A 57,671-nucleotide genomic window follows, 5' to 3' on the forward strand; every position below is an offset into this window, starting at 1 on the left:
GGTGAACCTGCGCATCAGCCAGATCAATGGCTGCGCCTTTTGTATCGACATGCACTGGGCCGACTTGATCAGGCAAGGTGCAGACCCAAGGCACATTAATGCGCTTTCGGGATGGCGCGAAGCCACCCGCTTCTTTAGCGAGCCCGAACGCGCCGCGCTTAACTGGGCAGAAGCCGTCAACGCGCTGCCCCAACGCAGCCCCAGCGACGAAGACTTTGAACTGGCTCGGCAGCATTTCAGTGATGAAGCCATCGTCGAGCTGACCTTTGTCGTTGGAACGATTCGCGCCTGGAACATGCTCAACGCCAGCTTTCATACACAGGTGCCTGAAACACCGTATGTGGAGGGTTGAACTGCGCTTGTCCCCATACAAGCGCAACCGTAAATCCTCAACCCCAGACGAATTACCGATTACGACGGGCCCGCTCCTGCACCACATTGCTCTCCAGCATGGCAGCGGCCCGGCTTGTAATTCTATCGAGCATGCTACTTAGCGCCACCATCTCTGCCTGGCTAAGATCCTGAAAAATCTCTGCATTCAAGGACACGATGATGGGCATCATTTCTCCGTAGCGCTGCCGGCCCAACTCGGTGACAGAAATATGAACCACGCGCGTATCCAGCGTGTCTCGAGTCCGCTTCAACAAGCCTTTTTCACACAAAGAACTGACAGCTCGCGAACAGCGAGCCCCATCCAGCGCAACCGCCTGCGCCAGTGCAGACCCTGTCAGGGCCGGATGCATACAGGCGATAGCCAAGATACGCCACTCACGACGGGTGATATTGAATCGCCCCTCGCACAAGCGAATGAAAATCGGGTTGCCAGCCGACCAGGCCCGATACAGCTGGAACATCATCATGGCCGGAAGTGTAGGACCACCGTCTGCGGTGCTTGCCAAGGCAGAAGAAGACTTGGGGGGGCTGACCATAGAAGACCTTTAGCCTTAAAGATACTTGATTAGAACAACTATCAGCCCCCTTGGTAAGCTGCGGTAAAAACTGATGGAAATCAAAAAAAAGGAGACAAATCATGGCCCTGAACCGCCTTCGCGCCACAGTAACAAGCTGTCTGCTGTCAGGACTGCTGTTCACTGGTTTATCCCACGCAGCAAGCCCCGTTGAAACCCTGACTGTCGTTGTGCCCTATGCGCCCGGAGGCGCGTCTGACCGGGCCGCACGCATTGTGTCGGACGGTCTGCACAAGAAACTGGGTATTCCCATTGTGGTCGAGAACAAAACCGGCGCCGGGGGGCGGATTGCCGCCCAGTATGTCAAAAGTACGGCGGCAGACAAAAATGTGCTGATCCTGGCCAACCCCGCCGTCATGGTCGTCGCCCCCCTGGTTTTCAATGACATCCCCTACAAACCCGACACCGACTTTCAGGCCGTTTCCATGGTGACTGAATACGGTTTTGGGGTAGCGGTGTCGGCAGACAGCGACATTCAAACCATGGACCAACTGATTGCCTGGGCTAAAGAGCATCCCGGTGCCTTCAATATTGGCGTCCCGGCCACCGGCAGCCTGCCGCACTTTTTCGGCCTGATGCTATCCCAGCAAATTGGCTCCAAAGGCGAGATCATCGGCTATCGCGGTTCGGCCCCAGTCATTACAGACTTGATCGGCGGCGTACTGCCCTTGGCTATCGATACGCTGGATGTACTGACGTCTCAGCACCAGGGCAAGCGCATCCGCATTCTGGCCACCTCGGGCAGCGAACGAGAGACCACCCTGCCAGATGTACCTACCTTGAAACAGTCCGGTGTGGACCTGGAAGCCTCAGGCTGGAACGCCTTCTTTGCCCCGGCCTCCATGCCAGCCGATAAAGTCGCCTTCCTGGGCACGGCCATTAAAGAAGTCACCAGCGACCCGGCCCTGCAAGAAACACTGCTGAAAAATGAATTGATTCCCGTATCTGCCGATGCAGAAGAAACCCGCATCCGCATTGAACAATTCCGCCAGCAATGGGCTCCGGTTATTCAGGCTTCCGGCTTCAAAGTAACGCCATAAACCAGCAACACAGACAACATGACACAACGCAAGAACGTCCTGTTCATCATGGCCGATCAGCTGCGGGCTGATCACCTGGCCTGCTACGGCCACCCTCATATTCGTACCCCCCATCTGGATGCTTTGGCCGCCAAGGGGGTGCGCTTTGATCGCGCTTTCGTCAATTCCGGCGTCTGCGGCCCGTCCCGCATGAGCTACTACACAGGCCGCTACCCATCGACGCACGGAGCCACCTGGAATCGCGTGCCCTTGTCGGTAGGCGAAGTCACCATGGGCGAGTATTTGCGCGCCGGTGGACACAAACTGGTGCTGGCGGGCAAAACCCACATCATGGTCGACCACAAAGGGCTGGAACGACTGGCACTGGATGGTGGCAGCGAACTGGCCCGCCTGCTTAAAACAGGGGGGTTTGAAGAGATAGACCGTTACGACGGCCACCACGAACCGGGAGAAGAAAGCGGCTACCCGGCTTACCTGCGACGTCATGGTTATGAATCCGACGACCCATGGACAGACTTCGTCATCTCTGCGCACGGGCCCGATGGGCAGCCAGTCAGTGGCTGGCACATGCGCAATGCTTGCTACCCGTCCCTGGTAGAGGAAAAGCACTCGGAAACGGCCTATATGACGGACCAGGCCCTGTCCTTCATGGAGCGCATGGGGGATGAACCTTGGGTGATGCACCTGAGCTACGTCAAACCACACTGGCCCTATATCGCTCCTGCGCCCTACCACGATATGTACAGCGCCGAGCAATGCCTGCCCGTAGTGCGCAATGAGGCCGAATTAAGCAATGCGCATCCGGTCGTAGAGGCCTACCGCCAGCAAGAGGAATGCGTCAGTTTCGCCAGCGAAACCTGCATCAACACGGTCAGACCCGCCTACCAGGGCCTTATTACCCAGTTGGACGACCACCTGGGCCGCTTGTTCGACTTCATGTCCCGCAATGGCCTGATGGACAACACCCTGATCATCTTCACGGCCGACCATGGGGATTTCCTGGGCGATCATTGGCTGGGCGAGAAAGAGCTGTTCTATGACACCGTACAGCGTGTACCTTTCATCGTCTACGACCCGTCACCGGAGGCGAATGCTACGCGGGGAACAGTCGATAACAGAATGGTCGAAGCCGTGGATGTGCTACCCACCATGCTCTCGTGGCTGGACCTGCCGCTGGCTTCCCACCGCCTTGAGGGACGAGACTTGCTGCCCCTGCTACATGGCACCCAGCCCCCTTGGCGCGACTACGTGTTTTCCGAACTGGATTACAGCTATCGCCTGGCGCGCGTGATACGCGATAAATCACCATCCAATGCCAGAGCCTGGTCCCTGCGCAGTGACCGCTGGCGCTATGTGTATTGGCTGGACGAGCCTGAGCAGCTCTATGACCTGCATGCCGATCCTGAGCAGTTCAACGACCTGGGCCAATCTCCAGACCACGAAGACGTACGGGCTGAATGTCGGGAGCGCTTGCTGCAGTGGTTCACAAGCCTGAAACGCCGAACGACCGTGACGGACGAAGAAGTAGAGCGCGGTACCAATGCGTATAAAAAAGCAGGGGTATTTTTCGGGCAGTGGTAAGCCCAGGAGCAGAAGGGGCAAGCGTGTAGCATCAAGCGCTTGCCCCCCTTCTAGTCCGGGTTTTTCGGACCGCGGCGCTTGGGCAAGATGGCGGGCGTATCGTCATGTGGCTTGAACAAATACGGACTCTTATCGGGCTCCGGATTCGGAGAACCATCAAACTGCGTGGCTTTATGGTCTACCGGCCGCCTTCGCTCCTTGTCTTTGCCGCGTTCATTTACTTCCTTCAGGTCTTCCTGCACCCGCCCGGCAATATCCACTTGGGATTCACTGCTGGGCTCCGGTGCTTTAGCTGGATTCGGACGTTCGGTGCTGTCTTTGCGTGTGGGACTCATGCTGACTCTCCAAAGATCAGGTTTTACAGACAGGCTCCAGCAAACAGCGTGCCTGGCGGCCTTGGTGCTCGCCTCCAAGCTACTAGCCTGTCGGGCGAGGCCATGAACAGGCTGGGACTAAGGCTTGGCCTGACTGTGACCTTCATTGGCACGAGCCAGAAAGATCCGTATCAACTCCGGTGAGTGCTCTTCCAGCCAACGAGCCATCGCACGCTCTTGCTCCAGGATTTGATGGCACACCATCGCCGTCTCCGTATCGCCCACAAAATCAGCGGCCTCCTTGAGCTGGCTGTAAGCCGCAATTTCCAGGTTTTCGAAGGCAAAGCTGAACATCGTGCCTTTCACCACCTCATCAGAGGCAAAGATCCCGGAAAAGCCCTGAAACGTTGCCATAACTTTCCCGCCCAGGTCTTTGAGCAAGGACGTATCCCCACCGCGCCGCTCTATACATTCACGCACCAGCCCCTGCTGTGTCTGAGTTTCCTTGATATGTTGCTGAATACGCTGATGCAACTCCGGGTAGTTCTCCACCCGCGAGAGCATGCTGTTGAGCATCGTCTCAGCCTGTTCTTCCATTGCATGCGCGTCTCGAAGCCAGTCCATCAAGTGTTTGTCCGCGCGTGATTTATTGGTATCCATGACATTCTCCTGTCGGTTTGCCTTGCCGCAACTGCGACAAGCAACTGATACCCAGCATATGGCGTTCCCAAGGTGCCAGCGCCCCGCGCACACCTTGAAAAACACCAAACAGCTACCTGCTTCCTCTTGAATCAGCTCCCACACATTCCGGACCGAAAAAATGAAGCCAGGCAATCACGCACGGCAAGAAAAATACTTAAATAATCGACATTAAAAAGGCGCCCAGCCCCGCCAAAAGCACAACCAACGCCGGTGGTACACGCCCCACCGTCAACAAGCCAAACAAGAGCAAGGCCAAGCCAAAATCCGCCTTGTCATGAATGGCACTGGTCCATACCGGGTCATACAGCGCGGCCACCAGGATACCGACCACCCCTGCATTAATCCCTGCCATCGCCGTGCGCACGCCAGCCCGATGTCGCAGCCCTTCCCAGAAAGGCAAGACGCCAATCAGAATCAAGAACGCTGGGATAAAAATAAGCGCCAGCAGAGCCAAGCCGCCCAGCCATCCCTGCAAAGGCCATTGAGCAATCGCCCCAATATAAGCGGCGAAGGTAAACAGTGGCCCCGGTACAGCTTGCGCCGCCCCGTAACCCACCATCAAATCCGCATTGCTGACCATGCCAGTCGGCACGACCGAGGCCTGCAAGAGCGGCAACACAACATGCCCCCCACCAAAGACCAGTGCCCCGGATCGGTACACCCCCTCCAGTAACTGAACAATCGATGAGCCTGTTGCCGCAGCCCACACAGGCAAAGCAAGCAAGAGCCCGACAAAAGCCACTAGGGCAGCCATCCCTACCCTGCGAGACACCGGATACGAATGAGCCTGAGCCACTCCTGCTTGAGCAAAGTCCAATTTCCACCATGCGATCAAACCTGTCACCGCAATGGCCAGAACCTGCCCAAAGGCCGAGGGCAAGGCCAGACTTAACAAAGCAGCCACCATCGCCAATGCAGCACGAGATCGATCAGGACATAGAGACCGGGCCATCCCCAACACCGCCTGGGCCACAATTGCTACCGCCACAATCTTGAGCCCATGTACCCACGCAGACTCTGCAATCCCCTGCTGTCCCGCCAATCCCATGGCAAACAAAATCAATGCAATGGCCGATGGCAAGGTAAAACCCGTCCAGGCTGCCAGCAAACCCATCCACCCAGCACGCCCCAGCCCCAGCGCCATCCCGACCTGGCTGCTGGCCGGGCCCGGCAAGAACTGACACAGGGCAAGCAGATCGGAGTAGCTGCGATCATCCAGCCAGCGACGGCGCTCTACGAACTCGGTACGGAAATAACCCAGGTGCGCGATCGGGCCGCCAAACGAAGTCAGCCCGAGTTTCAGGAAGGCCCAGAAGACCTCCAGCGGGCTGCCTGGCCTATCCGACGCCTGCCTCTGCACTTCTGCCGGTACTGATGTGGGTGTCTGTGTCTGCACAGGTTCGTTCGAATTATTCATTGCTGCCTGTTCCCCCCCTTGATCAACATCCGGCACACGTCATCTGCACCACCTGTTTTTACTGCTGATTAGTTTTCTGCTTACCGCCGATAGACAAGCTACAGACACCTTAGCCTGGCAACATATGAATACTGTGATGTAGAACGTCAGAACCGTCCTCATCACGCGCTATTTCGACCCACCCAGCCCTGCCTCCCAGCACTCGCTCAGATAGCTTACAAACGTGGAAATCCGCGCCGATAAAGCCGTATTGCGGTAGTACACCGCATTGATAGGCTGACACATCTCCAGCGTGCGTTTCGGGAACAACTGCACCAAACGTCCTGCCTCGCGATCCCGGTGCGTCATGAAGTCCGACAACGACACAATCCCCACGCCATCCAGCGCCAATTGCCGCAAGGTTTCCCCACTGGAAGCGGCAATACTTGGCTTGATATGCACCGGCATCCCGTCCTGCGCAGGCAAGGGCCATTCATTCAGGGATAGCGGCTGGGTAAAGCCCAGCAAAACATGATTATCCAGGTCGGCCACGTCACGCGGATGACCGTGCTTTTCCAGATAAGCAGGTGAAGCCATCACGCGTAGACGCGTGTTGCCAATAGGTCGCGCATGCAAGGTAGAGTCCTTGAGTCGACCAATCCGAATAGCCACATCCGTGCGATGCTCCAGCAGATCAATCCATCCTTCATTACTGGTCAGCTCCAGGCTGACCTGCGGATAACGCTCCTTATAGCCGGGCACAATCGGCACCACGCAATGCAGAATAAAAGGCGAGGCCGCATCCACCCGCAAGCGCCCTACTGGCTGCTGCCGGCGTATGGCCAGATCCTCCTCCGCCTCCTCCACATGGGCCACAATGGATCGGGCTCGCTCCAGAAAAACCGCCCCTTCCTCCGTCAGTTCCAAGCGCCGTGTGGTACGCCGTAGCAAGGTGGTGTTGAGCTTCTCCTCCAGCCTGTTCAATGTGCGGCTGACCGCCGACACCGTCAGCCCCAGATGCTCGGCCGCCCGCGAGATGGCACCGGCATCCACCACGGCTATAAATGCCTGCATTTCATCCAGAGTTGTTTTCATTGTTGACTTTAAATCAAATGTATTTCGACCAATATGGACTTTTTAGACTAAATCATCAAGAACACAATGGCATCTTCTGCAATGCTCCACGCAAGGATGCCATCATGCCTATAGCTCTACTGGCGCTGACCATCAGTGCCTTTGCCATCGGAACGACAGAGTTCGTGATCGTTGGCCTTCTCCCTACCATCGCGGCGGACCTGGCCGTGAGCCTGCCCTCCGCCGGGCTGCTGGTCAGCTTGTACGCCCTGGGCGTTGCCGTAGGTGCCCCCGTCCTGACCGCCCTGACCGGCAAGGTCCCCCGCAAAGCCTTGATGCTGGGCTTGATGGCCCTGTTCACCATCGGCAACCTGGTGGCCTGGCAAGCACCAGGTTATGAATCCCTGATCGTGGCCCGTATTCTGACCGGCCTGGCTCATGGCGTGTTCTTTTCCATTGGCTCCACCATTGCGGCCAGCCTGGTCCCCAAAGAAAAAGCCGCCAGCGCCATTGCCATCATGTTCACCGGCCTGACCGTTGCCCTGGTGACGGGCGTACCGCTGGGCACCTTTATCGGCCAGCAGTTCGGCTGGCGCACCACCTTCCTGGCTGTCTCAGCCCTGGGTGTGATCGCCTTCCTGGGTAGCCTGCTCTTTGTGCCCAAGAACGTAGTACACAGCAAACCGGCCACACTGCGTCAACAAATCCGCGTCTTCGCCCAACCGCGACTGTTGCTGGTGTACGCAATGACAGCGGTGGGCTACGGCGGCTCTTTCATTGCCTTCACCTTTCTGGCGCCCATGCTGGAACAGATTACGGGCTTTTCCATTCACGCCGTGGGCGGCGTCATGCTGGCTTACGGGGTGTCGGTTGCCATCGGTAATCTGTGGGGTGGCAAGCTGGCCGATCAACGCGGCCCCATCCCCGCCCTGAAACTGATTTTCCTGCTGCTGGCCATCGTCCTGCTGGCCCTGACCTTTACCGCCGGCAACCCTTGGTTGATGCTGGCAACCGTACTGGCCTGGGGTGGTGTGGCATTTGGCAACGTCCCCGGCCTGCAGATCTATGTTGTTAACCAGGCCCAACGCTTTGTCCCTGAAGCAGTCGATGTGGCCTCCGGCCTGAACATCGCCGCCTTCAATATCGGAATTGCAATTGGAGCCTGGGGTGGTGGCCTGATCGTCGCCAACATCGGCCTGATTCATACCGCCTGGATCGGTGCCATCGTCGTCCTGCTGGCCCTGGGCCTGACCGTCTGGGCCGGCAAACTGGATCAGCGAGATCAAGAAGATCAACTGGACGTAAAGGCAAGACCCCTGGCGGTTTGCTAAGCATCAAGCCCCAACAACGCAACAACCCAGCAATACTGCTGCACCAAAGCAACGAGAACGCTCCCGCAATCAGCACTGGAAGCGTTCCGCCATACGCATCAACGGGCTGCTCTTGCTACCCGTACAAATTTACTCAAATGGAGTTACCACTATGTCTATCCCACAAATCGGCGTCGGCACCTTCCGCCTGAAAGAACAAGCGGCCATTGATTCAGTACGCACCGCCCTGGACGTTGGCTACCGCGCCGTCGATACCGCCCAGATCTACGAGAACGAAGCTGAAGTTGGCCAAGCCATTGCCGAATCCGGAGTGCCTCGGGACCAACTGTTCATCACCACCAAGATCTGGATCGACGAGCTGTCTGCCGACAAACTGATCCCTAGCCTGAAAGCTAGCCTGGAGAAACTGCGCACCGACCACGTAGACCTGACCTTGATCCACTGGCCGTCGCCACAAGGCGCTGTGCCTTTAAAAGAGTCGCTCCAAACCTTGCTGCAAGCACGCGAACAAGGCCTGACCCGCCAGATTGGCGTGTCCAACTTCACCATCGCTCTGCTGGACGAAGCCATCAACGCCATTGGCGCAGAAAACATCGCCACCAACCAGGTAGAAATCAGCCCCTACCTGCAAAACGCCAAGCTGGCTGCCTTTGCACGGGAGAAAGGCGTGCACCTGACGTCCTACATGACCTTGGCTTACGGCAAGGCGGTGCAGGATACGGTGTTGCAGGAGATCGCAGCTAAACATGGAGCGACTGCGGCCCAAGTGGCACTGGCCTGGGCGATGCATCAAGGGTTTTCGGTGATTCCTTCGTCGACCAAACGGGCGAATCTGGAAAGCAACCTGAAGGCTGGCGAGCTGAAGCTGGATGCGGAGGATTTACAGAGGATTGCGGAGCTGGATCGCGGGGAGCGTTTGGTTGATCCGGAGGGTTTGGCGCCGGTTTGGGATTGAGGCCAAGGATTCAATAAGCCTAAAAGCAGACGACACGTCTACGGGCATGTCGTCTGCTTGCCTTCTACTACAGTGAACCGTTTAGAAGCGTGTGCGTATACCCACACCAAACGTATCGCCACGCGACAAACCAGTCAGTTTGTCGCTGTAATACGCGGCATAAACATCCGTGCGCTTGGAAAGGTCATAGTCGTAACCCAAGGCCCAGCTGTTGCGCTTGACGTCACTCGCTCCGCTGCTACGAGTATGACCATACGAAGCCAGCACCTTGCCGCCGCCCATGGGGACAGATACACCAAACTGCCCGCCCTTCATCGTGATGTCGCCACTAGTGATGGTGTTCTTCACGTACTGAAACTGAGCAAAAACCTTGACAAAATCAAAGTCATAAGCCATGCCTAGCTGGCTTGCTCGCTGATGACGAAAGCCCACAATAATTTTTTCCAGATCATCGGCCTGATTGTCGAACTTGATCTGCTGATAGGCTAATGTCGCCGAGAAAGCACCATTGAAATACAGCGCATTGCCACCCCATTTATTGGAGCCAGACTTGTTAGGCTCGTTACTGAACCCGTAAATCAAGTTTGCCGTCAGGCCATTGAAGTCTGGCGTGGTGTATTTGACCGCATTGCTCCAGCCCGAATCGCCCAGCACACCTTGGCCCTCCATCCCCAGATAAGTGTGAAACACCGACGGGGAGAAAGTGTAGGAATCGCCAAACGGGTTAAACAAGATAGTGGAGACGAAATAAGGCGTAGTCAGCCGCCCCAGCGTCAAGGTACCTGCATCATCACTTTGCAAACCCACATAGGCACTACGCGAAAACATGGGATCGCCATTGAACCGCCCCGCCTGACCTGTCTCTGGCCGGAAGAACCCTTCCATGGCAAACACGGCGCGAACACCGTTGGACAACTCCTCCTGGCCTTTCAAGCCCCAGTAAGAGGTTGTCATCCCTCCCCCGCCTACCGTCCCTTCCCGCTTGTTGCCTCCTACAGGCTTATGTATGCCTGCCCAGGCATCAACCAGACCGTACAGCTGTACATTGGTTTGCGCGTGGGCAGTTGACCCTATTCCCAGCAAAGCGGCCAGCAGCCCGCCTGCCAGTATCGGCATCTTTAGAACCATTGTGTCTCCGTTATCGTTTTCAGTATTGTGGTGATCCCCCTTCCCTTTTTCTAAGGGGGAGCCCTGACTGGGTGTCATCCACTTCGGCAGAACAAACAGGCAAAGCGAACAACCCCAGTTTTTCTAGGGGCTTTTAATTTTTACTGTCACTTACAAGTGGTTTAGGAAGATGCGGGTGATAACGGTTATTCAAGCTTGTGCGCTCGTTGTCCTTGGGGACGGCTTGGGTTTTTCTTCTGTGGCGTCGTTCGTGTGCTTAGGCAAGCGGCAGTTCTTAAGTGAAGGCTTGCAGAGAGAGCGAAGACCACTGAATAAGCACAGTCGTAGAGTCGGCAAATGCGATTAAAACTAATTCGCTACTGTGGCTAAGCTTGAATAGAGTTTTTGTAGGGATTCCCAGATACGGGATTGGCATTACAGAATCCTCTAGGCGATTGAGCTGGCAGAAGACTATTGATAGTGCCGGGGCCGGACTCGAAAGCTCATATAAATATTTGATTTATATGAAATTTTTTTAATTAAATTAAATTGTACCAACAAATATACCAACAAATGCGATTGTTCTACTGTAATAGACCGTTCTCGTGAGCGCTTTGAATCAGAAGCTCAATTACCTCGGTTTTGGTTTTTCGCTCCCTTCTGGCTAATTCCTCTAACTGTGAACGAGCAATATCGGATAGGGAGAGATTAGTTTGCACCTTGCCTCGACGGTTTGCTTTCGTTTGCTGGGCCTTAAACCTTTTCTTAATTTGTTCAAGGTGATGAAGCTTCTCTTCTTGGCTGAAATTCGTGCTGTCAAGGAACTCCAGAATGTCCTGAAAGCCTGAGAACTCGGTAGCGTACATTGCCACGAATTGATGTTGTTTTTGATACCACTGCCAAGCGAGCTGACTTTTTTGTTTTTCTTTGCCAGCGCTGGCATACCAAGAGAGTTTCCTGTCCTGAAGTTGCTGCTGGACCCAAGCTCCCTTTAGTTGATCCACAGCGCTTAGCTTGCTTGACTTCTCTATATTCCAATTGTCGAACAATGCGATAAGACGTTCCTTTGGTGTCAAACTCGCTGGATCTACCAGTATTCCATTGAATCTGCGTTGGACTTCTCGTAGCAACCAAGCTGGCTGACGTCCATTTTTTTCGACCCAGCTAAACGCTTGCTCCGGGAGGAGCAGGTAACTCTTCTGGATATTGATTTCGGCGGTCAGATTAAAGTTAGTGATGTAATTAGCCATTCCTTCGCGTAAACCAGGTAAATCAAAATTGAAGATTGCTCCTCGCGATTGGAGGTTGAAAAATAGCCAGATGATCTCACGACGCTCCAGCCGCCAGTGTGGAAATAGTTCCTGTAATCTGTCTTCATGGATAAGTGACATGCCTAACGTTTCTTCTTGTTTGATAGAAATTAGCTATTTATGAGGATGGGGAACTAGTTTCATACTACCCGTGAACTGTGACTTAACTGCATCGGCGCTACATTGGAACTATATTGGCACTAGGTGGCAATTTCCCTATGTGTTCCCTATAAAGGGTATAGAGGTCTGATGGAATCAGCAACAGCGTAATCTGTAATGTATGTGCGCACAAGGCTAGTCTAGGGCTACGTCATTCGGTCATCTCTTCTCTGGCATGAGGTGGGAGACTTTTACAGTGCTGCTTCATCATGCTTCGGTTGGTTTCATCAAAGGGTCATATTTGATGTGGGGTGGGTTGAATACGCAGCATGGTTGTTAAAAGGAAAGTAGGGGATTCACCGCCGGGTAACGTCAGAGCAATATTTGCCGTTTAAGGGGCCTGTTCGTAAGCCATGCGGCTGCCATGCAATGGAAGTTTTACGCCTCTTTCCCGTGGCGTATTGTTGGTTTAGTAATAGAGAAGTAGCTGTTGCTGATGTGATCAGGAAACCCCAAACGCCTAATTGCTATGGATGGTGCTTCAGATAAAAAAATATAGAGCACCCATTACCTATGACATAAACATCATAGGTAATGAACATGGAATTAAGCCGTTATAACCCTGAGTATCAAACCATCAACTTCAATACGATCCTTAAAGCCTTAGAGACCCATCCGAGACTTATGGTCGTTCGATGTGATTTGCGATTTCCGTCAGTAGTCCAAACCTTGGCTGAGACTGACTCGCGTGTAATTACCCGGTTCTTCGCGTCACTAAAAGCCAAGATTGATGCTGATCTAAAGCGAAAAGAGAAGGCTTGGCGCAGGAGGCTGTCCTGTGTATTGAATTATGTTTGGGTACGCGAGTATGGTGACGTGAATGGGAAAAAACATTATCACGTACTGCTTTTTGTCAGTAAAGACATATATCACTCGTTGGGTGATTATTTGGTGACTACCGGTAATCTGTCCGCCATGATCAGCCAGGCTTGGTGTAGTGCGACACACTTAAACCATTCAGATTTTTTCTCATTGGTCCATTTCGGTCCAAACTTTTATCTTGACAGAAACAGCGCAGCTATCAACCTCCAGATTCAAGATGTGGTTGCTTGCGCAAACTATCTGGCAAAGAACGTGACTAAGCGTTATGGGGATGGTGAGCGATCGATAGGCAGTAGTTTGTAATTTTTTATCAAGTTGGTTCATGTTGTGGAAGAGGTGCCGGTTGACCTTGATCGACATCGACTTCTGCCTTTCAACAAGACAGGAGAGCAACATGACCACAACCCTCGCCGCCAGCGTCCGCTCTAACGTTCCAAATGCCGTACCTTTTACCCTGATCGAAGATCAGTTCGTCGATATGACCTTCATGACTCAATACACCGGCTTGACCGACAAGTGGTTTTACAAGCTGATTCAGGAAGGAAAGTTCCCCCGGCCCGTGAAGTTTGGGCGTAGCTCCCGATGGCTGAAGAGTGAGTTGGAAGCCTGGATACACGAACGTATCCAGGAGTCTAGAGCAGTATGATCCAGACAACTTCTCCGAGGCATCTGCTGAATTCCCACTCAGCTTCAATTTGGTTTCGTATCTGCGCACTCCTTCCAACGCTGACGTAAAAGCGCGTTTTCGGCTTTGAGCCTTTGGTACTGCAGGTAATGCTGATAGCTGTAATGAGCGATCATGGCAAAGCCCACGACAGCACACAGGTTCTTAATCATGGCCATTCTCCTCGTTGTCTAAACGTCGCTGAAGCGAAGGTGGCAGCCGGCGCATCAAGCCGATGCTCCCTCCGCGCTGGCGGCAATCTTGTCCAGCTTCGCGTTCAATGACGGCTTTCCCGTTGGTTGAACTGTTTCCCCAGGACGATCTGGAAAGAACTCCTCGATCACATCCAGCGCATCGTCGGGATTGTCTTCAAACGCGCCATTGCCAAAGCCTTCACGGGCAACGGTATCTAGTGCCTGTTGGTTGAAGGCCAGAGCTTGGCGTCGAGCGTAGGTCTGTTGGGCCTGGGCCAGTGCTTCGTCCAGTGTCATCCCTTCTTGTATGGTCAGATCGACGTAGTAGATAGGGGTGCCGCGTGACTGCGTGGTGCTTTTGCCACGCAGACGCAATTCCAGGGGCATGCAGGCCAGTAGGTCGCCAGACACAGCCTTGAAGTAGTGCAGGCGTGCCGCCAGGGTGCGGATGCTGTTGTAGCCCGTTGTACGGAAGATGAAGGTTCCCAGCTCATCGTCATCGCCTAGCTTGACGTTCAGACGTCCATAGGGTTTGCAGGCACCGCCTTTGGCCATTTCGCAGCCATCAGTGGATGGACATGGCAGGGTTTGTATCCCTGCGCTTGTCACACGCCGACAGGTTTCCCCATTACCTACGCACATTGGGCGTCCGGTGCTACGGTCGAAGAGGGAATATTCAGCCCGTAGGTTCAGATCAGGATCATTGAAAAGCAGCGTTACCGGAATGGAGCGCAGCTTTCCGTTGGGGCTGTTCCTGCGCAGCGCCTCGTCCAGCGGGTGAGGTACCCAGCCTTCCTTAGTCTGTACCTGGCTGGTAATAGTGAACTGATCGTCCTTTTCGGGTAGCCGCTTGCCATTGCGTTCAACGACGCGACCAATGGAAATACGACCCAGGACGGGTGGGGTGATGGATAGACCTTTAATCATGATGGACTCCAAAGAAGAAAGCCCGCTGATCGTTCAACGGACGTGCAAAAAAAAGCCGCCCCGAAGGACGGCAGGTTTGGATCGACGCAAAGACGGTGTGGGCTGCTTCGGTGCTGGGGCTTCATGCCTGGACAAGAAAGCGTCGGGTACCAGATCGTGTCAGACTGTATTGGACGCCCAGTTCCGGGTGCTCGGACAGCAAGCGCTTGCTGTCCAATACGCTGCTGTCCTTGCTGCGCCTCCAGCTGACAGTGCCGGTTTCAAAGGTGGCGTGACTGGCATCACCCATGGCCTGCTGGATTTGCTGCTTGAACTGCTCTTCCAGATTCTTGTATTTCTCGGCCTGAAAGCGGGCGTCTTGCAAGTCGGCAAAGAGCGCCGACATTTGGCTGTCCTGGGTGAAGTCCAGGTGTTCGCCGTTATCGCATGGATACAGATACTGCAATGCCGTTGCAGCAGAATCGGAGCCATCCACGGGTGGTGGTGTGTCGGTTGTCACGTAATGCCAGAACCGCTCTTGAAGCATCATTAGCTTGGCGATCAGATTGTCATCGCGGTGAATCCGATGGACTCGTAGTTGCTGACCGCATAACAATACGGCGACATCCGCTGCCTGCTTGCCGGTCACAGCCAACTGGTGCTGCACTTGCAATTGAACGTACTCTGGCACACAGTCCTTCCAGAGCCGTGCACCGAACTCCCCGGCTGTCTTGCATTCGAGAATCTGCACATCGCCCGCACCGATCACTTCACGATCAATGTTGGCGAGCATCCAGGGCCGCTCAGGATGTTGCAGGACGGCGTTGACCTTGCGGACCCGGCGACCCGTCTGCTGGGTGTAAGACGCGGCAACGATGGGTTCCAGTAGCGTGCCCCAATAGACGGGGGCCGTCGTATCGTGGGGATCAGGCTTGGGCATGTCGGCATCCCGGCCTGTTTTCTCCATCCAGAGAGCCAGTTGGCTCTTGTAGGGATTCAGGCCGACAGCGGCAGCGGCATCGGAACTGCCGATGCCATGTTTGCGGACTTCCAGCCATTCGTCGCGGGAAAGGGTATTGGTCTTGACCAGCCGCAGGGCGGGCCGATGAGATTGTGATTGAGCTTGAATAGCAGTATTCATGAATAAACTCCATAAAAGGCATAAGGCCCGGCGCAATCAAGCTGCCGGGCCTTATGCCGTCGTGGTCGAAAGAGATTGTGTGTCATGTCAGCATCGCCAAAGAGCGATCCAGCGCCTTCTGTTTTAGGACCGCCCCCTGACCGAACCAGGCCGAATCCAACCGGTAGTCGGTATTGCGGGCGCGTCGTTCATGGTCAACGAACTCGGTCACGGAATTGAGCAGGCCAAGCACCGTCTGCTTGGATGAGCCCAGTTCTGCACCCCGGCCGCGACCGTTGTAGATGTCCAGCGCCTTGGACATCGCCCGCTCGTTGGGCTGAGTGGCAATGTCCTGACGCGGATCAGCAAACAGTTGCCGGAAGAAATTCTCTGCTTCTGTGTGCTTCACCGTACGTTCACTGAGCAGCTTCATGCGGTACATGAAAGTGTCCCAACTGGATACCGAGATACCCAACTGACGTTTGACGGCCTCTGCATCGAAGGAGGTGCTGTGCGGCACCTTCACCGAGCCTCGGCTGTCATCAATGGCGACGGCTAGGGTGTTGTTACAGACGACCCGCACGGCAGTGAACTGTGCGGTGGTCGCCAGAGTGCCATCGCAAGCGGTTGCCAACAGCACATAAGGGGACAGCTCAGATAGTTTTTTGTCTTCAAACCCACCGCAAAATATTTTGGATTTCAGTTCGCTTCAGAGAAGCTTCCCCATTCGGTATAAAGAGTTTGGTCGAGCTCGAGCATCGTCGCAGGATGTTGCGACAGCAAGGCCGCCAATCCAGTTTGGTCTATAAGTAGAACCTCGTTGAACGCAGCTTGCTCGTGCGCTTGACTATTGAAGAATTGGTTGGTGATGCAAACCTTTTGGAAGTCAACGTTCTGGTGCTTCCGTTGATAGAATGCAGCACCGGCAACGACTTCTTTGACTGCATCCCAGCCTAGCCTCTTACCATCTGTACTCGACGTTTTAGCTTGGATGAGTACCCCCTCTTGGGCTCGTGTACCTACTACATCTACGCCTTGGTCTCTAGACTGGGGCGTGCAATAGCACGCATATCCTTGTTTTCCCCAAAGAATGGCTACGAGCCCTTCGAAGTGACGAGGCTCCATGCTGAGCGCATGGCTTAGAGTGATACGCTCGTTGAGGGAGTCTCTGTCAGACGGCGGGACTACGTCCTCCACGTTGAAATCACCAGGTCGAATGTCTCCCGAGCCATTGAGCATGTCGTCAGCGAGTTCGCGTTTGCGTGTCAGGAGTTGGTCCAGCTTGACGTCAAACGTTGCAAAGTCGTCTGCCTTAACGACGGGGTAGTAGACGTACACGTCTTTCTTCTGGCCAATGCGGTAGGCTCGGTCTGTCGCCTGGTCCTCCTTAGCGGGGTTCCACGTGCGGGTGTAGTGGATAACGTGATTCGCTGCCTGTATGTTTACGCCAAAGCCTACGGCGACAGGCGACAGAATGATGGCACCAAATCCGGCCGCTTCCTGAAATTTCTTAATCTGACGCTGGCGGCTATCCGCATGACCGGCGGTCGCGCTCGTGTCACCATTTATTATGGGCGGAGAAATGTTGAACTGTTCTTCGATGTAATGCCTCAGCAGCCGCTGGATGTTACGAAATTCGCAGAAAATGATGACTTTTTCGTCTTTTTCCTGAATGACTTTCAGCTGCTCGAGCAGCCAATCCAGCTTTGGGGATTTTTCCCGGTATTGCTTCACAGGTTCCGGGTTCGGCGCGGTTAATCCGTATCGACGAGGGTCCGTGCAGATTAGCCTCAAGTAGTGCAACAGCCCCAACATGTTCTTGAAAGGAGAAATAGCACCAGGGTCCTTTCTTGATTTAAAGCTTTCGATGGCTGAGGCGTAGAGCTTGCGTTGCTCAAAAGATAGCGCCAGGTGACGACACGCCTCGACAATGATTTTTTGAGGGAGGTCTTTTGCGACTTCGGCTTTCGTTCGGCGTAGGATTTGCGGCTTAATTCGGAGCCTAAGCTCTTCAACACGAGCCCGTTCTTCGTCAGTCTTGGCTTCGATTGGCTTGGTGTAGCGAGTGCCGAAGTCATTGAGCGCGCCGAGCAGCCCAGGTTGCACGAAGTCAAAAAGACACCACAAATCGACCAAGCTATTTTCGACGGGCGTACCGGTACAAGCAATTTTGAAATCCACGTTCTGCTTTTTTGCAGCGCGCGTCACCATGGCAGCAGGATTCTTGATGCGTTGCGCTTCATCACAGACCATCACGGACCAATGTTCTGCCGCAAATGAAAACTCTAAATCACGGAGGGTTTCATAGGTGGTCAAGACCACTTTGGCAGAACCAATCCAGCCTGGCTTGAGAAATCGAACAAGTCCATCTTCTGTTTTGAGCCGCTCTTCAATGTCTGCTCGCGGCACGCGCAGGCCGGCCAGCGCATCACCGTAGGCGGTCAGAAGGGGCAAGACTCCAGGCCGAATGAACTTTCCAGCTTCTTCTGCCCAGTTTTCCAGTAACGATACAGGAGCCACAACGAGCATAGGAGCGACGCTTGGGTTTCGTTCAACCAGCCACGCCATCAGCGATAGCAGCTGGAACGTTTTCCCGAGCCCCATGTCATCAGCCAGGATGGCCCCTCTGACTTCACGCTCGACTCGGGACTTATACAGATGCTGCAGCCATGCCAGGCCTTGCTCCTGGTGTGGCAGTAACGAAAATTCCGGGTTGAGCGCGTTTGGTATGTCTGCCGCCGAAGGCAGGGCGAGCAAGGCTTCTCGTCGACTTTCTTCGTAGTCTACCGTTTCGATATTAGGTCGTAGGATGAGTGTTTTGCGAGGCGGTGCTTTTGGGGCTGTGGCCTTTTCCCGGGTCGTCGGGTCTTTACCTTGCTGGACATCTCTTAACGCGCCGTCAATAGAATTGACGATATCCTTCGCTTGGTCCAGAGGAATGTCGTTGGAAAGCCCTTCAATTTTGACGGAGGCCTTCCCTTCGGCTTGAGCTTGCGCTACCGCCTCACGAAGCGTCTCAAGGACTTCCTCGGTAACGGGAATCCCTTCCAAAGCGCTCTGTGGACCATCAGGATTCGAGGCGATGAGAACCTGAATGTTCTCGGGAACCCAATCACCATTGCCCTTCTTGGTGATGTAGGGGGAGTAGTAGGGCTCTTCGAACCCAATACCTTCGATACGGGAGGAGTAAGCACTTAGGTCATGTACCTGTTCGTACCTAACCAATGCATTGTCCTGTTGGCGTTGCGTCAAAGCCGCTTTTAATTCAGCAAGATAGTCCGGCGTTTCGCCAAGCAGCTCCAGGTCGAAGCCTCGCCAGCCGAGCAATTGAAAATTCTTCTTAAATGCGGATTCCATCCGAGCAATAAACTCAGAAAGTTCGGTGTCATCGAACTCGATGCTTTCTGAGAAACTCAGTCCGGAGGCGTTCGCCGATTCAATTAATAGGCTAATTTTCCGGGGGTAGCCACTCGCGTCTCGCTCGATGACGGGGGTGAACCGGTCAAATTGAATGCCTGCTGCTTCTCTGGCTTGCTCAAATTGTTCTTCGTCAATGACCGCCTTAGCGTCCTCCCCAAGGGTGGCATAGGGGTTCAGCGAAAAAGCTTGGGCTCGCGACCCTGCGACACGTCGATGCGGTAACCGTTTGACCTCTTGAAGAACGGTTTTGACTTGAGGGACAATCAGAACCTGGACGATGCCGTCAGGTGTTGGAATATCGTAGCGGTCAGGAATGCTCCGGAGCGCATCAAAGCGTTCGAGCCATCCTTCGGGTGCCCCTTCGAAGGATGGGCTGATTTCAATGACCTGGTCTTCGGCGATGGCAATTTTTCGAAGTCCGATATCCAGCCGCTCAGGAGTGAGCACCACCGTGCGGCGAAGAAAGTCATCCAGACGCGCATTGGCTTCGAGCGCGAGCGCTCGAATTTTCCCCCAGGCTTGTCGGTGCTCTAAGTCGTGACGAGCCTCAGGCGGGCGCTTAGAAAAGGCGATGACCTCCTTGAGGAGCGGCCAATGCTCGGGGCGCATGAGCTCATCAGTCCCTGGGCGAGACAAAAGCGGGCCAACCAGCTTGCTGTCGACGGTGCGCCCGCTTTCATCCTGCCATCCCGCTAGCATAATAGAAAAATTCTCGTCTGTGAGGGCGTTGCGACTTTGCAAGACCGGACGCATGGTGGTCAGTGAAGGGAGCGCTAATACGCTGATTAAGTCCTCATAGTCCGGGCGTTGGAGCGCCGTAAAGATAGCGTCCCAAGGAATCGTCACTTCCTGCTCTGACTCTAGGGCAAGGCCATCATCGACGAGTTGTGCCAGGTAGCCGGCAAGTAGCGCAGAATCCAAGCGCATTGCCCCCTGGGATTGATGGACGACGACGCCGCTTGCAGAGAGGGTGCGCTGCCAAGCTATCGAGGAGGAGGAATTCTTTTTCTTAAAGAGCTTGAATACCATGGTTTACCTTACTTCCACCAGCCTTTTCCAGCCTTGTACTGGAACCTCCAAGATTTAAAGAGTTGGATTAATTCGGGGTCATTACTCTGTGTATATGCCCAAATATTGCCTCCCTTCGCTCGAAGGTCTGCGATATCGAATCCTCTGCTCTTCGATAGTGATTGAAGTTTGTAACCGGAAAAACTGCCATATTTGGCGATTAGTGAATTTCGCGAGGACTCTGTGGGTGAGGAGATGTGTGAAACGGGTTCTGACCGGGAAGTGTCGGACGCTGCCCGGGCGGGCGAGGTCACGAGATGCCCGCGCGGTAGCGCATCATCTGGAAGAATGCCAAAGCTTTCTCTGAGGGTCGCATCGTACATATCCTCCCATCTGTTCCATCCGTGAATATTGTCTTTGTGCAGTAGCCTAATAACACTTTGGTCTGTGTTTTTTAGCGTGTTAACCGCTCTAGCAGAAAGGCGCAACGGCTCGGACGAATCAAAGACAAATGGCAGGGCTCCTTTCTGATACCCATAAAACGCGTGTCCTGTGTCACTAAACTCGACAGCGACTAGATTCCCCAGCGTCATGATGAATGCGTTGTTCGCACTGCCAGAGTCTTTTAACTCCGTGTACAAACCTTTCATTTTGTCCAACAACACTGCGAAGTCTCGACTAGGCGAATTCAGAGCACGAGGCCCAAAGGCGAATTGCACATTCGTCATGGATTTTACGTAGCGTAGCCAGAAGTTAGCCCTCCTGCGGTCTCCAATGCCATCCTCTGCAAGTTTGGTGAAGAATGTCTCAATAAACTCGCCTCGAAGCCACTCCGAAATCATCTCTCTGGCTTGCGGTGACACGCCTCCCCACTGGGCTGCCGTCGATGGAAGCCATGGATTTCCCCACCACTCCACGGACACGTCTCGCAGTTGTTCGAAGATGGCAGGTGAGCCGTTTTGGGCATAGGAGTCAAGGATGAGCGTTAAGCCTCGATTTCGAACCTTGGTTCCGTGTCGTGCCAGACTCGCCAGCATAGTCAGTAGATTAGGGGCTTGCGCCTTAAATTCCTCATACGGCAAAGCCACCGCGTGACGGACTTGGGAGAGTACGAGCTCGTTGGTGAACCAAGAGTCGTCCGTAATCCCCAGCAGTTCTCGGATACGGTTAATGGTAGACATATCCCCCGATAGCGCCGTCTTGGCATATGGCAAACAGGGGTTCTCTGAAAATAAGCCTTTATTTTCAACGGCAGTGATGGCCCAGTCGGGGTTGATTCGCACAGGGTCGATGATATTTGAAGACCTATCGTGCAGATACTCACGCAGTTTCTTCCAGTTTTTGCGGCCTTCATCGGGCGCCACTTTCCCCTTCCGGTCGTCATAGCTAAAGTAGCTGCGGACTAAACCTTGGTAGCAGCGGCGAAACCATTTAGGCTCCTTGACCCATTGGTCAACGCCGGTGTCGCTGCTGAGCGCCGCATCAAACCGTTTTGAATCCTCAAGAAGGCAGGGGCCGCCTGGGTGGCTGGGTAAGCACATGCCGAAGGATACGAGCCTGGCTTCTTTAAGCGTGTCAAGTCGAGTCGTTTCCCAAAAACGACGTACCGCTTTGGCTTGAAGGTCTTCTGGCTCGTACGGGCTTGAGCCGGCTTTGACGTGCTGCTGTAGCGTAGCCAAGTGTTTATCAAGACCACCCTCTCTCCTCGTCAAACTGGCAGACAGGTCAAAACTTCGAGAGAGTTTGTTAGCCAGATGCTGAAGGGCGCTATTCATCGCAGAGCACACTCTCCAAAATTGTCATCGATATTTATTGGCGTATGACGGGGTTCCTCCTTCACCCCCCTAAACTCGAGGCGCATCTCGACGCGCCGACTTTCTTCGTCGCTTTCCTTCGCGGCATTGAAAGAGTAACCCCCAACGAAAAACAAGTTACGCACATCTGCTTTCTGGGAGTCATCCAGCAAATTTGGTCCAGAGGTAGCAAACATGGCGCACAGCACCTTTTGACTTCGCTGTAGACTGAGGTTCAGGTTAGTGAGGTAGGAGCCTGTTTTGTCGGTATAGCCTTCGATGACAACCCGCTTTAGAATGTTTTTTCCCAGCTCATCATTAGCGATTGCGAGAATTTCAGGGACAAACTGCCGAAGTACAGACTCTTGCTGAGTGTTGAGTCGCCACGTACCGAAAGCGAATTGTGCCCTTTGTCCAAAGTCGATGGCATGACGGTCCCTGTGGATAGTAATACCCTCGTAGGATGCTGCGGCAGATTCAAAACGGTCGAGTATTGTTTGAATATTGTTGCTGTGAATCTCTTCTTCGGTCTGAATGTCGGTGACGGTTTGCGTCACCGACAGTAGGGCAACGCCCATGACCACTAAGAACAGCACCACCAGAGCGCTCATGAGGTCAGCGAACGAAATCCAGAAGGGTTTTTCCGCCTCTTCCCGTCCCCCTCGCTTTACGATGATTTTTGCCCCAATCATGCTTATCGCTTATCAGGAGCTGCAATCGTGCCAAGGCTACCTTCGAGCTCTTGAACAGCGGTCGCAAGTAGGCCAACGGCAGAACTCAATTTTTCATGGAATTCGTAGTTCACCTTTGAGAGCGTGTTTACCACGGCGTCCCTGAAAGAATCCGAAGATTGTTCCAGAACTAGGCTGACCCCATCCAAATATTCGTCTGCCGCTTTTTGAGCTAAGCCGAGCTTAGTTGTCGAAACCTCAATGCGTTGTAGAGCATCTGCAGTGATACTAGCTTCCTTGCCAGCAAGCCCAATCATCTCTCTGACCTCAGCCAAGACATGCGCAAGGGCTTCTCGTTGTGTTCTGTAGTCGCCAAGCGCCTCATGCAGCGAGGTCGAGCTCGTAGAAAGCGAGCTGGACACTTCCGTCAGCTTATTTCCAATCGAGGTGGTTTGAGTCATGACCTCGGCGACGCGCTCGCCTGCGTTAGCGAACGACGAAGCCGCTATCCCGAGGCGTTCCGCGCCTGCGTTCATCTTCTCGACCGACGAGCTTGTTGCAGAGGAAAGCGCGGAGACGCTTTCAGTCATGGCTTTCGATGCGGCGCTGATTTCTTGGATAGCAGTCTCAACGCTGCCAGACATCTGGCTGACAGCGTTGGAGGCACGGTCGGCCATCGCTTGCTCTCGGGCCTGATTCTGGGCGAAGACTTGGGCCTGGGACGTATTGAGCGTCTCTAAGATGGTTGTCATCTGTTGCCCGACAGATTCCAGGGTACCTTGAAGCTTTTGTTGCGTTTCTGATTGCGAGCTTTCGACCAGCTTGCGAATTTGGTCAACAAAGTCTTGCGTCTGCGCATTGATGCTGGCTTGCCTTTCCTCCATCGCCTGAATCGAGGAGGCCATCTTCAGTGCCATTTCTTCCGTGGCGCGTTTTCCACTATCTTCGACCTTTCCAAGAAGTGTGTTGAGTGCGGTTACGGCGTCTTGCATGCTTTTCGCCGTTTCCTTATTTAGTTCGTTGATGCCGCTAATCTGTCCGCCAAAAAGGTCGTTCAGCCGTTGACTGAAGTGAACCATGACATCGTTGAGCATGTCGATGGCGGCTTTGCTTTGGTCTCCAGAAGCGCTTTTAACTGAGGTGGCAATTTCATCCAAAGGCGTTTTCAGACTTTGCTCAATGCTGGAAGAAATCACCTCGCCCAAGGTTTTGTTGCCTTCCTTTGCTGCTGCAAGCTGTTGGGTATGTAAGGCCATCCCGGCGTCAATCTGGGATTGAGTGAGCTCTTGAAGTACCTGCTTCAGGTCGCTCACCAGGGAGTCTTTGAGAATCTTTGCTTGGCTGGCCGAAGCCTCCGAGGCATCTACTAATCTGGACAGGTACTCTTCGCCAGCGCCTGACTTGAAGTGTGTGTCGATAGCTTGGGAGATGTCTTCGGTTTTTCTATAGAGAGACGCGAGAAGGAGCTTTTCCAGAAGGGTAAAAAGCATCGCCAGTGCAATGGCGCACGCTGAAACAAGGAAGGCGTGTCCCACCGACTGCATGAGGATTTCAAGGCTATTCCGGACCACAGCGGTGTCTTCGCTGACTTGGAACTGCTTCAAACCATCAATGATGCCCCCGAAGGTGGCAACAATGCCCAGCCCTGTGAAAATGCCCGGTAAATGCTTAAAAAACTCGATTCCTAAATGACTATCGACGACATACTGGTCATTAAAGTACATCTCGGCGGGGATGGTGGAGCGTATGACCGCCACATGGAGCTGGCCGTCTTGCTCCTCATATTGAGCATGAAGGGTTTGATTGTATTCCTGCCATAGGTGACGAAGGCGTTTGGAGGGAAAGATGTTCTGTATGGCCTCGCGGTTAGCTTTGGCGTCCATCTTGCGCAGTTTCCTCAGCACGCCTCCTAGGCGAGCCCGGTACCATAGGCCTCGAATGAAGAAAAGGACGGAGAGAAGGGCTAAAACACCTAGAACGTGAGGCATATAGGCCGCGAACAGCCGCAAGCCTTCAATTGCCCAGCCCCCGACCTGGTCCAAATTGGCCAATAGGCCCTCAGTCATGTTGTCCATGTTCAGCTGATTATTCTTTGCAAAGAGTTCTAATATTTCTATCAAAAATCTCTAGTCAATAGAAAATATCTTAAGTTTAGATGGGACTATCCTAGCCTAGGCGGTCTCGAATGAATCCTCACGATACAACGGTTTTCATGAAGTTACAAACGCAGTGTTGGACTTCGCCGTCAAATGACGGCCCAATTATTTGGCCAGTGCGAGCGGGCAATCATGCGCCGGAAGAGGCAACGGATGTTGCAAGGGATACTGACTTAGAGCAGCCTGGGGAAGTGCATATCACTAGGCTATTGATTTTACTAATTTTTTTAACATTGCTTTTGTCATACGGCAACTTGCCGAACGGGCGGTGTTAAGCCGTACTGCTGTGCAGCACGCAGAGTCTGGCAAAGCAGACCCTCACTTCTCAACGCTATATGCGATGAAGCAAGAAACTTTGGCGCGGCGCCCCCAACGGCCCCCCTCCACTGAAACATTGGTAAATGCTACTAGAAGCCGCATACCAAGAGATGTCCAGCGCGTTTCAATAACGGGGCGATAGCGTCAGCCATAGAAGCATCTACCCAACCTTTGTTCTACGGGAGCAAAGAGGACTTAAAGGTAGACGCTTCACCGCCACCGGTACCCCAGACGCGGAGGAAACGGTCGTCCCTAACGGCTACCTGTGTTCGAGCCTCATCATTGGCACGCGCAGGCCAAGGTCCTTCTCGCTGAAACAACCCTTTACGCCTACTGAATCGCACCGAGTTTTTGAGCGTGGTTTTTAGTATGAATAGAAGAAGAGCCGCAGGCTGGGCAGCGGATAGGCGGCTTGGCGCGATGAGCACGTTGCCCATCGGTAGTGAACGATTCAGACATAGAGAATCCTTGATGTAGGTAAACGGCATACATGAGCAAGCTGTTGCTCGCTCTCATCAAGGTGATATATGTCTGAAAATTTCTTGAATACAGTGTTTTGTCTGTTGTTTTAAACGGTGTAGTGCAGGGAATAAATTGCTATGGCTTACTCAAAAGTGAAAGAAGGTTTTTCTAGTGTTCAGAAAACGGTGGTTTTCTGAACAGATGAAAGTATCGCAATTTTTCGTCGTGAGAATCGCTCGTAAGTGTTAACATATCCGTCAAGTTTTCAATGTCCTGGTTGCGTCCATGAATCAACGTATAGGGTACGCTCGCGTATCGACCGACGATCAGCACCTAGACCTGCAGCGCGACGCGCTTCAGCAGGCCGGATGCGGCGTTATCTACGAAGAAGCGGCTAGCGGCAAGAACACGACACGGCCAGAGCTTGAGCAGTGTCGCAAGGCACTTCGGGCAGGAGATACCCTAGTGGTATGGCGGTTGGATCGACTTGGGCGCAGCCTACCCGACCTTGTACATATCGTGAACGATCTTGAGCAACGTGGCGTCGGGTTTGAAAGTTTGACGGAAAAGATCGAAACCGGCAGCGCGGCGGGCAAGTTGATTTTTCACGTTTTCGCGGCGTTAGCCGAATTCGAGCGTGGCTTGATCCGTGAGCGGACGCAAGCCGGATTGGCGGCAGCGCGTGCCCGAGGTCGCTCCGGTGGTCGTAAACCAAAACTGGGGGAGAAACAAGTGCGGGAGATTAAAGCCCTTTTGCGTGATCCTGACATTCAAGTCTCGGAGGTCGCGCGCCGATACGGAGTCTCTCGCACTACGCTCTACAAATATGCAGGGGTGATTAAGCCTCGCGAAAAAACTATTCAGAAGTAATTGAGCGAACGCGTCCTTGGATAATTAGCAGTTATTGACCTTGCGGAGTTGATCGACTGCAAAATCGGTGACAGCTCAGACGTCGAAAACGCAAAGCTCGCGCCCGGTTACCGCGCCGCGGCGACAAGCACAACACGGAAATAGAATCACAAATGGCCATCAAAAAATCAGACCTCTACTCATCGCTCTGGGCATCTTGCGATGAACTGCGCGGCGGCATGGATGCCAGCCAATACAAGGACTACGTCCTGTTCATGCTGTTCATCAAGTACGTCTCGGACAAGTACGGGGACTCTGATGACTTTGCCCCGCCTGTCACCATTCCGCCCGGAGCCAGCTTCAAGGACATGGTTGCCCTCAAGGGCAAAAGCGATATTGGCGACAAGATCAACACACAGGTCATTCAGCCCCTGATCGACGCCAACACCCGTCTTGCACGCAGCGACTTCCCTGACTTCAATGACCCGAACAAGCTCGGTGAAGGTCAGGCGATGGTGGATCGCCTCAGCAACCTGATCGGCATCTTCCAAAAGCCCGAGTTGGATTTCTCGAAGAACCGAGCCGAGAACGACGACATTCTGGGCGATGCCTACGAATACCTGATGCGGCACTTTGCCTCGCAGAGCGGCAAGAGCAAAGGCCAGTTCTATACGCCATCCGAGGTCAGTCGCATCATGGCCAAGGTCGTGGGCATCTCCCCTGCCAATGCAGTGGCCTCGACCACCGCGTATGACCCCACCTGCGGCTCTGGCTCCTTGCTGCTCAAGGTGGCCGCCGAGGCTGGCAAGCACATCACGTTGGAAGGGCAGGAAATGGACGTGACCACTGCTGGTCTTGCCCGTATGAACATGATCCTGCACGACTTTCCGACCGCCAACATACTGCAGGGCAACACGCTGGCCTCGCCGAAGTTCAAGGATGGCGAGTCGCTGCGTACCTATGACTACGTCGTCGCCAATCCGCCGTTTTCAGACAAGACCTGGAGCACCGGCCTGGCCCCTGCCAGCGATGCGCACCAGCGATTTGCTTGGGGCGAACCGCCGAAAAAGCAAGGCGACTACGCTTACCTGCTGCACATCATTCGCTCAATGAAGAGCACCGGCAAAGGCGCCTGCATTCTCCCTCACGGTGTTCTTTTCCGGGGCAATGCCGAGGCTGTCATCCGCGAGAAGCTGGTGCGGTCGGGCATCCTCAAAGGAATCATCGGCCTGCCAGGCAACCTGTTCTACGGCACAGGCATTCCCGCCTGCATCCTGGTGTTGGACAAGGAAAACGCTTCTGCACGCAAAGGCATCTTCATGATCGACGCCTCCAAGGGCTTCATCAAGGACGGTGCCAAGAACCGCCTGCGTGAGCAGGACATTCACAAGATCGTCGATGCCTTCACCAAGTTGGCAGAGTTGCCACGCTACTCGCGCATGGTGCCGCTGACCGAGATCGCAGATCCCAAGAACGACTACAACCTCAACCTGCCACGCTACATCGACAGCACCGAACCTGAAGACATCCAGGACATCGATGGCCACTTGCGTGGTGGGATTCCAGAGCGTGACCTGGATGCGTTGAGCGACTATTGGAAGGTGATCCCCGGTGTGCGCAATGCCCTGTTCGAGTCAGCCGGGCGCGCTGGTTATGCACAGTTGAAACTGCCCATCGCCGAGGTGAAGACCACCATCTTTGCGCATCCTGAGTTCACTGCATTCAATCAGGCAGCCACCCAGGTCTTTGCTGACTGGAAGCAGGCCAGCACGCCGCAGCTAAAGGGCTTTGCGAAAAACGGCCACCCAAAGCAACTGATCGAGGCACTGTCCGAGGATTTGCTTGCCCGATTCAAGCCGACGCCTCTCGTCAATGCCTATGACGTGTACCAACATCTCATGGACTACTGGGCCGAGACGATGCAAGACGACTGCTACCTGATCGCCGACGCTGGTTGGCAGGCAGGTGCGCAGCCGCGTGAAGTGGTCAAAATCAAAGACGGAAATGGTAAATTGGTGTGGCCAAAAGAACCCTTTGATTACACAAAAGGCAAGCGCCGCTTCAAATCCGACCTGATCCCCGCGCCAATTCTGATCGCCCGTTACTTCACCGTTGAGCGCGACGCCATTGAAGCGCTGGAGGCCAAGCTGGCCGATGTCGAGCAACAACTTCAGGAGATGATGGAAGAGAACAGCGGCGAAGAAGGGCTGCTAGCCGAGGTCATTGAAGGCGAAGGCGACAAGCAGAAAATCACCGCAAAGGCTGTCAAAGCCCGCCTGAAGGAGATTGGCAAAGATCCCGACTACGCTGACGAGCGCAAAGCGCTGCAGGACTACGCCTCCCTGCTCGACAAGCAGACCGACATCAAAGCCAAGTTGAAGGCGGCGCAGGATGACCTTGAGGCCAAGCTGGATGCCAAGTACCCCAAGCTGACCGAGGACGAGATCAAGCAGCTTGTTGTGGACGACAAATGGCTGGCGACCTTGGCCGATGCCGTGCAAGGCGAGCTGGATCGGGTTTCTCAAACCCTCACCAGTCGCATCCGCCAACTCGCAGAACGCTATGCCACACCGCTGCCGACGCTGACCAAAGAGCTCGCAACACTCTCAGCGCGGGTCGATGAGCACCTGAAAAAGATGGGGGCGGTATGGAATTGAAGCCTGGATACAAGACAACAGATATTGGCGTCATCCCTTTTGATTGGGAGGCTGCAACTATCGGCGAAGTTGCGAAGTTTTCCGGAGGCTCGCAGCCTCCAAGATCAACATTTAAGTTTTCTCCTGCGACTGGGTATGTTCGACTGATTCAAATTCGAGACTACAAGACAGACGCCTACGCCTCATATATTCCGGCAGCCTTGGCGAGAAAGACCTGCAGCACTGACGATATTATGATCGGAAGGTACGGTCCGCCAATTTTTCAGATTCTGCGTGGAATTGAAGGTGCTTACAACGTGGCTTTGATAAAAGCCATACCCTGTGAGCGCATCTCTCGCGACTATCTATTTAATGTTCTCAGGCAAGAGAAGCTGTTTCAACTGATTGACTCTCTGTCAAGAAGATCGTCTGGCCAAACTGGCGTAGAGATGCCTGCGCTCAAGGCTTACGGTCTTCCATTGCCACCAATTGAAGAGCAACGCAATATTTCAAGCGTTTTGAGCGATGTCGATGCGTTGCTCGCTACCCTAGACCAAGTCATCGACAAGAAGCGCGATTTGAAGCAGGCTGCCATGCAGCAACTGCTCACTGGCAAGGCTAGGTTGCCTGGGTTTGACGGTGAGTGGGAAGCGAAAAAACTGGAACACGCTGGAAGTTGTTTGCGCGGCGTTAGTTATCGTGGCGACGATGATTTATCCCCTCACGATACAGCATTTACAAAGCGACTTCTGCGCTCCAACAATGTTCAGAATGCTTTTGTTGTGACTAGTGATGTTCAGTTTGTCAATGACAAGAGGGTCTCTCAAACTCAAATTCTTCAAAAGAATGACATCTTGATTTGTATGGCCAATGGCAGCAAAGCGCTTGTCGGCAAAGCCGGGCTATTTTCGATTGACGACGGATTTGATTACACGTTTGGAGCCTTTATGGGATGCTTCCGAACAGATGCATCAATAGCCGACCCTGTTTTTGTCTTTTCACTTTTCCAAACTGGGCGATATCGCGACTACGTAACTAACTTGCTTGCAGGGTCAAGCATTAACAATCTAAGCCCGAGCAGCATTGAATCCCTTGAGTTTTCATTTCCACCATATCCTGAGCAAGCTGCAATTGGACGGGCACTGGCAGAAATGGACTCTGAGCTGTCAGTGCTCGAGGCAAGCCGCGATAAAACCCGCAACATCAAACATGCCATGATGCAGGAGCTGCTCACCGGAAAGACGAGGCTGGCATGACTTCAGAGGGCCAGTTCATTCCAGTCCATGTTGAAGTTCTGAGCTTTGCCAGTCTCTTCAATGAGTCGGCCTTCCCGCTGGCGGTGGACACCTACCAGCGCGGCTTTGTCTGGAAGGATGACAAGGTGCGGCAGTTGGCCGACGACCTGAGCGCCTATCAGCAAGAGGCCGATCCCAAGCCCCCTTATTATATGGGCACGGTGTTGATCCACCGCCACGCTGATAAGGAGAAGCGTTTCCTCATTGACGGGCAGCAGCGGATCACGGCCCTGTGTTTGTTGCACTGTCAACTCAAGAACAGCCTGCCCACCCATTGCGCGTTGAGTTACTCGCCCAAGTCCGCAAGACGCATACGTGCCGCCGTCGAGGTCCTGCGTGAGCACGTTTGCATTCCAGACTCCGGGATTTTCGACCAGATCGTTTTCACCGTCATTTCAGTGGATCGGGTGGACTTGGCCTTCACCTTCTTTGACACCCAGAACAACCGCGGTGTGCCGCTCCATGCCACAGACTTGCTCAAGGCCTATCACCTGCGGGCGGTGGAGGCGGAATCGGTCGCGCGAAAGGAAGCCTTGCAAACACTTTGTGCTCAGCGCTGGGAAGGCATCCAGCGAGGGACGCCACTCATGTCGCACGATCAGGAATTTGCACAAAGCCTGTTCGCCAAGTTTCTATGGCGGGCCCGGTATTGGACGGGGCAACGGATGAGCCTTGGTGGGCACGACGCGTTGATGGAGGAGTTTCAGCAGCACACGTGGAAAAGCGAAGGCGACCCCGCGACGATCCCGCTTTACCGCTCGCGCCATAATCGGCTCGGCACGGCCCTCACGCTGCGGCGCGACGGTCACGGCGAGATCCACACCAACCGGATTTCACTCAGCCCGAAGGCGGAGGACTTGCCTTTCGCGATCCGACAACCGATACATAAAGGCATTGGCTTCTTTCTCTATGCCGACAAGTATGCGGCACTGCTCCGCCGTCTGGTGGTGGATCCCAACGACTCGGTGGAGGTTCTGCGCTTTCGTAAAGTTTACGAAAAGCTGGTGATGGCCAATTCGCTCTTTCTGCGAGAAATCTTCCTGCTGGCGGCGGTGATGTTCGCCGACCAGTTCGACGACGAGAAGCTGTGGGAGTTCTCGCTCTGGTTAGATCATGCGCTGGGTGCAATCAGGCTCGAGAAGCAGCAGGTCCGCTACGAGGCGGCGCAGAACTTCTTTAAACAGGACACGCTGAACCTGCTTGATGTGATTGCCAGCGGCTACCGGCCCGAGCAGGTCATTGCCCACCTGAAGGCCAATCACACCCACGCCAAGACATATTCTGACGAGACCATTGAGCCCGGCAAGGGGGTGCAGGGTATCTACAAGCAGGCTGTTCTCGCTTACTACGGGCGCATAGATGTCACGTCCCTGAACGGCAAGCACACATGGATCGACACGAAACTGAAGGAAGGTTCCGCATGAAGATCGAATCTCGGCTCTACAGTCTGGAGGCGATCGTGAAGGAGAGCCCGGACTGGCATTTCAATATCCCGATCTACCAACGACTGTATGTCTGGGGCGAGGACCAAGTGCTCACGCTCCTGAACGACCTCGTGAACGCCTACGAACGCGACGAGGAGATTTTCTTTCTGGGCGGCACCCTGCTTGTGGAGCAGTCGGGCGGGCGCGGTCGGCACTTCGATCTCATCGATGGCCAACAACGCTTCACGACCCTGTGGCTGCTGTGCCACGCGTGGCGCGAGGCGCTCACGCCGTTTCTTGCCACCACCACGGACGACAAGCGGGTCGAACCGCGCCTGCGCTTCGCGATTCGCTCGGAAGTGAATAGCTTCCTTGAGACGATGGTGTTTGGTGGTCAGGGGCGAGCTGTCCCGGACGATGAAGCGACCAAACGGATGCGCATCGCGCTGGATTTGATGCGGTCTGTGTTTGAAAAGCGTCCGCTGCCGGCGGGCGTTACGAATCTTCAGGCGCACCTCCGCGAGCTGACGGAGTTTGTCTTTGGCCGAGTGAAGTTTGTCATCACCACCGTGCCCCGCGAAACCGACCTGAACAAGCTGTTCGAGGTAATCAACAACCGGGGTGTGCAGCTACAGCACCATGAAATCCTCAAGGCACGGATGCTGGATGCGCTCAACGAGGTCGAGCGAGGACCCTATGCCGTCCTCTGGGACGCCTGCGCCGACATGGAGAACTTCGTGGAGCGAAACCTGAGTGGCAATTTCAAGGGTTTCGCCAGCGAAGTAGCCGCCTGTTACGAAAGGGGCCAGCTAACCGATGCCTCGGCGGTGCGCGCGCTACTGGCAAGGCGAATCCAGGAGCAGAACCACCACCATGCACTGACTCTGGCGGAGATCCTGCGAGCACCGGACGACGCGCAGGCCGGAGGAGGCGAGACCGAGACGGAGACCACAGAGCCGACTTGGGTGCGCGGCATGTTCGGTTTTCCCCTCTTTCTGCAACATGTCTTGCGTATCTGGCTGTTCAAACGTGGCCGGCCCGACCTGCCGCGACTCCTCGACCGCGAGCTGCTCACCCTGTTCGAGGAGCATTTCTTTAAGCCTGCCGAGGATCGCACGGAAAGCGTCCGGTCGTTCATCGATTTACTCTGGCGGCTGCGGGTGATCTTCGACGAGCACCTCATCAAGTGGGTAGATCAGGGCGAAGAGGAGGTTCACCTGATCAGCGCCATCAGCGTCAGCACCAGCAGCGGGAAGCGCTACATGAGCCGCTCGCGGGAGTCCGACAGTCATCAGGGCTTTTCGTTGCTGCAGAGTATGCTTTATCACTCACAGGAGATCACCACGCAGTATTGGGTTACGCCGTTGCTCAACTTCATGCACCGAAATCCCGAGTTGGATGCGGAGCGGTATTTCGCTTACTTGCGGCATCTCGACAACCACATGCTCGGCTCAGATGCCAACGAGATTTTGATCGTGCGCTCGCTGAGCTTCATGAAGGAACCATGGCAACGGCGCGATGCCATTCATGCGGAGGAGCTTACCGAGCCCAGCGGTGTGAAGTTTGCTCACTACTGGTTCTACAAGCTCGATTTCGTCTTGTGGTTTCAGAAGAAACGTCAAACGGAGCGCTGGAAGAAATTCAGGCTCACGGCCAAAAGCTCGGTTGAACACATCTCTCCGCAGACTCCAACCGAACGGGACGACAACCGGGTTGACAAGGCGCTCGATTATTTCGGCAATCTCGCGCTGGTCTCGCGAAGCTTGAACTCAGAATACGGAAATCTTCCCTTCAACGAAAAGCGCCAGCGCTTTATTAACAACAACAAGAGCCGGTTGGATTCGCTCAAGATGGACCTGATTTATGAGAGCGACCGGTGGAATGACGATATGGCATTTTCCCATCAGCAAGAGATGATTTTGTGTCTAAGCGACTACTGGGAGAACACCTTGAGGTTGGTACCATGACTGAACAAGCCCGATCTGAGCGCAAGACGCAGAACCGTGTTGCCGCTCTGTTTACCGATGCAAGTCGCCCTGACTGCCTTGGCTACGATCACCTAGGTGAGTGGAGTAAACGCGACAACAACCGCTGCATCGAGGCAGATTTTTTGCGCAGCAACCTCAAGAAGCGTGGTTATTCCGATGCGCACATTTCCGCTGCGCTGCAAAAGCTCTTGACCGCCGCCGACTCCACCGGCATCACCCTCTATCAAGCCAATCTGCGCACCTACCAACTGCTGCGCTATGGCGTACCTGTACAGATTGCAGCCGGGCAGGCGCATGAGACCGTACACCTCATCGATTGGGAAACGCCCGGCAACAACGACTTTGGCTTGGCCGAAGAGGTCACCTTGCGCGGCGGCTACGAGCGGCGGCCCGATCTGGTCGTTTACATCAATGGCATCGCGGTCGCCGTCATTGAGTTGAAACGCAGTTCGGTGGAGGTGGCTGACGGTGTTCGTCAGCTCATCACCAACCAGGAAGAGATTTTCAACAAGGGATTTTTCAGCACGGTGCAGTTGGTGCTGGCGGGCAGCGACTCGCAGGGTTTGCGCTACGGCACCACGGGCACGCCGGAAAAATTCTTCGTTGAGTGGAAGGAGCGCAAGGATAAAGGCGCCACCACATCAGAGCCACTCGCAGAGGGTGCGCTGCTAGATAAACCACTGGCGCAGATGTTTGACAAGGTGCGCCTACTGGATCTGATCCGCAACTTCATCATCTTCGATGGCGGGCAAAAGAAGGTGCCTCGCGTCCATCAATACCACGGCGTGAAAGCGGCCCAGGAGCGGGTGAAGCAGCAGGAAGGCGGTGTGATCTGGCACACCCAAGGCAGCGGCAAGAGCATTCTGATGGTGCTGATTGCCAAGTGGCTGCTGGAATTTGACCCGCACGCCCGCGTCCTGGTCATCACCGACCGTGATGAGCTGGACAAGCAGATCGTGGGTGTGATGCGTAATGCAGGCGTGATTGGCGAGGATGCGGCATCGCCGCGCATCACCTCTCGCGCGGAACTGGTTGAAAAGCTAGGGGCAGCCACGCCGCGCCTGATGTGTGCGCTGATCCACAAGTTTGATACGACCGACCTGAAGGGCGAGCCTCCGAGGGTGGTAGGCCGTGTTTGCGTCTTCGTCGATGAATGTCACCGCACGCAAGGCGGCGACATGAACAAGCAGATGAAGCGATGGCTGGAGAACGCCATCTTCATCGGTTTCACCGGCACGCCTCTGCTGCGTAAAGACAAGCAGACCACCCGCGAGGTTTTCGGCACCTACATCCACACCTACAAGTTCGATGAAGCGGTGGCCGACAAGGTTGTGCTTGACCTGAAGTACGAAGCGCGCGATGTGCCTCAGCGCCTAACGTCAAAGAAAGCTATTGATGCTTGGTTCGACCAGAAAACCAAGGGGCTGAACAACTTTCAGCGTTCGGTTCTGCGCAAACGTTGGGCGACGATGGAAGAGCTGATGAGTGCCGGTGAGCGCAAGCAGCGCATCATCGCCGACATCATCCACGACTTCGGCGTCCAGCCGCGTCTGAACAATGATCGGGGCACGGCCATTCTGGTGGCCGCCTCCATCTACGACGCCTGCCACTACTTCCGTTTGTTTCAGAACACGTCGTTTGGCAAGTACTGCGGAATCATTACGTCCTACGAGCCCAACCACAACGCGATTTCGCGCGCTCCCAACGACAGCGACGAGCGCTACAAGTTTGACACCTACACCCAGCACGTCCTGCAGAAAGATCAGACCACCAAGGACTACGAAGACAAGACCAAGCAGCGCTTCATCGACGAGCCTGCCAATCTGAAGCTGCTAATCGTGGTGAGCAAACTGCTGACCGGTTTCGATGCGCCTTCCTGCACCTACATCTACCTCGACAACGAGCTGCGCGATCACAACTTGTTCCAGGCTATCTGCCGCACCAACCGGCTCGACGGCGACGACAAGGACTATGGCCACATCGTCGACTACAAAGAGCTGTTCGAGAAGGTGCAGGACTCCATCGCCGTGTACACCTCGGACGAGCTGGACATTGACGAAGGTGGCGATGACGGCAACGTCACCGTGAAGAACTGGCTGAAGGAAGGCAAGGCGCAGCTCGATGCTGCCCGGGAAGCACTGCGCTACTTGTGTGAGCCGGTGGCCATGCCCCGCGAGATGGAGCAGTACCTCCACTACTTCTGCGGTGATGCCAACGATCCAGAAGCGTTGCTGAACACCGAGCCGTTGCGCATCTCGTTCTACAAGTCAGCAGCCGCATTCCTGCGAGCCTATGCGGCAATTGCCCAGAACCTGGAGGACGCAGGATATTCAGCGGCTGATATTGCTGCACTCGAAAAGGAGATCGAGTTCTACAGCGACACTCGCACGGCGATCAAGAAGCATTCAGGCGAAGAGTTGGACATTAAGCCTTATGAGGCGGATATGCGTCACCTCATCAACACCTACATCCAAGCAGACCCTGCTGAAGATTTGGGAAATCTCAGCTCGCTCTCACTGACCGAGCTGATTATCGAAACCGGCATTCACGACGCCATTGCCAAGAAGCTCAACCAGAAGGGCAAGCTGTCGAGGAATGCGATTGCTGAAGGCATCATCAACAACGTCCGCAAGACGATCATTCGGGATCAACTGACTGATCCGAAGTTTTACGACGAGATATCCAAACTCCTCGAAGACCTGATAAAGCAAAAGCGCGACGACACCGCTGCCTACGAGAAATTTCTCCAGAAGGCCGAAGAGTTGGTAAAAAAGATGGCGGCAAAGAATACGGGCAGCCATCCACACGTGCTCAACGGTCACCCGGAAGCGATCACTCTCTTCAACAATCTGGCCAGCATTCCGGCCGCAACTTTCGTTTGTCCGACTGACGACGATGGCAAGGCGATGCTCGCGCTCGAACTCGATCAGGCGATGCGAGAGCAGGCACCGGCAGGCTGGAAAGGGGATGACACCCGTGAGAAGCAGGTGCTCAATGCGCTGTTTCCCATCATGTCGCGGGATCGGGTGGCGACGCAGGCTGTTTTCGAAATCATCAAGAAGCAATCGGGGTACTGATGAACGAGACAATCCAACTGGGCGAGATTTCAATAGCGGTGACCAGGAAGGACATCAAGAATGTCCACCTCACCGTTCATCCGCCTGATGGACGTGTGACTCTCGCCGCCCCAACCAACACCCGCTTAGAAGTAGCGCGTGCCTACGCGATCTCCAAATTGGTCTGGATTCGTGACCAGCAGAGAAAACTGGAATGTCAGGCACGGGAAACACCACGCCAGTTCGTTGAGCGTGAGAGCCACTACGTTTGGGGGCGTCGCTACCTAATGGCGGTGGACTACCAGGATGTAAAGCCCACCGTTGTCCTCAGCAACAAACGGATCACCCTGATTGTTCGTCCAGATAGCAGCGCAGAGAAGCGGGCGGAGGTGATGCATGAGTGGCACAAGTCGTTGCTGCACGAAGTCGTACCTCCACTGATCCAAAAGTGGGAGCATAAACTCAAGGTGAGAGTCTCAGGCTACTTCCTGCAACGGATGAAAACCAAGTGGGGCAGTTGCAATCACGCAGCGGGAAACATCCGCCTTAATACGGAACTGGTGAAAAAACCGAAGGATTTGCTGGAGTACGTCATAGTGCATGAAATGGCTCATTTGATCGAGCCCACACACAGTGATCGCTTCATCGCCATACTTGAAGAGCATTACCCCAGCTGGCGTGAGGCCCGCACCGAGCTTAACGAATTGCCGCTGGCTGCAGAGGTCTGGAAGGAGTGATATGGCACTGAATCTTGCAAAGGTCGTCATCTGATGGGAGTTAGGTGCAGCACTGACTCCATGAAACAAGGTAGTGCGCTTGTTCAACCAAATCGCCGATGAAGAGTGCATGCACCGGCAGAACAAGCCATTTTCAGTCGACTAAGTTGAATATGGTATTGTTCATGGTATTACCATGATTTGTATTTTTAAGTGATTGTAAATTAAGGGAATTATTTTGCTATTTACAATAGAGTGGGAATCACCAATGGTGGGTGCTGTTGCGCCTACACCCTTGCACTGTTTGTAGCTGCTAAGTTAGTGCTGTGATGGCCTTGTTTTGGTGGAGATCATAAGATCCTGCTGGGAAAATTCAAACGGATTAACGGCTTTTTCTCTGTTCGCATCTAAAAAATCAGCCCACCATTGCATCATCAGTCTGCGTTCATCTAAATGTTCTGCCTTATGAATATATGCCGCTCGGACAGAGTTTCTCTCTTGGTGGCTCATCTGCCGTTCTACGGCATCCCTAGACCACAGTTTTGATTCAATCAGAGCACTACAGGCCATGGTCCTAAAACCGTGGCCACAGACCTCTGTTTTAGTGTCATAACCCATTGTCCGTAACGCGCTATTAACCGTATTTTCACTCATGACCTTCTTAGAGTTATTGTCATTTGTGAAAATAAGCTCTTTATCACCAGTCCAGTTGTAAATGCGTCTCAATATTGTTATTGATTGAGTGCTGAGTGGCACAAGGTGGGGGGTACGCATTTTAGAGCCGCGGTGAGAGAAGCGCATGCCTTCTATTGGTTCTCGTTCTGCGGGAATTGTCCAAAGCGCTCGCTCAAAATCTATCTCGCTCCAACGAGCAAATCGCATTTCACTTGAACGTACAAAAACACGTAGTGCGAGCTCAACAGCAAGGGTTGTAAGTACTCTACCTTTGTAGCTGCTAATTCTTTCTAAAAGCTCTGGTATGCGCTCAAAAGGTAAGGCTGGGCGGTGCTTTTCTTTACTGGTCGGAACGGCACCAGCGATATCTTGTGCTGGATTGAAATCAATCAGGCCGCTTTGAACAGCAAAACGCATAATCGATGTGATGCGCTGCTGTAAGCGGGAGGCTACCTCTAAGCGGTCAGAGTCTACAACAGCACGAATGGGTACGAGTAGGTCGCGTGTTTTAAGATCTTTAATCTCTGTTTTGCCGATAACTGGAAAAATATCAGCTACTAGGCTTTGCAGCACCCTATCTCGGTGAGATTCAGACCATGTTCTATTGTTGGCGTGCCACGCTCTGGCAATATCCTCAAAGGTAGTGCCATTGCACTCTTCAAATCGCTCTTGTTTTTTTTGCTCACTTGGATCTACGCCTTCAGCCAATAGTTGTTTGGCATCGGCGCGTTTAGTCCGAGCAGCTGCAAGTGTGGTAGCTGGATAGACTCCCAGCGCTAGGGTTTTTTGTTTGCCGTTAAATCTATAGCTAAGTCGCCAATACTTGGAGCCGTTAGGATGAACAAGTAAGTGCATGCCTTCGCCATCGGTTAGCTTGTATGGTTTATCGGCAGGCTTTGCTGCGCGTATCTGCGTATCACTGAGAGCCATAGCTGTTGGTACATCCTTCTATGAGTAGAGGTTGTACCAGCATATACCAACATTTATACCAACAACAAATGCTTGATGTGGGTAGACTTCAGTTGACCTATGTAGACTGTGAAAGCTCAGAAACCCGTGTGAATACAGGGTTTCAGGCAAAAAAATAGACGTCGGTTGACGTCTATTGATTCGGTGATGGTGCCCGGGGCCGGAATCGAACCGGCACGCCTTGCGGCGGGGGATTTTGAGTCCCCTGCGTCTACCAATTTCACCACCCGGGCTAGGTATGGCAACCTGGGAATCCAGGCTTGGAAGGAAAGATTGTTATTATACGCAGATTCCTCGGGGTTTTGGCAAGTGCTACAGCAATTTTTTTCAAATTTAGCCTGGCACTGAAAACATTCCCGCTTAAAGTCCGTCTGAAGCTCCGTTTTCCGCCTGCTTTGTCACAACTGCTTAAGCATTAACGGGGGAAGGTTCTCAGCGGGAAGGCACCTACACTACTTTTGGTCATACTCAAACCTAAATTCCAAATAAAAAACAGGCCAGGTACACCGTCCTAGCCTGCTCAATCTTTTTGTTCTATGTACGGGGTCCTTAGTCCCCTGCCACAGCCTGCCCGTTACGAATCCACTCTCTCCAGATCGCGACCAACAAAGCCATCAGGACCGGGCCGATAAACAAGCCCACGATGCCCATTGTTTGCACACCGCCCACCAAACCAAAGAACGTAGGCAGGAACGGCAGTTTCACCGGGCCACCGACCAAACGCGGCCGGAGGGTTTTATCAACAATGAACAGCTCGATCGCGCCCCACAGGAACAGGCTGACTCCAGCCACCAGGTGACCAGAGCCTATTAAATACAAGGACACCATTGTGAATGACAGGGGAGCACCACCAGGGATCAGCGCCATGAAGCCGGTAATCACACCCAGCAGCACAGGTGAAGGCACCCCTGCAATCCAATAGGCAATGCCCAGAACCACGCCCTCACCCAAGGCAATTAGGCCCATCCCGGTAACGGTGGAGTTAACGGTAGCAGGCACAACCCGAGAAAAACGCTGCCAGCGGCCTGGCAGGATGCGCTCACCAACAATATCCAATTGCACCAGCAGCCTGTCACCATCTTTAAAGATGAAGAACAGCGTGATCAGCATGAACAGCACGGTCAACAGCAAGTGGAATACGTTGCCGGTAGCGGACAAGACCATGCGGTAGATATTGCCAAGATGCTGGCCGCTGACCATCTCGACCAGTTCGCCCAACGCGTGGGGTTCGCCTAAATAAACTTGCCAGTACTCGGTCAAACGCTCGCCCATCAGGGGCATGGCTTTGATCCATTCCGGGGTCGGCGTGCCGTAGCGGTTGGCGGCCAGCGCCCAAGTGATAAAGCTGCTGGCTTCCTGGATCGCAAAGGACAAGGCCAGGGACAAGGGTACGACCAGGACCACGATGACGACCAGCAAGGCCAGTGTGGCCGCCAGTGCGGTGCGGCCATTGCAGCGTACAACCAGCCGTTTATATAAGGGCCAACCGGCCAGGCCTATGATCAACGCGGCGAGGACAGGGACCAGAAATCCCTTTAAAAAGTAGACGCCTGCGGCCAGCAAGAGCAGCAATAGCCAGCGAGCGATAAGGAATGCGGGTAAGACGGGTTGCATAAACGGTGGAGACCCTCTTGTCTATTGGTCTGGGCATGGGTCGGTGCCCGAAAGTTTTTTGACGATAGCATGATCACAGCCCGAGGAATACCCGTTTCTTACAACAAGCTGATAACACTTTTTAAGGTGGAAGCAGGCTCTAAGCGGCACCCGCGATCTGCATAGGGTCAAGACTCATCATTGCGGGCTGGATAGCAGCATCAGGACTCGGTCGGTTCGATTGGACTGACTCGAATCTGACTCTTAATGAACTGCACCTCACACCGCGTCTTGCCAAGTCTACTCCTGCTGCTGTGAAGCAGCTTAAATGCTGCACACGAAAGCTTGAAATCTACAACAGGGGTTCAAGTCTTGTGATCCTCAGTCGCCTGAGAGCTGCAACAGGCATCACGTGCGAGTGCTGGTGCTGGTGCTGGTGCTGGTGCTGGTGCCTTCAGTCTGCTCTTGCAGAGCTCCCGACTTCTTTTTTTTGTGGGCAATAAAAAACGCCCTTAGGTTGGATGCCTCAGGGCGTTTCTCTATATTCAGGGGCTTCTTTAGACAAGGCCGTAACGGCTATGGCTGCCTTTATCCCCTCAAATCATGCTCAGGGCGCCACCGGCAATGCACGTTTATGCGCTGAAGCACGGAAGGTTTTGATGATGATCTGCGTGGCTTCATCATCAATCACTTTGCCTTCCAGAAAATCATCAATCTGGTCATAGCTGACACCAAAGGCGTCTTCGTCCGGTTTCAAGGGGCTAAGGCTTTCCAGATCAGCAGTGGGGACTTTGAACACCAAGGCATCAGCAGCGCCCATCGCACTCGCCAAGGCACGCACACGGCGTTTGTTCAAACCTGCTAAAGGCGTAATGTCAGCAGCGCCATCACCAAACTTGGTGAAAAAGCCCATCAAGGCTTCAGCGGCGTGGTCTGTACCCACCACCAAGCCACCGTTCGCACCAGCAATCGCGTACTGCGCCACCATACGTTGACGGGCTTTAATGTTGCCCATCAGAAAATCCTGTTGAGCAGCATCGCGGAACTTCAGGCCGGAGGCCAGCAATTGCTCCAGCATGGCATCCGATGCGGGCTTCACGTTCACAACCAAGGTCTGATCGGGATTGATAACCTTCAAACCACCTTGGGCGTCTATCTCGTCAGCCTGCTCACCGTAAGGCAAACGCACGGCGATGAATTGCGCTTGATGGCCTTGCTGACGTGCCTGCTCTACGGCTCGCTGAGACAGACACCCAGCCGCCAGGGAGTCCACGCCCCCGCTGATCCCCAGGACCAGGCTGCGGCAGCCGGTACGCAGCAGATAGTCACTTAGAAAGCGGACGCGACGTTCGATTTCTTCCTGAGCATCGAAATGATCCGTGATCCCCAATTCCGCACGGATACTGGCTTGCAAAGCGCGTTGATCATCAGTCATGGCGCAGGCTCTCTACACAAAGTGAACAATAGTTCGATTGTAAAGGACTGGGAGAGCTGTGCCATACCGCCTTATCAGGGGCTTTTAAAAAATTGGGATCCTTATTCATTAAAAATGGATTCTGTATATAATCTTCAGTCAAGAAAAACAAATCGCCCTTACTGAGACAAGCCCCTTTGCTATAGCTCGGGCACCATAAAACCAGCCCATGCCATCCGGTGCCTTGCGCGACATTGAGCGTGCCTACGCGCCCGGCTGGCAGCAAGCTCACCAGACGTATCCCATGAGATCCTCAACTGAAATCGCAGACGAAATCCTGAGACGTATTCAGTCCGGCCACTACCGGCCCGGCGACTCGCTAAGTCAATACGAGCTTGCGGAGGAGTTTCAGACCAGCCGCACCCCTGTTCGGGAAGCCCTGCGTTTTCTGGAGGCACGCCGCGTGACCTCGTTGACCAAGACCGGGCGCACGATTGTGGCTATTCCTTCTGCCAAATCAATCCGCGAGGCATTTCAGATTCGGGCCGAACTGGAAGGCTTGGCAGCGCAACTGGCGGTGGACTGGATCAAGGACTCAGATCTGGAGGTCCTGATGCAGCATCAGTCCGACTATGCCCGCACCTTGCGAACGCGTGTGCGCAGCGAGGAGGGGTCAGAATGGTTGCAACACAACCGCTCTTTCCATGACCTGATTACGATCACCAGTCACAACGAGCGCCTGCACGAGCTGATTCAGGAGCTGCAAAACGACAGCGTCTCCAGCGCTTTAAGTTTTGCCTCCAAAATGCCGCCGCGTTTGATGGAAGAAAATATTCTGGAGCATGAGGCTATCATCGCCGCGCTGGCCGATCGCAATGGCACCGCCGCTCGAGAAGCCATGACGGAACACGTTGCCAAGACCATGAATCTGGTCCTGGACTGGTTGCCAGAGCGCTAAGCAAAAAAACAGTGCCACCCGCAAGGAGAGGTGGCACCGCACAATCAAGGTGGTTTGCGATCCCCCGGACAAACCACCCGATTGTTAAAACCGCGGCCTGCGCACCTGCAAGCAATCCTCTACCAGTTGGGCAACATCCACCAGCCATTCATCCTGATATAAACCCGCCACCAGTTGCAGCCCCACGGGCAAACCGGAGGCGCTGATACCGGCTGGCAAGGAAATAGCAGGCTGCCGCGTCAAATTGAAGGGATAGGTATAGGGATTCCAATCCAGCCAATTCTGCGAAGCGGCGTCAGACGGTGCTTCCCGGCCCGCCTCAAACGGCAATATCGGAACGGTAGGCGTCAGGACCAGATCAAACTGCGCAAAATGCCGAAGCATGGCTTCACCCAGCTTTTGTCGGCCAATCAGGGCTTGGTAATAGTCCGGCAAGCTGTTCTTCTCGCCCTTACTGGCAACCTGGCGCAGACCTTCGTCCACCAAAGGACGCTGTGCCGCAGAGACTTGATTCACCAACCAGGCCGTACCAGCTTCCCAATGCGCTGTAATCAGCTCTTTTGCACCGGCCAGGGGTAGCTCGGTAGGCACTATATGCGCCCCCTGCTCTTGCAGCTTGTCGGCCGCCGCCTGGATGATGCCCCTGACCTCGGGGCTGCACTGCTCATCCAGATGCAAACCGATACGCAGGCCCTGCAAGGTAAGAGAGGGAGCTCGCACATGACGCGGCAAGGGCACCGAGTTCCAGTCACGTGGGTCGGCCTGCATCATGACGTTCAGCAAGCCTTTCAGGTCCGCCACGGATCGGGCCATGGGACCGACATTGGATAAAGTCAGCATCGGGCCGGCAGGCCAGGCAGGTACGCCCCCAAAGGTAGCTTTCATGCCGGTGACACCGCAAAAGCTGGCGGGAATCCGGGTGGATCCGCCACCATCCGTACCGATTTGCAGCGTCCCCATCCCCGCTGCCAGCGCCGTGGCCGCACCGCCGCTGCTGCCTCCGCTGGTCAGACTGAAGTCCCAGATATTACGGGTGACTCCCGTTAAGGGACTGTCCGCCGTTCCCTTCCAGCCAAACTCCGAGGTCGTCGTTTTGCCGATCAGTACCGCCCCGACCTCACGCATCCGCGCCACCGCAGGCGCGTCATCCTGGGCAGCGTCCGCCATCTTTGCTGCACTTGAACCATAGCCAGTCGGTAAGCCACGAACCAGAAGCAAATCTTTAACTCCGTACGGAATGCCATCCAAAGGGCCGCGTTCAGCGCCTGCCATCCAGCGTGCTTCTGACTCGGCAGCCTCTTGCAAGGTCAAGGCACGGTCCAGATAACAGTAGGCATTCACAATGGGGTTCCAGCGATCTACCGCATCCAGCGTAGCCCTTGCCACATCTACAGGAGACACCACTTTGCTTTGATACAAACGCTGCAGTTCATCCGCACTGGCATAAATCAGATCCATAGAAGTGGGAGACGTCATGTCCACGGCGCTCTCAGATTTGGAGATTGGCTCATCCTTATGGGAACTGCGCATCATGCTGACGCCTCCATCAAACGAACCAGCACCAGGGAGATCTCAGGCACATAAGCCAGGATGAACAGAACGATGATGGCTGCAATGACAAAGGGCATGACCCCTCTCACCACCACCTCGTAAGGCTGGCCAGACACGGAGACCGTCGTGAACAGATTCAGGCCAAAGGGAGGGGTAAAGAAACCCACCACCAGATTGACGCAGAACACCACACCCAAATGGATAGGATCCACACCCAAGGCAATGCCGATAGGAACCAGAATCGGTGCCAGGATCACGATGCTGGCTGCAGCATCCATCACGCAACCAACCAGCAGCAAAAACACCACCAACAAAGCCAGGTACAGGAACTGTGTATCAAGCAAAGGCGTCAGTTCCGTCACCATCAGCATGGGGATACGCGCCGAGGCCAGAATCCAGCCAAAAATACCGGCTGCACCCAGAATAATGCCCACCATGGAAGAGGTTTCTACCGAGCTTTTCATGACTTGCCACAGAGTGCCTACAGTGAACTGGCGGTAGCACACGCCCAACACCAGGCTGAATACCACACCTACGGCGGCGGCTTCGGTAGGCGTGAACACACCACCATAGATACCGCCCAGAATCACAACAGGCATCAGCAAGGACGGAATCGCCTTCAAAGCCACCATGACCATCTCTTGCGAGGTATAGGAACGCGTTGCGCTTTTAGGCACTTTCAGCTTTCTGGTCAGCAGCATATGGGTCAGCATGAAAGCCAGAGCCATCAACAAGCCGGGCAGGATATTGGCTACAAACAGCTTGGGGATAGAAACGTTGACGGTTGCGCCATACAGAATCAAGGCAATGCTGGGCGGAATGATATTGCCCAAGGCACCGGACGAAGCCGTAATCCCTGTCGCCAAAGAAGCTGGGTATTTCTGCGCGATCATCGCGGGCATCATGATGGCACCAATAGCCGCCACCGTTGCCGGAGCCGAGCCAGTCAAGGCACCAAACATCGCACAAGCAATCACCGTCACATAGCCCAGTGCGCCATGGACGCGCCCGACCAGCATGTCGATCAGATCAATCAGGCGCCTGGACAGGCCCGCCTTTTCCATCAGGTTTCCCATCAGGATAAAGAGCGGCACCGCCAGCAAGGGGAAGGAGTCCAGCCCCGCCATCACACGCTGCGGCACAACAATCAGTGGCCGCATGCCGGTAAACAGCAAAAACAGCGCACTGCACAGCAATAAGGAAAAAGCGATAGGAATGCCCGCGATGAACAGCGTGAACATCAAGCTAAAAAGTAAGAGAGCTTCTTGCATTTACACCCCCTGCGCCGCTGGGCTGGGCTGATCCCGATACCCGTCCAGCAAGGCATTCACACACTGCACGGCAATGATGGCGCCGCCTACCGGCAAGGCCGCGTACACATAGGCCATGGAGATGCGCATGGCAGGACTAAGCTGTTGGTAAACGATGGCAATCAGTTGCAAACCCTGCACCAGCAGGACCAGTGCGCAGGTCAAAATCGCAATCTGAACCAAGCCGCTATGCACTTGGCGGGCTTTGCCTTTCAGTCGCATCACCAGCAGGTCAATCACGGCATGGCCATTGCTTTTAACCAGCACAGCCGTTCCCAGCATGATCATCCAGATAAAGCTGTAGCGTGTGATTTCCTCAATCCACGGTGGGGAGTAACCCATAAAATAGCGCCCGGCCACCTGTATTGATGCGGCCAGCACAATCAGCCCCAGAAATGCCGCCCCCAAGGTTCTGCATAAGCTATCCAGGCGGGTACTGACTCTATCGGCCCAATCGAGCAAAGAGTGTTTCATGATGGATATCCGCCAGGATTATTGAGAAAGCGCCGCAGCACGGGTGACCAGATCAGGATCAATCACCGTCTTGTATTTTTCATAAATCGGCATGACGGCTTTGCGGAACTGCGCTTTATCCACATCGGCATTAATGGACACGCCTGCCTCCATCAGTTTCTTCTCGATCTGCGCTTCGTTCTGGATCAGGAACTGACGTTGCTCCTGCACCGACTCACTAGCCGCTTTCTGGAAGATGGCTTTTTCATCAGCCGATAAGGTGTCCCAGACCCGCCCGGAAATCACCAAAGGAATAGCCACATAAACGTGCTCGGTTCGGGACAGATAAGGGGCCGCTTCGTAAAAGCGACTGGTATAGAACAAGGCCGTGGGGTTCTCTGCACCATCAATGGTTTTTTGCTGCAGGCCGGTAAACAGCTCCGGATACGCCATGGAGGTGACATTCACGCCCAGCGCCTGCCAGGTATCCACATAAATAGGACTTTCCGGCGTACGCACTTTCATGCTGCTCAGGTCCGACAAACTGCGGATTGCGTGCTTGGAGTTATACAGATTCCGGAAACCGCCATGCCCCCAGCCCAAAATTTTCAGGCCGGACTTTTCCAGATCTGCTTCAATCGGATCCGTGAAACTGGAGTCCAGCGTTTTAAAGGCGGTCTGGTAATCCTTGAACAGGTAAGGCAGGTCAAACACCATCGCTTTTTTCTCGAAGGTGCCCAGCGTAAAACTGGCCAGCAAGCTCATATCTACCGTGCCCAGCTGCATGCCTTCGGCCACATCACGCTCGCCCCCCAACTGCGCACCGCCCAGTACTTGAACCTTGATTCGACCCTGGGTTTGTTCTTCCACCCGCTTGGCAAAATTCGTGGCCAAGTGGTGGTACATGTCTTCACTTTGCTCTACCGAAACGTGGGCAAGCTGTAGCGTTCGCGGGTCTTTGCTCTCGTTGTTGGCGGTATCGCCAGAACCGCCTTTGCCACATGCGCTCAGCGCGCCCAGCATCGCCAGAACCGCGATTCCCACTCGTGTCATTCGTTTCATGATCGTCCCCCTGCATCCTGTGGTATTGAATTTCTGTTCAGTTTTATTTGTGTTTCAAGCCAGCCCTGATCGGGCTTTTTTTGCTTGTTGATGCTGCCCATACACAAAGGCATGGGCAGCTTTCCTGTAGCTCGCTGTTAAAGCCGGACCGCTTACACCGCTCTGGATTCTTCCTCTAGGGAACGGCGGGTTTTCATATTGAAGCGGCCTTCATAAATCGCGGGCTGGCGGGTGGTCGGCCCCATGTACTGCACGTACAGAATCTCGCCATCTTCCAGCGTCGTTAGTGCGTGCTCGTAATGCGGGTCCGGGTGAAACACCATGGTGCCCTCGCCGTAGATCACGCCATTGATCTCGAACTTGCCCGCCAGGATGTACCAGATCTGGGCAAAGTAATGGCTGTGCAAAGGGTGCCCGGAACCCTTCAGATACTTCACGACCCCGGCATTGGGAATGGTGGGGTCGTCTTGCGTGGGGTGGAACATCATCTTGGTGAACTGCCCTTCGTAGCGCAGGTTGTCCCACTCCAGATCATCCCGATGCTTGACCGCCATTTCCCGGTGAGCCGCCGTCAGCGGGCCACCAATGCCACCCGGATTCAGAATCGGAGCCAAGGTAATTGGATCTATTTCACTCATCACTTCCTCCTTAAAAACCAAATTAACAAAATGGGATCCCGTTTTGCATGAAATGGATTCTATCAGGACGATGGCACTGGAATATTCGTATTTACCCGGTACGTTTCTACCAGGCATAAAAAAACCCCACCTGCTTCAAGGCAGGTGGGGTTTTTACAAGCAGAACTAGTGCTTAGCGATCCAGCTGCGACACGTCACGCACCGCACCACGGTCAGCCGAAGTGGCCAGCGCGGCATAGGCTTTCAGTGCTTGCGACACAACGCGCTCGCGGTTCACTGGCTTCCAGGCCTTAGAGCCACGCGATTCCATTTCGGCACGGCGTGCGGCCATTTCTTCATCGCTGATAGCCAGGTGAATACGACGGTTGGGGATGTCGATCTCGATGGTGTCGCCATCTTGCACCAGGGCGATGTTGCCACCCTCAGCCGCTTCAGGCGAAGCATGACCAATCACCAGACCGGACGAACCGCCGGAGAAGCGACCATCGGTGAACAAGGCCGAGCTTTTGCCCAAGCCCATGGATTTCAGATAGGAGGTGGGGTACAGCATTTCCTGCATACCAGGGCCACCTTTGGGGCCTTCGTAGCGAATGATGACCACATCGCCTGCCTTGACCACGCCGTCCAGAATGGCGGCAACGGAATCGTCCTGGCTTTCGTAAACACGCGCCGTACCGGTGAAGGTCAGAATACTTTCATCCACGCCAGCGGTTTTCACGATACAACCGTTGATGGCCAGGTTGCCGTACAACACGGCCAAGCCACCGTCTTGCGAATAAGCATTAGCCTTGTCGCGGATACAGCCTTTGGCGCGGTCTGTGTCCAATTCCTGGTAGTAACGGTCCTGGCTGAAAGCCACTTGGGTCGGAATGCCGCCGGGGGAAGCACGGAAGAAGTCGCTGATGGCTTTGACGTTGTCGCCCTTGACGTCCCAACGCTTGATGGCTTCACGCAAGGTACCACTGTGCACGTTGCCCACGTCCAGGTTCAGCAAGTCGGCACGGGCCAGTTCGCCCAGAATGGCCATGATGCCGCCCGCGCGGTGCACGTCTTCCATGTGGAATTCGGGGGTGGCGGGAGCCACTTTACACAGGCAAGGGACGCGGCGCGAAATCTTGTCGATATCGGCCATCGTAAATTCCACACCGGCTTCCTGGGCAGCGGCCAGCAAATGCAGCACGGTGTTGGTGGAGCCGCCCATGGCCACGTCCAGGGTCATGGCGTTTTCAAAAGCCTGGTAGGTGGCGATGTTGCGTGGCAGAACGGATTCGTCGTCTTGCTCGTAGTAGCGTTTGGCCAGATCCACGATCAGGCTGCCAGCGCGCTCAAACAAGCCTTGGCGGCGAGCGTGGGTGGCAACAATGGTGCCGTTACCAGGCAGGGACAGGCCCAGCGCCTCGGTCAGACAGTTCATGGAGTTGGCGGTAAACATGCCCGAACAGGAACCACAGGTCGGACAAGCGCTGCGCTCAACGGCTTCAGCCTGTTCATCAGTGACATTAGGGTCAGCGGCTTGAATCATGGCGTCCACCAGATCCAGCTTTTGCACCACGGTCTTGCCGTCTGGCGAGTAGACCTTGCCCGCTTCCATCGGTCCGCCCGACACAAACACCACAGGAATGTTCAGGCGCATGGCGGCCATCAACATACCGGGGGTGATTTTGTCGCAGTTGGAGATACACACCATGGCGTCGGCACAGTGGGCGTTGACCATGTATTCCACCGAGTCGGCGATCAGTTCGCGCGAAGGCAGGGAATACAGCATGCCGCCGTGGCCCATCGCAATACCGTCGTCCACAGCAATGGTGTTGAACTCTTTTGCCACACCGCCGACCGCTTCAATTTGACGGGCAACCAGCTGGCCCATGTCTTTCAGGTGTACGTGACCCGGTACGAATTGTGTAAAGGAGTTCACCACCGCAATGATCGGTTTGGAGAAATCCTCGTCTTTCATACCGGTGGCGCGCCACAGGGCACGCGCGCCGGCCATATTACGACCGTGGGTCGAGGTACGGGAGCGATATTGGGGCATGACTACTCTCTGAACAGGAAAATTATGTAAAGATACCTATCATAAACGTCCCAAGGCGCTTTGTGCGCGTCAAGGTCGGGCAGGCGTCTTACAGTAGGGCGGCTACCGATCTGGCACCCAGAATCCTTTGCAGCAAAACCCCTTATTTAACAGGAGATATATTATGCCGCAGGCCGTGCCTGACCTTTCCAACCTGCTTAGACAGGACATCCGCTTTCTGGGCAAGGCCCTGGGAGAGGTGATTCGTGATAGCGAAGGAAAGGCGACCTTCACGCTGATTGAAGCCCTGCGCCGGGCGGCTGTCAGTTTCAGACGTGAACACGATCCGCAGCAAGCACGGATTCTGGAAAAAGACATTCCCAAACTGAATGATGCGCAGGCCCGCTCCGTGGCCCGTGCCTTTGCCTACTTTCTGCACCTGTCCAATATTGCCGAGGACCGCGACCAGAACCGTCGCCGCGAAGAGCAAGATCCTGAAAAACTGCTGGGCAGCCTGCAACACGCCATTCAAACCTTGATGGACCAGGGTTTGAGCGCCAAAAAAATTCGCCGCTATCTGCAAGAAGCCTGTGTGATGCCGGTGCTGACGGCTCACCCTACCGAGGTTCAGCGCCAAAGTACGCTGGCTGTGCATATGGCCATTGCCGATGAATTGAACGGCCTGGATCACAAAGCCAGCGCCACACAATCGGCCCGCACCCAGGAAAAGCTGACCGGTCTGGTGTCCCTGCTGTGGCAAACCCGCATGCTGCGCGACCACAAACTGACGGTGATGGACGAGATCGACAACGCCCTGGCCTATTACGGCTCCACCTTCCTGCCCACCATTCCGCAGCTGTACCACGATCTGGACCGTTTGCTGGAACCGGGCAAGAAAAGCCTGCTGGATCAGAAAACACGCTCCCTGCCCGCCTTTTTGCGCATGGGCAGCTGGATTGGCGGTGACCGCGATGGCAACCCCAATGTAGGCCCTGAAACAGTTGAACAAGCGGTGCTGCGTCAGTCGACACGTGCGCTGCAACACTATCTGGAGCAGATTCGTCTGCTGGGTACGGAAATCTCCGTATCCGACGCACTGAACCGCGTCAGCAAAGACTTGGCAGCCTTGTCGGCCAGCAGCCAGGACCCCTCACCACATCGTGTGGACGAGCCTTATCGCCGCAGCTTTATTCATCTGTACGCCCGTATGGCGGCCACTGCTCAAAACCTGCTGGGCCGCGATCTGGCTGATCGCCCCACTTACGCTGCCCCCGCTTATGCCAACCCGCAAGAGTTCAAAGCTGAGCTGCAAATCATTGCCGACTCCTTGGCTGAGAACAAAGGCGGCGCCATTGCCGGCCTGCGTTTGAACGAATTGATTCAAGCTGTGGAGGTTTTCGGCTTCCATCTGGCCACTTTGGACCTGCGCCAAAGCTCGGACGTGCACGAGCGTGTGCTGGACGAGCTGTTCCGCGTGGCAGGCACGCTGTACAAGGACGAACCCGTCAATTACCGCCAACTGTCCGAAGAAGACCGCATCACCTTGCTGCGCTCGGAGCTGCGTCACCATCGCCCTCTGGTTTCGCCCTGGTATCGCTACTCGGAAGAAACCGAGAAAGAATTGTCCATTCTGCGCAAAGCCGCCGAATGCCGACGTCGCTTTGGTGCGCGTGCGCTGGAACAAACCATTGTGTCGCACACCGAAACGCTCAGCGATTTGCTGGAAGTGCTGGTGCTGCAACAAGAAACCGGCCTGATCGTGCCCAACTCCAACGAGCCAGAACACCAAGGTCTGATGGTTGTACCGCTATTCGAAACCATCCCTGACTTGGAGCGAGGCCCGCAAATCATGCAGGAATGGCTGGATATGCCTGAAATCCGCCAGCGTGTGCGTCACGCTCAGGACAGCGTACAGGAAGTGATGCTGGGTTATTCGGACAGTAATAAAGACGGTGGCTACCTGACCTCCAACTGGACGCTATACCGTGCCGAGCGCGAATTTGCGCAGGTTTTCTCGCGCCGCAAAGTACGTCTGCGCCTGTTCCATGGCCGTGGCGGTTCGGTAGGCCGAGGCGGTGGTTCCAGTTTCGACGCTATTTTGGCGCAACCTCCGGGCACCGTGAATGGTCAGATTCGTCTGACCGAGCAAGGCGAAATGATTCAAGGCCGCTACAAGGATGCGGACGTGGGTCGCTGGCATCTGGAGCTATTTGTCGCAGCCACGCTGGAAGCCAGCCTGGGTTCACGCAAAGGCTCGTCCAATGACGACGAACATCTGGCTGCGTATGGGGAGGCCATGGCCTGGATGTCCGAGCAGGCTCATCAAAGCTATCGCCAACTGGTCTACGGCACGCCGAACTTTGATCAGTACTTCTTCCAGTCCACTCCTATCAAGGAAATTGCTGGCCTGAATATCGGCTCGCGCCCTTCGTCGCGCAAGGCCACGCAAAGCATTGAAGACCTGCGCGCCATCCCCTGGAGTTTCTCCTGGGCACAATGCCGTCTGCCTATTCCTGGCTGGTACGGCATGGGCACGGCCATGGACCGCTATCTGGAATCGGGGCTGCCCAATGATGGTCTGAACCGCAACAAGCGCTTGGCCCAACTACAAGCCATGGCACGTGACTGGGCCTTCTTCCGCACCCTGCTGTCCAATATGGAGCAGGTGCTGGCCAAGACTGACCTGGATATCGGCCTGAAATACGCCGGTCTGGTCGAGGACGAGGAACTGCGCGAGACCATCTTCACGCAAATCCGTGACGAGTTCGAGCTCACCCACCAACTGTTCCGTGAAATCACCGGCCACGAGCTGCTGGCGCATGATCAGGCTTTGCAAGATGCCCTGGCTGAACGCTTTGCCTACATTGACCCGCTGAACCACTTGCAGGTGGAACTGCTACGCCGCCATCGTCGTCAAGGTGAAAAAGCCAACAAGCCCACACGCAGCGGTGTGAACAAGCAACACGTCATCCACCTGACGATCAACGGTATCGCGGCTGGTCTACGTAATTCGGGCTAACTCCAAGCCATGGAAAGCTGCCCTATTAATTACTTTTATAAATAAGCTAATTTCCAAAAGAAGTTAAGAGCGTACAATAAGCCATTACTACGCTTTTTAAAAAAGGCGTGATCCCCACCGGGGTCACGCCATCTGGCTTATGGCGCTTGCAATCATTCTGGGAATTCTGACTGGCCTGTCGCTAGGTTTGACTGGCGCGGGTGGCGGTATTTTGGCCGTGCCCGCTTTGGTACTAGGCATGGGTTACAGCATGACAGCGGCCACACCAGTGGCCTTGCTGGCTGTGGGCGCCGCAGCCTTGGTCGGCGCTTCGGATGGTTTGTACAAACATATCGTGCGCTATCGTGCAGCCATGTTCATGGCCGTAACAGGCGCTTTGGTAACATCACTGGGTGTGCGTATCAGCCATGCCTTGCCAGAAAAAGTGTTGGTGACCCTGTTTGTCGCCATCATGCTCTGGATTGCCACCAAGATGCTGCGTCGTCCGGCGGCAACGGCGCATGCTCATACACCCTGTTGCCTGAACCCGGAAACCGGCCGCCTGCGCTGGACGCCAACAGGCACCGCCACCTTGGCTTCCATTGGTGCGGTAGCGGGTTTGTTTTCAGGCATGTTGGGTGTAGGCGGCGGCTTTCTGATCGTGCCTGCCTTGAAGCGTTTCAGCGACCTGTCCATGCACAGCATTGTGGCCACATCCTTGATGCTGATCGCCCTAATTTCCCTGAGTGCTTCGGCCATGAGTCTGGCTCACGGGGCGGAGATTCCCCTTAGCGGCTGGGTCTTTGTGGCCTCGGCCATGGGTGGAATGGTGATAGGCCGACAACTGGCCCCTCATATTCCTTCTGTGCGCTTGCAGCAAGGATTCAGCATTCTGACGGCCGTAGTGGCCCTGTCCATGCTGGCACGTACCTATCTGTTTTAAGCCGCGATTCGATACACGCGCTCAAGCAACAACGGATACATGGCTTTGAGCCAAGCGCTGCGCTTGGCTCAAAACTGCACATACTTTACTCGCAGATACTGCCACCACCGTCTTGCGGATTCAGACGGTAATCGCTGAAAGAGCCGCCCTCACGCGGACGCACGGCGACAATGCGCTGAACAATATGGTCCGGATCGGCCCGGAAACCATGCTCATACGCCACGATATCCAGGTCCGCACACCAGCGCAGCAGCTCCCCCGGCTGCAACAGAAAGTCCGGATTACGTGGCGTGTTGTATTGCTCGTTGCCCACCCCAAAGGTTTCGTAAACCAGTACCCCACCTGGCTCCAGACTCTCCAGCAAAGTCGGCATCAAGGGACGCCACAGATACTTGGTCACCACCAGGGCATTGAACTTGCGCCCCGCGAAAGGCCAGGGACCGTTTTCGATATCAGCCTGGATAATTTCCCCGTAAGGTGAAGTCGCTGCCACCGCTTCCAGGTCCCGGTCTACACCGATCACGGTATTGCCGCGCTCGGCCAACCAGCGGGCATTGCGCCCCCGACCACAGGCCACATCCAGGACCGTGCCCGGATTCGGAATCAAATGGGCCCATGCCTGTAACCAGGCGCTGGCCTGTTCCCTGTCGTTCATCCTTACCCCTTTGCTAAGCAGACAAAACGCCCATGGTAACGCAGCAGTGGGCAAGCTCAAGCACAGCACTGGCCTGGGCTACAATTGGCCCCGATTCCACGCTATTTTTTTGAGGGTGTATGAAAGTTCTGCTGCAAAAACCCATATTGCTGATGGCCGTTCTGTGCCTGCCTTTATGGTTTGTCTACGGCAACTTCATCCTGGCCGCTGCCACCTCCATCCTGATCGGGATGCTGGTGGGCATGATCCGCACCCTGCACCAAGTGACCCAGGCCAAGAAAGCCAGCGCCAAGAGCGCCGCCCCGGCTTCTTCCGAGACACCTAACGACAAGCCCAACTGACGCCATGAACGTACTGTCCGCCCCTGCCCTGCCACACGGTTTGCCTCCCCTGTCCGAGGAACTGAAGAAACACGTCGCACAGGTTAACGATTACTTGCTGGACCGCATTGCCGATGAAGGCGGTTTCCTGCCTTTCGACCAATGGATGCACCATGCGCTGTACGCCCCGCATCTGGGCTACTACACCGGTGGCAGCACCAAGTTTGGCAGCAATCAGCCAACGGGCGACTTTACGACGGCCCCCGAACTCTCCCCCCTGTTTGCTCAGACCTTGAGCCGTCAGGTCATGGAAGTGCTGGAAGGCAGCCAATCCCTGTCCATTCTGGAGTTTGGCGCGGGTAGCGGTGCTTTGGCCGAAGCGCTGATTACGGAATTGCGCAAGCAAGGTATCGAGCCGCAGTATTCAATTCTGGAAGTGTCGCCGGACTTGCGTGCGCGTCAGCAAGAGCGTCTGGCCCCCCTGCAAGCACAAGTGCAATGGCTGGACAGCACCCCACACAGCTTCAAGGGTTGCGTGGTAGCTAATGAAGTTCTGGATGCCATGCCTGCCAGCCTGTTCACGTTTGATGTGGCTGGCAAGGTGCTGGAAGTAGGTGTCATTGCCGCAGACGACAGCACGGCCCAAGGCCTGCCAGCGCCTTTCTACCTGGCTACCCGCCCGGCTCCCGACCATCTGGCTTCGCTGGTGGCCGAGCGCGTGGAAGCGCAGCCCTTCTACCTATCCGAGATCAACCTGCAAGCCGAAGCCTGGGTGCGCAGCATGGGTACTTGGTTAAAGCAAGGCGCGGCCATTTTGATCGACTACGGTTTTCCGCAGCGCGAGTACTATCACCCGCAACGTGACAAAGGCACCTTGATGTGCCACTTCCGCCACTTTGCTCATGCCGAGCCCCTGGTGCTGGCTGGCTTGCAGGACATTACCGCCCACGTGGACTTCACCGCCATGGCGGATGCCGCCCTGGAGGCCGGTTTGGATGTGCTGGGCTATACCAGCCAGGCGCGCTTCCTGATGAATTGCGGCATCACCAACTTCCTGGCTTCTCCGCCGGAAGACCCATCGCCCGCCGTGCAACAGCAATGGGCACAGACCATGAGTGCCGCCAACAAGCTGCTGTCTGAAGCGGAAATGGGGGAACTGTTCAAAGTGCTGATTATTGGGCGCGATATTTCAGCCCCAGTGCTGGGCACAATGAGCGGAGATCGACGCGAGCGTCTGTAAAGCGGCCCTTGGGGAACTTCCTGAGGGCATTTCCCTCAAGAGTCATAAGCAGAGATCAGCAAACGGCAGGGTATATACCTTGCCGTTTTTACGTGAAGCAACCGCGCCAGAACACTCCCCCGAGTCATCGCCCCCTAGACGAACACGCACTCAGCAGAAAAAAATAAGCGGCCTATTAGCCGCTTATTTTCTGAGTGTGCACTCTAGGCTGCTCACACATAGACTAAACAGACTGCTCCAAAGCTGCCAATCGAGCTGCGCGCACCGCTTCACGGATTTTGCCTGGCTCGGCCTTGTATCGAGCAGCAACTGCACCGGCATCCACACTGGCCATCACCTTTCGCAAGAAGTCCCATTCCAGCTCTGGAACGTCTTGCAGACAGGCCGCCGCACCGATCAGCTGAGTAAAGCGCTCTGGTTTGCGCAAGGCATCCAAAGACTCCATGACCTGCAAGGCAGATTCCACACCTGCACGAGGCTGCAACAAGGCAGGGCTGGCCAACAGCGCTGGCAAAAGACGGGCCTGGTCGCGCCATTCAGAAGGAGCACGAATCTGCTCGGCCACCTGTCCTGGGGCTTCCGAAATATGGCACAGAACGGCAAAGCAGCTTGCCAGATCCAGACGCCTGTCTTTAGCGACTTGCACTTGGTGGCCCACCTGATCGTTGTAGTTCAAGCCGGGCATGACACGCTCTAGTGCGCCGACTTCCCGCAGTACCTCGAACATGCGAGCGGGCTGCTGGGCAGATAAACCTTTCGCTATTTCCAGATAGATGCGCTCAGGCACCAGCTCGTCCACTTCACCCTGCTCGACCAGATCACGTGCCAGAGCCCAGGTATCGTCGGCCACGGTGAACTCGGAAAAGCGGGCGGCAAAACGTGCCAGACGCAGCAAGCGTACCGGGTCTTCGCTAAATGCGGTGCCCACATGCCGGAATAGACGGGCCTGCAAATCCGCCAAACCATTCAAGGGATCATGCAGATTCCCCGCCGCATCCACGGCCATGGCATTGATGGTCAGATCACGGCGACGCAAATCGTCCGCCAGGCTCACGTCTGTGCCGGTGTAAAAGGTAAAGCCCTTGTAACCACGGCCAGACTTGCGCTCGGTCCGAGCCAGCGCAAACTCTTCTTTGCTATGGGGATTCAGAAAGACAGGAAAGTCGCCACCTACGGGAACAAAGCCGCGCGCGGCCAGGTCTTCGGGCCGGGCACCGACTACGACCCAATCCTTGTCACCCGCTGGCAGCCCCAGCAAGGCATCGCGAACCGCGCCACCCACCACATAGACCTGCAAACCTTCCAGAACAGGATCTGGCGGCCCCATCAGGGCCGCCAAGGCTGCTTGCTGTCTGTCATCTAGCATGGACGGACTCATCAAGGCGAAATCGTACCCAAACGCCCTTTGAGGGACTGCGGCTGACCGCTGAACATCATGGCGTAATA

The 57,671-nt window shown here is 54.9% G+C and carries 47 protein-coding genes and 1 tRNA gene (2 of these 48 running past the window's edge); 19 read left to right on the plus strand and 29 right to left on the minus strand.

From position 1 onward, the window contains the following. A protein-coding gene (locus ACLPGZ_RS05010) for a carboxymuconolactone decarboxylase family protein (protein ID WP_060186206.1) crosses the window boundary here: on the plus strand, positions 1-352 show its 3' portion. Its footprint begins 110 nt before the window's first position; 352 of the gene's 462 nt are visible here — the last part of the coding sequence; its start codon lies off the left edge, out of view; it ends in the stop codon at positions 350-352. Between the two features lie 52 nt (positions 353-404). Here the strand turns inward: ACLPGZ_RS05010 and ACLPGZ_RS05015 are convergent, their stop codons facing one another. Further along, the gene (locus ACLPGZ_RS05015; RefSeq protein ID WP_060186205.1) at positions 405-929 is read right to left on the minus strand and encodes a MarR family winged helix-turn-helix transcriptional regulator; all 525 of its coding nucleotides are present in this window, start codon (positions 927-929) and stop codon (positions 405-407) included. A gap of 101 nt (positions 930-1,030) precedes the next feature. Here ACLPGZ_RS05015 and ACLPGZ_RS05020 point away from each other — a divergent pair, with 101 nt between their 5' ends. Together ACLPGZ_RS05020 and ACLPGZ_RS05025 are read left to right on the plus strand one after the other, a co-directional pair. Then, positions 1,031-2,008: a tripartite tricarboxylate transporter substrate-binding protein gene (locus ACLPGZ_RS05020; RefSeq protein WP_115634307.1), complete on the plus strand. Its 978-nt coding sequence runs from the start codon at positions 1,031-1,033 to the stop codon at positions 2,006-2,008. 18 nt (positions 2,009-2,026) lie between these two features. Next, positions 2,027-3,589, plus strand: coding sequence for a sulfatase-like hydrolase/transferase (locus ACLPGZ_RS05025; protein WP_115634308.1), 1,563 nt, complete (start codon positions 2,027-2,029; stop codon positions 3,587-3,589). A 50-nt stretch (positions 3,590-3,639) separates the two neighbouring features. Here ACLPGZ_RS05025 and ACLPGZ_RS05030 read toward each other — a convergent pair whose 3' ends face one another. The 4 genes from ACLPGZ_RS05030 to ACLPGZ_RS05045 all read right to left on the minus strand — a co-directional run bounded on the left by ACLPGZ_RS05030 (position 3,640) and on the right by ACLPGZ_RS05045 (position 7,096). Beyond that, the gene (locus ACLPGZ_RS05030; RefSeq protein WP_060186203.1) at positions 3,640-3,924 is read right to left on the minus strand and encodes a hypothetical protein; all 285 of its coding nucleotides are present in this window, start codon (positions 3,922-3,924) and stop codon (positions 3,640-3,642) included. A 117-nt stretch (positions 3,925-4,041) separates the two neighbouring features. Then, positions 4,042-4,563: a ferritin-like domain-containing protein gene (locus ACLPGZ_RS05035; protein WP_115634309.1), complete on the minus strand. Its 522-nt coding sequence runs from the start codon at positions 4,561-4,563 to the stop codon at positions 4,042-4,044. Positions 4,564-4,759: 196 nt separating this feature from the next. Further along, positions 4,760-6,022 carry a chromate efflux transporter gene (chrA, locus tag ACLPGZ_RS05040; protein WP_258866231.1) on the minus strand — a complete coding sequence of 421 codons (1,263 nt, stop codon included), beginning with the start codon at positions 6,020-6,022 and terminating at the stop codon, positions 4,760-4,762. Positions 6,023-6,190: 168 nt separating this feature from the next. Further along, the gene (locus tag ACLPGZ_RS05045; RefSeq protein WP_254499902.1) at positions 6,191-7,096 is read right to left on the minus strand and encodes a LysR family transcriptional regulator; all 906 of its coding nucleotides are present in this window, start codon (positions 7,094-7,096) and stop codon (positions 6,191-6,193) included. Positions 7,097-7,200: 104 nt separating this feature from the next. Here ACLPGZ_RS05045 and ACLPGZ_RS05050 point away from each other — a divergent pair, with 104 nt between their 5' ends. Both ACLPGZ_RS05050 and dkgB read left to right on the plus strand, forming a co-directional pair. Beyond that, a complete protein-coding gene (locus ACLPGZ_RS05050; protein WP_257112936.1) occupies positions 7,201-8,406 on the plus strand; it encodes an MFS transporter in 1,206 nt (401 codons plus the stop codon). Positions 8,407-8,557: 151 nt separating this feature from the next. Continuing rightward, positions 8,558-9,361, plus strand: a complete 804-nt coding sequence (gene dkgB, locus ACLPGZ_RS05055; RefSeq protein ID WP_115634312.1) for a 2,5-didehydrogluconate reductase DkgB — start codon at positions 8,558-8,560, stop codon at positions 9,359-9,361. An 81-nt stretch (positions 9,362-9,442) separates the two neighbouring features. Here dkgB and ACLPGZ_RS05060 read toward each other — a convergent pair whose 3' ends face one another. Beyond that, complete coding sequence (locus ACLPGZ_RS05060) at positions 9,443-10,489, minus strand: porin (protein ID WP_115634313.1); 1,047 nt, start codon at positions 10,487-10,489, stop codon at positions 9,443-9,445. A 563-nt stretch (positions 10,490-11,052) separates the two neighbouring features. After that, positions 11,053-11,859 (minus strand): hypothetical protein, encoded by an 807-nt coding sequence (locus ACLPGZ_RS05065; RefSeq protein ID WP_429641008.1) that lies wholly within the window; start codon positions 11,857-11,859, stop codon positions 11,053-11,055. A gap of 618 nt (positions 11,860-12,477) precedes the next feature. Between ACLPGZ_RS05065 and ACLPGZ_RS05070 the strand changes: the two genes are divergently transcribed. Then, a complete protein-coding gene (locus tag ACLPGZ_RS05070) occupies positions 12,478-13,062 on the plus strand; it encodes an inovirus Gp2 family protein (protein WP_429641009.1) in 585 nt (194 codons plus the stop codon). A gap of 91 nt (positions 13,063-13,153) precedes the next feature. Then, positions 13,154-13,405 carry a helix-turn-helix transcriptional regulator gene (locus ACLPGZ_RS05075; protein WP_429641010.1) on the plus strand — a complete coding sequence of 84 codons (252 nt, stop codon included), beginning with the start codon at positions 13,154-13,156 and terminating at the stop codon, positions 13,403-13,405. A gap of 44 nt (positions 13,406-13,449) precedes the next feature. Here ACLPGZ_RS05075 and ACLPGZ_RS05080 read toward each other — a convergent pair whose 3' ends face one another. The 9 genes from ACLPGZ_RS05080 to ACLPGZ_RS05120 all read right to left on the minus strand — a co-directional run bounded on the left by ACLPGZ_RS05080 (position 13,450) and on the right by ACLPGZ_RS05120 (position 25,468). Beyond that, entirely contained in the window at positions 13,450-13,596 is a 147-nt protein-coding gene (locus ACLPGZ_RS05080; protein WP_429641011.1) for a hypothetical protein, read from the minus strand. Between the two features lie 54 nt (positions 13,597-13,650). Continuing rightward, positions 13,651-14,544, minus strand: coding sequence for a recombination directionality factor (locus ACLPGZ_RS05085; RefSeq protein WP_429641012.1), 894 nt, complete (start codon positions 14,542-14,544; stop codon positions 13,651-13,653). Between the two features lie 121 nt (positions 14,545-14,665). Further along, complete coding sequence (locus ACLPGZ_RS05090) at positions 14,666-15,664, minus strand: YqaJ viral recombinase family nuclease (protein ID WP_429641013.1); 999 nt, start codon at positions 15,662-15,664, stop codon at positions 14,666-14,668. 82 nt (positions 15,665-15,746) lie between these two features. After that, positions 15,747-16,283, minus strand: a complete 537-nt coding sequence (locus ACLPGZ_RS05095) for a DUF932 domain-containing protein (RefSeq protein WP_429641014.1) — start codon at positions 16,281-16,283, stop codon at positions 15,747-15,749. Between the two features lie 59 nt (positions 16,284-16,342). Further along, positions 16,343-20,092 (minus strand): SNF2-related protein, encoded by a 3,750-nt coding sequence (locus ACLPGZ_RS05100; RefSeq protein WP_429641015.1) that lies wholly within the window; start codon positions 20,090-20,092, stop codon positions 16,343-16,345. Positions 20,093-20,100: 8 nt separating this feature from the next. Next, the gene (locus ACLPGZ_RS05105; protein WP_429641016.1) at positions 20,101-21,846 is read right to left on the minus strand and encodes an EH signature domain-containing protein; all 1,746 of its coding nucleotides are present in this window, start codon (positions 21,844-21,846) and stop codon (positions 20,101-20,103) included. Continuing rightward, complete coding sequence (locus tag ACLPGZ_RS05110) at positions 21,843-22,556, minus strand: OmpA family protein (RefSeq protein WP_429641017.1); 714 nt, start codon at positions 22,554-22,556, stop codon at positions 21,843-21,845. The genes ACLPGZ_RS05105 and ACLPGZ_RS05110 overlap by 4 nt, the downstream gene beginning before the upstream one ends. Before the next feature lie 2 nt (positions 22,557-22,558). Further along, positions 22,559-24,610 (minus strand): anti-phage ZorAB system protein ZorA, encoded by a 2,052-nt coding sequence (zorA, locus tag ACLPGZ_RS05115; protein WP_429641018.1) that lies wholly within the window; start codon positions 24,608-24,610, stop codon positions 22,559-22,561. 729 nt (positions 24,611-25,339) lie between these two features. Next, on the minus strand, positions 25,340-25,468 hold the full coding sequence (locus ACLPGZ_RS05120) for a hypothetical protein (protein WP_429641019.1): 129 nt from the start codon (positions 25,466-25,468) through the stop codon (positions 25,340-25,342). A 288-nt stretch (positions 25,469-25,756) separates the two neighbouring features. Here ACLPGZ_RS05120 and ACLPGZ_RS05125 point away from each other — a divergent pair, with 288 nt between their 5' ends. The 7 genes from ACLPGZ_RS05125 to ACLPGZ_RS05155 all read left to right on the plus strand — a co-directional run bounded on the left by ACLPGZ_RS05125 (position 25,757) and on the right by ACLPGZ_RS05155 (position 37,456). Next, positions 25,757-26,341, plus strand: a complete 585-nt coding sequence (locus tag ACLPGZ_RS05125; RefSeq protein ID WP_429641020.1) for a recombinase family protein — start codon at positions 25,757-25,759, stop codon at positions 26,339-26,341. A gap of 152 nt (positions 26,342-26,493) precedes the next feature. Then, complete coding sequence (locus ACLPGZ_RS05130; protein ID WP_429641021.1) at positions 26,494-28,977, plus strand: type I restriction-modification system subunit M; 2,484 nt, start codon at positions 26,494-26,496, stop codon at positions 28,975-28,977. Continuing rightward, positions 28,968-30,212, plus strand: a complete 1,245-nt coding sequence (locus tag ACLPGZ_RS05135; protein ID WP_429641022.1) for a restriction endonuclease subunit S — start codon at positions 28,968-28,970, stop codon at positions 30,210-30,212. Before ACLPGZ_RS05130 ends, ACLPGZ_RS05135 begins: the two co-directional genes overlap by 10 nt. Further along, entirely contained in the window at positions 30,209-31,675 is a 1,467-nt protein-coding gene (locus ACLPGZ_RS05140) for a DUF262 domain-containing protein (RefSeq protein ID WP_429641023.1), read from the plus strand. The genes ACLPGZ_RS05135 and ACLPGZ_RS05140 overlap by 4 nt, the downstream gene beginning before the upstream one ends. Then, a complete protein-coding gene (locus ACLPGZ_RS05145; RefSeq protein WP_429641024.1) occupies positions 31,672-33,642 on the plus strand; it encodes a DUF262 domain-containing protein in 1,971 nt (656 codons plus the stop codon). The genes ACLPGZ_RS05140 and ACLPGZ_RS05145 overlap by 4 nt, the downstream gene beginning before the upstream one ends. After that, positions 33,639-36,740, plus strand: coding sequence for a type I restriction endonuclease subunit R (locus ACLPGZ_RS05150; protein ID WP_429641025.1), 3,102 nt, complete (start codon positions 33,639-33,641; stop codon positions 36,738-36,740). Before ACLPGZ_RS05145 ends, ACLPGZ_RS05150 begins: the two co-directional genes overlap by 4 nt. Further along, a complete protein-coding gene (locus tag ACLPGZ_RS05155; protein ID WP_429641026.1) occupies positions 36,740-37,456 on the plus strand; it encodes a M48 family metallopeptidase in 717 nt (238 codons plus the stop codon). The genes ACLPGZ_RS05150 and ACLPGZ_RS05155 overlap by 1 nt, the downstream gene beginning before the upstream one ends. A gap of 297 nt (positions 37,457-37,753) precedes the next feature. Here ACLPGZ_RS05155 and ACLPGZ_RS05160 read toward each other — a convergent pair whose 3' ends face one another. From ACLPGZ_RS05160 to nadE, 4 genes are all read right to left on the minus strand, one after another. Further along, on the minus strand, positions 37,754-39,040 hold the full coding sequence (locus ACLPGZ_RS05160) for a tyrosine-type recombinase/integrase (protein WP_429641027.1): 1,287 nt from the start codon (positions 39,038-39,040) through the stop codon (positions 37,754-37,756). A gap of 187 nt (positions 39,041-39,227) precedes the next feature. After that, a tRNA-Leu gene (locus ACLPGZ_RS05165) sits at positions 39,228-39,312 on the minus strand. A 316-nt stretch (positions 39,313-39,628) separates the two neighbouring features. Then, positions 39,629-40,693: an AI-2E family transporter gene (locus tag ACLPGZ_RS05170; RefSeq protein ID WP_021447032.1), complete on the minus strand. Its 1,065-nt coding sequence runs from the start codon at positions 40,691-40,693 to the stop codon at positions 39,629-39,631. Between the two features lie 586 nt (positions 40,694-41,279). Continuing rightward, positions 41,280-42,107 (minus strand): ammonia-dependent NAD(+) synthetase, encoded by an 828-nt coding sequence (gene nadE, locus ACLPGZ_RS05175; RefSeq protein WP_115635263.1) that lies wholly within the window; start codon positions 42,105-42,107, stop codon positions 41,280-41,282. Between the two features lie 283 nt (positions 42,108-42,390). On the opposite strand from nadE, the gene ACLPGZ_RS05180 reads away from it, so the two are divergent. Next, positions 42,391-43,044 (plus strand): GntR family transcriptional regulator, encoded by a 654-nt coding sequence (locus ACLPGZ_RS05180; RefSeq protein ID WP_086059780.1) that lies wholly within the window; start codon positions 42,391-42,393, stop codon positions 43,042-43,044. Between the two features lie 84 nt (positions 43,045-43,128). On the opposite strand, the gene ACLPGZ_RS05185 is transcribed toward ACLPGZ_RS05180, so the two are convergent. The 6 genes from ACLPGZ_RS05185 to ilvD form a co-directional block, all read right to left on the minus strand. Beyond that, positions 43,129-44,577 carry an amidase gene (locus ACLPGZ_RS05185; RefSeq protein WP_258866324.1) on the minus strand — a complete coding sequence of 483 codons (1,449 nt, stop codon included), beginning with the start codon at positions 44,575-44,577 and terminating at the stop codon, positions 43,129-43,131. Continuing rightward, positions 44,574-45,866 (minus strand): TRAP transporter large permease, encoded by a 1,293-nt coding sequence (locus ACLPGZ_RS05190; protein WP_115635265.1) that lies wholly within the window; start codon positions 45,864-45,866, stop codon positions 44,574-44,576. Before ACLPGZ_RS05190 ends, ACLPGZ_RS05185 begins: the two co-directional genes overlap by 4 nt. Then, complete coding sequence (locus tag ACLPGZ_RS05195; protein WP_021447035.1) at positions 45,867-46,379, minus strand: TRAP transporter small permease; 513 nt, start codon at positions 46,377-46,379, stop codon at positions 45,867-45,869. It lies immediately after the preceding gene. Positions 46,380-46,397: 18 nt separating this feature from the next. Next, the gene (locus ACLPGZ_RS05200) at positions 46,398-47,420 is read right to left on the minus strand and encodes a TRAP transporter substrate-binding protein (RefSeq protein ID WP_429641028.1); all 1,023 of its coding nucleotides are present in this window, start codon (positions 47,418-47,420) and stop codon (positions 46,398-46,400) included. 152 nt (positions 47,421-47,572) lie between these two features. Continuing rightward, positions 47,573-48,058 (minus strand): cupin domain-containing protein, encoded by a 486-nt coding sequence (locus ACLPGZ_RS05205; RefSeq protein WP_009462584.1) that lies wholly within the window; start codon positions 48,056-48,058, stop codon positions 47,573-47,575. 172 nt (positions 48,059-48,230) lie between these two features. Beyond that, positions 48,231-50,090, minus strand: a complete 1,860-nt coding sequence (gene ilvD / locus ACLPGZ_RS05210; protein ID WP_429641029.1) for a dihydroxy-acid dehydratase — start codon at positions 50,088-50,090, stop codon at positions 48,231-48,233. Between the two features lie 163 nt (positions 50,091-50,253). On the opposite strand from ilvD, the gene ppc reads away from it, so the two are divergent. Both ppc and ACLPGZ_RS05220 read left to right on the plus strand, forming a co-directional pair. Further along, the gene (gene ppc, locus ACLPGZ_RS05215; protein WP_429641030.1) at positions 50,254-53,088 is read left to right on the plus strand and encodes a phosphoenolpyruvate carboxylase; all 2,835 of its coding nucleotides are present in this window, start codon (positions 50,254-50,256) and stop codon (positions 53,086-53,088) included. Between the two features lie 139 nt (positions 53,089-53,227). Further along, a complete protein-coding gene (locus ACLPGZ_RS05220) occupies positions 53,228-54,010 on the plus strand; it encodes a sulfite exporter TauE/SafE family protein (protein ID WP_429641031.1) in 783 nt (260 codons plus the stop codon). A gap of 85 nt (positions 54,011-54,095) precedes the next feature. Here ACLPGZ_RS05220 and ACLPGZ_RS05225 read toward each other — a convergent pair whose 3' ends face one another. Next, a complete protein-coding gene (locus ACLPGZ_RS05225; RefSeq protein ID WP_239055052.1) occupies positions 54,096-54,665 on the minus strand; it encodes a class I SAM-dependent methyltransferase in 570 nt (189 codons plus the stop codon). A 119-nt stretch (positions 54,666-54,784) separates the two neighbouring features. Here ACLPGZ_RS05225 and ACLPGZ_RS05230 point away from each other — a divergent pair, with 119 nt between their 5' ends. Further along, complete coding sequence (locus ACLPGZ_RS05230; protein WP_009462588.1) at positions 54,785-55,006, plus strand: hypothetical protein; 222 nt, start codon at positions 54,785-54,787, stop codon at positions 55,004-55,006. 4 nt (positions 55,007-55,010) lie between these two features. After that, positions 55,011-56,225: a class I SAM-dependent methyltransferase gene (locus ACLPGZ_RS05235; protein WP_115635269.1), complete on the plus strand. Its 1,215-nt coding sequence runs from the start codon at positions 55,011-55,013 to the stop codon at positions 56,223-56,225. 223 nt (positions 56,226-56,448) lie between these two features. On the opposite strand, the gene ACLPGZ_RS05240 is transcribed toward ACLPGZ_RS05235, so the two are convergent. Then, positions 56,449-57,591: a hypothetical protein gene (locus ACLPGZ_RS05240; protein ID WP_429641032.1), complete on the minus strand. Its 1,143-nt coding sequence runs from the start codon at positions 57,589-57,591 to the stop codon at positions 56,449-56,451. Between the two features lie 11 nt (positions 57,592-57,602). Continuing rightward, a protein-coding gene (locus tag ACLPGZ_RS05245; RefSeq protein ID WP_230940618.1) for a lytic transglycosylase domain-containing protein crosses the window boundary here: on the minus strand, positions 57,603-57,671 show its 3' portion. It continues 2,034 nt past the right edge of the window; only the last 69 of its 2,103 coding nucleotides appear in the window; the start codon falls outside the window, past its right edge; the stop codon is at positions 57,603-57,605.

It is taken from the genome of Alcaligenes sp. Me129 (genome assembly GCF_050487245.1).
In the GTDB taxonomy this organism is placed as follows: domain Bacteria; phylum Pseudomonadota; class Gammaproteobacteria; order Burkholderiales; family Burkholderiaceae_B; genus Alcaligenes; species Alcaligenes phenolicus.

Excerpts from the sequence above, each read along its gene's own strand:
- ACLPGZ_RS05075 (WP_429641010.1), top strand. The coding sequence starts at position 13,154 with ATGACCACAACCCTCGCCGCCAGCGTCCGCTCTAACGTTCCAAATGCC.
- ACLPGZ_RS05235 (WP_115635269.1), top strand. The coding sequence starts at position 55,011 with ATGAACGTACTGTCCGCCCCTGCCCTGCCACACGGTTTGCCTCCCCTG.
- ppc (WP_429641030.1), top strand. The coding sequence starts at position 50,254 with ATGCCGCAGGCCGTGCCTGACCTTTCCAACCTGCTTAGACAGGACATC.
- ACLPGZ_RS05140 (WP_429641023.1), top strand. The coding sequence starts at position 30,209 with ATGACTTCAGAGGGCCAGTTCATTCCAGTCCATGTTGAAGTTCTGAGC.
- ACLPGZ_RS05065 (WP_429641008.1), bottom strand. The coding sequence starts at position 11,859 with ATGTCACTTATCCATGAAGACAGATTACAGGAACTATTTCCACACTGG.
- ACLPGZ_RS05020 (WP_115634307.1), top strand. The coding sequence starts at position 1,031 with ATGGCCCTGAACCGCCTTCGCGCCACAGTAACAAGCTGTCTGCTGTCA.
- ACLPGZ_RS05030 (WP_060186203.1), bottom strand. The coding sequence starts at position 3,924 with ATGAGTCCCACACGCAAAGACAGCACCGAACGTCCGAATCCAGCTAAA.
- ACLPGZ_RS05125 (WP_429641020.1), top strand. The coding sequence starts at position 25,757 with ATGAATCAACGTATAGGGTACGCTCGCGTATCGACCGACGATCAGCAC.
- nadE (WP_115635263.1), bottom strand. The coding sequence starts at position 42,107 with ATGACTGATGATCAACGCGCTTTGCAAGCCAGTATCCGTGCGGAATTG.
- ACLPGZ_RS05080 (WP_429641011.1), bottom strand. The coding sequence starts at position 13,596 with ATGATTAAGAACCTGTGTGCTGTCGTGGGCTTTGCCATGATCGCTCAT.
- ACLPGZ_RS05085 (WP_429641012.1), bottom strand. The coding sequence starts at position 14,544 with ATGATTAAAGGTCTATCCATCACCCCACCCGTCCTGGGTCGTATTTCC.
- zorA (WP_429641018.1), bottom strand. The coding sequence starts at position 24,610 with ATGGACAACATGACTGAGGGCCTATTGGCCAATTTGGACCAGGTCGGG.
- dkgB (WP_115634312.1), top strand. The coding sequence starts at position 8,558 with ATGTCTATCCCACAAATCGGCGTCGGCACCTTCCGCCTGAAAGAACAA.
- ACLPGZ_RS05160 (WP_429641027.1), bottom strand. The coding sequence starts at position 39,040 with ATGGCTCTCAGTGATACGCAGATACGCGCAGCAAAGCCTGCCGATAAA.
- ACLPGZ_RS05045 (WP_254499902.1), bottom strand. The coding sequence starts at position 7,096 with ATGAAAACAACTCTGGATGAAATGCAGGCATTTATAGCCGTGGTGGAT.
- ACLPGZ_RS05205 (WP_009462584.1), bottom strand. The coding sequence starts at position 48,058 with ATGAGTGAAATAGATCCAATTACCTTGGCTCCGATTCTGAATCCGGGT.
- ACLPGZ_RS05170 (WP_021447032.1), bottom strand. The coding sequence starts at position 40,693 with ATGCAACCCGTCTTACCCGCATTCCTTATCGCTCGCTGGCTATTGCTG.
- ACLPGZ_RS05200 (WP_429641028.1), bottom strand. The coding sequence starts at position 47,420 with ATGAAACGAATGACACGAGTGGGAATCGCGGTTCTGGCGATGCTGGGC.
- ACLPGZ_RS05110 (WP_429641017.1), bottom strand. The coding sequence starts at position 22,556 with ATGATTGGGGCAAAAATCATCGTAAAGCGAGGGGGACGGGAAGAGGCG.
- ACLPGZ_RS05190 (WP_115635265.1), bottom strand. The coding sequence starts at position 45,866 with ATGCAAGAAGCTCTCTTACTTTTTAGCTTGATGTTCACGCTGTTCATC.
- ACLPGZ_RS05195 (WP_021447035.1), bottom strand. The coding sequence starts at position 46,379 with ATGAAACACTCTTTGCTCGATTGGGCCGATAGAGTCAGTACCCGCCTG.
- chrA (WP_258866231.1), bottom strand. The coding sequence starts at position 6,022 with ATGAATAATTCGAACGAACCTGTGCAGACACAGACACCCACATCAGTA.
- ACLPGZ_RS05180 (WP_086059780.1), top strand. The coding sequence starts at position 42,391 with ATGAGATCCTCAACTGAAATCGCAGACGAAATCCTGAGACGTATTCAG.
- ACLPGZ_RS05120 (WP_429641019.1), bottom strand. The coding sequence starts at position 25,468 with ATGTCTGAATCGTTCACTACCGATGGGCAACGTGCTCATCGCGCCAAG.
- ACLPGZ_RS05060 (WP_115634313.1), bottom strand. The coding sequence starts at position 10,489 with ATGGTTCTAAAGATGCCGATACTGGCAGGCGGGCTGCTGGCCGCTTTG.
- ACLPGZ_RS05070 (WP_429641009.1), top strand. The coding sequence starts at position 12,478 with ATGGAATTAAGCCGTTATAACCCTGAGTATCAAACCATCAACTTCAAT.
- ACLPGZ_RS05015 (WP_060186205.1), bottom strand. The coding sequence starts at position 929 with ATGGTCAGCCCCCCCAAGTCTTCTTCTGCCTTGGCAAGCACCGCAGAC.
- ACLPGZ_RS05150 (WP_429641025.1), top strand. The coding sequence starts at position 33,639 with ATGACTGAACAAGCCCGATCTGAGCGCAAGACGCAGAACCGTGTTGCC.
- ACLPGZ_RS05050 (WP_257112936.1), top strand. The coding sequence starts at position 7,201 with ATGCCTATAGCTCTACTGGCGCTGACCATCAGTGCCTTTGCCATCGGA.
- ACLPGZ_RS05145 (WP_429641024.1), top strand. The coding sequence starts at position 31,672 with ATGAAGATCGAATCTCGGCTCTACAGTCTGGAGGCGATCGTGAAGGAG.
- ACLPGZ_RS05220 (WP_429641031.1), top strand. The coding sequence starts at position 53,228 with ATGGCGCTTGCAATCATTCTGGGAATTCTGACTGGCCTGTCGCTAGGT.
- ACLPGZ_RS05240 (WP_429641032.1), bottom strand. The coding sequence starts at position 57,591 with ATGCTAGATGACAGACAGCAAGCAGCCTTGGCGGCCCTGATGGGGCCG.
- ACLPGZ_RS05100 (WP_429641015.1), bottom strand. The coding sequence starts at position 20,092 with ATGGTATTCAAGCTCTTTAAGAAAAAGAATTCCTCCTCCTCGATAGCT.
- ACLPGZ_RS05105 (WP_429641016.1), bottom strand. The coding sequence starts at position 21,846 with ATGAATAGCGCCCTTCAGCATCTGGCTAACAAACTCTCTCGAAGTTTT.
- ACLPGZ_RS05230 (WP_009462588.1), top strand. The coding sequence starts at position 54,785 with ATGAAAGTTCTGCTGCAAAAACCCATATTGCTGATGGCCGTTCTGTGC.
- ACLPGZ_RS05035 (WP_115634309.1), bottom strand. The coding sequence starts at position 4,563 with ATGGATACCAATAAATCACGCGCGGACAAACACTTGATGGACTGGCTT.
- ACLPGZ_RS05185 (WP_258866324.1), bottom strand. The coding sequence starts at position 44,577 with ATGATGCGCAGTTCCCATAAGGATGAGCCAATCTCCAAATCTGAGAGC.
- ACLPGZ_RS05130 (WP_429641021.1), top strand. The coding sequence starts at position 26,494 with ATGGCCATCAAAAAATCAGACCTCTACTCATCGCTCTGGGCATCTTGC.
- ACLPGZ_RS05025 (WP_115634308.1), top strand. The coding sequence starts at position 2,027 with ATGACACAACGCAAGAACGTCCTGTTCATCATGGCCGATCAGCTGCGG.
- ilvD (WP_429641029.1), bottom strand. The coding sequence starts at position 50,090 with ATGCCCCAATATCGCTCCCGTACCTCGACCCACGGTCGTAATATGGCC.
- ACLPGZ_RS05090 (WP_429641013.1), bottom strand. The coding sequence starts at position 15,664 with ATGAATACTGCTATTCAAGCTCAATCACAATCTCATCGGCCCGCCCTG.
- ACLPGZ_RS05225 (WP_239055052.1), bottom strand. The coding sequence starts at position 54,665 with ATGAACGACAGGGAACAGGCCAGCGCCTGGTTACAGGCATGGGCCCAT.
- ACLPGZ_RS05155 (WP_429641026.1), top strand. The coding sequence starts at position 36,740 with ATGAACGAGACAATCCAACTGGGCGAGATTTCAATAGCGGTGACCAGG.
- ACLPGZ_RS05135 (WP_429641022.1), top strand. The coding sequence starts at position 28,968 with ATGGAATTGAAGCCTGGATACAAGACAACAGATATTGGCGTCATCCCT.